Raw genomic sequence first — 55076 nt, forward strand, 5'->3', positions numbered from 1 at the left:
ACCACAAGCCTAGATTTCTCGGTCTCATCGAGGATGACGAGCATTTCGCAAGTGAATCGCAGCTGCGATGTGATCGGGCAGAAGAAGCGATCACTAAGGCGGGCACAAAATTGACAATGTTCTTAGTGTAGCCGCCTAACATTTCAAGCCGAGCCCGCTTCGCGGGTCGGCTTTATTCTGGCGTTAGACCCCTATGTGCCACTTCATAACCGCCACGCTTCCTAAAGCTGCAGACCGCGAGGCGCTGAACACCATCGCGCGCGGGTTCGGGCGTCAGTTCCAGCCTTTGGCAAGTCCAGCTGTCACCACCCAGCTTCCTCCGGGCGCGGCATACTTCCTCACCACGCTCGCCCACTGCGATTGCGGCACGGTCATGGGGTCAGCCCGCAGGACCGCGGCCCTTGCATCGGATTGGCCCGCTGAGGAAGCAAAGCTCCTGAAGAAGGGTTGGAGTCGGGCAAAGGCGGCGCGCGCCTTGGAGCAGCGAAGGGAGAAGGAAGCACTCAAGCAAGAGGCGAAGGAACAGGCAGATCGCGCTCTGGCCGAAAGCCTGGAGGGCTTTGTGTCCGGCGTACTGCAGTCGGGGCTTACTGCAGAGCTCGGATTGTTGTTGCACAGCTACCACGGGCCGCTGGACGAGGCGTTCCGCATCCTTCGGCACGAGCGGGTCCCGCCAGATGCAGCGCTCGCAGAAGTTCTGCCGGCCGCGGAAGAAGACGTCTTGTACCTCTTCCTGTCAGGGGCCTGACGATTCATTCAAGCCGACGCCGCTTCGCGGCGCAGCTTGATTCATGGTTAGACACCAATAGGGGTTCGCATGCGCTTCAACAAAGTGCTCACAAACATCGCGGCCGTCGCACTTGTTTTGCTTTCCGCAAAGGTTGCGGCCGCAGACCAGGCGCCATCGTCGGCCGCCAATGCAGGCACCGCCTTCTACACCTTGGTCGAGCAGCGGATGAAGGACGCCGGAATCGTGGGCCTTGGGGCAGCCATCATCGTGGACAGGAAGGTCGTCTGGACGCAGGGATACGGGTTTGCCGACAAGGCGCGCGCGGTGCCCTTTACGCCAGACACGGTCATGAACATCGGATCGATCAGCAAGACGTTCACCGGCGCGGCCCTGATGCGCGCGGTGCAGGAAGGGAAGCTCTCCCTGGACGAGGACATCAATCGCTACCTGCCGTTCAAGGTGGTCAATCCGTTTTTCCCGACCGAACGCATCACCTTGCGGCAGCTGGCCACGCATACCTCGGGCATCACGGACCGGCAGCCGGTCTACGAAGCTGCCTACCATTACGGTGGCGACTGGCCGGAGCCGTTGGGGCAGTTCCTGCAGGACTACCTTGCATCCGGCGGCAAGACCTATTCGAAAGACAATTTCCTCAACGCCAAACCCGGTACGCAGCGCGAGTATTCGAACATCGCTGCCGGGCTGGCTGGCTACATCGTCGAACTCGCCGTGGGCGAGAAGTTGAACACGTATACGAAGCGGCACATCTTCGAGCCCCTGCGGATGCAGAACACGGGCTGGTTTCTCTCCGAGATTCCAGAGGCGAAGCACTCGAAGCTGTACGTTGCGCAAGGCCTCACCATCCCCATCCAGCTCTACGGGCTGACGACCTATCCCGATGGTGGGGTGCGCACGTCGGTCGCCGACCTGTCGAAGTTCTTCATTGCCTTGCTCAATGACGGCGAGTTCGAGGGGGCGAGAATCCTGGAGCAGCAGCATGGCGCCGAAATGCTCAGGTTCCAGTACACCGGTCCGAACAAGCCGGAGAACGTGAACGTGAGCGGCGAGGATTCGGTGAACTCCGGCATCTTCTGGGCGACGAAGTTCGACGTCACCAGGATCGGGCATAACGGCAGCGATCCCGGCGTGATGGCCATGATGCTCTCCGACCTTGACAGGGAAGTGGGCGTGATTCTCCTCGCGAACACCTCGCTGTCGGAACAGGACAGCAGGTATTACGGCGAGATCTTCGATGGCCTGTGGAAGCATGCGGTGGCGTTGAGGGATGGGGAACGACCCGCCACGGGTGAGTGATGGCATAGCCACCCAAGGCGTGTGATGCATGGGCGACGGGCCGCCCTGGTAATGTCTGGATTACGCAAACACCGAAGAGGCCTTTACCGTGCGCGCCCTCCCCGGATGCGTGCGGGTTGCAGGATGCGGCATAGGGTTGGATGCGGCGGGCGGCGGGCTTGCCGGGACGGGCTGGCCATCGCGTTTCAGTGCAGCCGGGGCGTTGGAGCGGTGACTTGCCTGGCGAGGGCTGGCGTCCCGTATGTGGCGCTGCGACACCTTCAGGCTGATGCATACTCCGCGCACCGCCTCGCGAAACGGGGCGAATAGGCGTTAGGCCTGGTGAGGACCTCTTATGCCGCTGACACTTCTTCTGCACTGTCGCGATCTTGAAAAGACCCGCGAGTTCTATCAGTCAGCCCTTGGCTTCAACGTGTTTGACTCAGCTGAGGAAACACTCACGGCCGAGAAACAAGGCGGCAGGCTCATCTTCACGCGTAGTGATCTGTGGGAAGGTTCGTCTGGCTTCTCTGGCACCATCTATTTCACTATCACGGATGCGGACAGTTACTTTGCGTCCGTCCAAGGCAAAGTAGCTGTGGCTTGGCCCATCCAGGACATGTCGTACGGCTCCAGAGAGTTTGGCATCAAGGACTGCAATGGCTATCACTTGGCGTTCCAGCAGCAGCAGGCCTAACAGTTCATTCAAGCCGACACCGCTCCGTTCCGGACACGGGCATGGCATAAAGAGCTTGCCATGCCTGCAGCCTCCACCACGCAGCTCGGCTTGATTCAGGCGTTATGGCGCTATGACGGATTTCACGAAGCCAAAGCATGTTGCAGCTATCGCAGCGGACACGATGACGAAGGCCGTCTCTTGGATAGCGTTGTCATGCGTTGCCTGGTCGGCCGTGGTGCATGCATCAGAGCTGCAGCCTCACCCCGAGGTTTCCACGCTTGCCCAATGGTTGGAGCAACGCCAACAGGCCAGCGGCGTGATTGGTGTCTCGGCTGCGCTCGTGGTGGATGGGAAAGTAGTCTGGATGCAAGGGCTGGGTTACGCGGACAAAGGCGCCGGCATCGCAATGACACCCGACACCCAGGTCGGGATCGGTTCGGTGACCAAGACGTTCACGGCGCTGGCAGCGATGCAGCTGCAGGAACAAGGCGTTGTAGATATCGAACGGCCGCTGTCGCGCTATCTGCCCCAGTTCCGCATGCGCACGCATGGCGAGGACCTGAACCAGGTCACGCTCAAGCGATTGATCACCCACAGTGCCGGCGTACCGACCGACGTGTTCCGGGACATGGAAGCCGACAGGGCGTCCTATACCGACGTGGTGAAACTCATCGGCCGAACCGCGCTGGCGCATTCGCCGGGAACCGTGGGCCTGTATTCCAACGCGGGCTACAACCTGCTGGGTCATGCACTGGCAACGGCCAGTGGCACCGACTATCAGCAGCTCCTGAAACAGCGGATCTTCCTGCCGTTGGAGATGACCGGTACCGGTTTCGCCATGGATCGACAGGGACAGCCTCGCAGCAAGGCCTACGGACCGGACCGCGCCGTGGCTACGCCGTTCGAACTGCGGGATATCGCATCCGGCGGGATCTACTCGACGGCCGGGGATCTCGCCGTATATGCGATCGCGCTGATGGATGCCTACCACGGCCAGTCATCCGCGGCGGTGAGTGAGAAGATGGCTCGGGCGATGTTCACCCGGCAGACCGACATACCGATCGACACCAACAAGAAGGGCCTGGGGTGGTTCCTGTTCCGCAATGACAGCGGCTTTGCGGCCTATCATGCCGGCAGCACGTTCTACTCCAATGCCGCGCTCGTGCTGATCCCGGAGCGGAAGGCGGCCGCGATCATCCTGGCCAACACCGTGGGCAGCGACGCCCTTTGCGAACAGTTCGCCTTCCGTTGGCTCGAGAGCCATGGCCTCGCCGCTGCGGACATCGTACCGGAACCGCTGGGTGCACCCGCATTCGAGCCAAGGGCCTCGCGCGGGCGGCATGCCGGTTACTACGCGCAGAAGAACGGCTACGCGAAGGTGTCCATCACCTCTGATGGCTTGTCCATCCGTCGTGGGACGGACACCGTGCAGGCGACGGAGCGTTCTCCCGGCGCGTTCGTCGTCGAGACCGCTGGCGAAGCGAACGGCGATGTTTACTACTTCCGCGACGTCGGGCCGTATCACGTGCTGTTCTGGCGCCGCGGCGTGCGTGAGCAGCAGCAGGGCTATCGCATTGCGGCCAAATCGATTGATGCCGCCTGGGCGAAGCGAATCGGAGAATATCGCCTGTTCGGATATTCGCTGCCTGGCTTCGAGAAGCTGCTCGGGGCTGAAGTCGCGTTGCAGGACGATGGCCTGCCGATACTGCGGATCACCTACAACACCGGAACGTTCGTTTATCCGCTGGTGCCTCTGTCCAGGGACGAAGCCAGGACTGGCGGGCTTGGACCCAGCATGACCGGCGACTCGGTGAGCTTCGCCGCCGATGCAAAGGGTGAAGTGATGACATATCTGGGGTTATCGTTCAGAAGAGTCGACAGGGTCGCCATTACGCCGCGGCTCCAAGCGTTTGGGTATGAGAATGCATGGAACCTATTTGACGGCTCGCCCTAACAATTCATTCAAGCCGAACCCGCTTCGCGGGTCGGCCTAGTTCAGGCATTAGGCCTCAGGAAGAGCCCATGAAGATCCAGTGGATCGTTGTCGCACTTGTCTGGATAGCTACCTTTTATTCAATATTTGCTTGTCCGTACGACTTGCACGGCTCTTCCATGTGCTCGCCTTTTGCCCGTTCCGCGAGCTACTTTGGCTTCGTATTTGCATTCCCCGGTCTTCTACTCGCCGCCACGGTTTCTAGTGTCTTTGATCCCCATGGCAACCCATCAACCATGATGATTGTGCTTGGCGTCGGCGCTTGGTTACTCGTTGTTTCCAGCATCATCCTCTACGCGGCGCGGCGCATCGCTCAACCGAGCAATCGCTGAGGCCCAACAATTCATCCAGCCGGCGCCGCTCGCGGCGCGGCTCAAGTCAGGTGTTAGGCCGCTAATGAAACTTCATCCCTCTGAAGCAGCTTTCCTGACGGATCTCGCGGAGTCGCGGGCCTCATGGGCTCGCACCGCTTCTGACAGCCTGGCTAACGCTGATCTTGCCTGGAGCGATCATCCGGAGGCTTGGGCAAAGCTATCCAGCCTCCTCAATACCCAAGAGGCCCAGGTGGCGTTCACCACTGCGGTGTCTGAGTTGCTTTCCGGACTCATCCACTCAGCGCTCGTTACCCTTGACGGCGGTTCCGCGCTGGCGGAAACCACGTTGCTTACAATCAGCGACCAGGATGGCCATGAGTTCAAGGATTTCCTTCATGAGTTCTGGCCGGAGGTCGACGGTGACGCGGCCTGACAATTCCTTCAAGCCGAAGCGCTTCGCGGCTCGGCTTAACTCAGGCGTTAAGCGGCTATCAGACAATGTCGTTACTTGAAACCTTTGCTCTTGCTGTCGTTGTGCTTGCTGGCCTGTACCTGCTTGCCTTAGGAGGCGCATCGCTGCTCGCGCCAACGCGAGCCAGTCGGTTCTTGCTCGGATTCGCCAGTTCTGCACCTGTGCACTTCACGGAGTTGTTTCTGCGCTTTGTCGCTGGTGCAGCGCTTGTACTCCATGCCCCACGCATGGCGCTATCTGGCGCCTTCAATCTCTTCGGTTGGGTGCTGCTTGTCACTACCGCATGCCTGCTGCTGATTCCCTGGCGGTGGCATCATCGTTTCGCTCAGCGGGCCGTACCCCTTTTCACGCGCTACATTGCGTTGCTTGGCTTGGTTTCCTTGGCTATGGGTGGTCTCATTCTTGCGGCGGTGGCACTTGGCCGCGCCGCCTGACAACTCATTCAAGCCGATCCACTTCTGGGCCCAGCTAAATCCCGGCCCCAGGCCGCTCACCACAGATCGAGCTACCCATGGACAAATGCATTAGATGCGACGGCCAGCTCGAGAAGGGCTTCCTGATCGACAAGGGCGACAGCGACATCACCAGGCAGGCCAAGTGGGCTAGCGGCGAGCCCAACACATCGTTGTGGAAGCTGTCCGCGGTTCAATCCGGCAGCAAGACGCTGCCTGTGATCACGTACCGTTGCAGGAGTTGCGGCCGCCTGGAGTCGTTTGCGAACCCAGCGGCCTAGCGATTCATTCAAGGCGAAGCCGCTTCGGTCGATGGGGCGGGCGGCGGCAGCCAGCCATTGGCTAATGCATACTCCTTCCAACGCCCCGTTTGTGGGTTGAATAGGCGCTACGCGCCATTTCGAAACTGGAGGTTGCTATGGACTCTGACCTCGACGATAAAAGCCGCGAGGAGCTGCTCGCTGAGCTGGTCAAATTGCGCAATGCCGTGCGAGCGCACCGCGATAGCTCAGGCCACAATCTGTGCTGGCACCATCCCGACTTGTGGAATCTCCTGCCGGAGAAATCCAGTGTCAATCCCATTGTTCCGGAGTGGCCAGTATTTCTCCGCGGCTGTCTCAAATATCGTCAATCGCTGGATGAGCAACTACCGGATGCTCCGCGCTCCGACAAGGAGTTTTCCGGGCGTGATGGCGCCTGACAGATCATTCAATCCGCACCCGCTTCGCGGGTCGGCTCAGTTCAGGCAATAGAGCACGCGGGAGTCACCATGCACACTGAGGCCCAGGCAATCTTGTGGTTCATTGGCCGCTTGCTACTGGGCGGCCTGTTCGTTGTTGGCGGTACCCACCACTTCTTCACCCTGCCTGCCATCACTCAAGCACTCGCGGCCCGTGGCGTGCCTGCGGCAAAACTCGTTCTGGTATCGGGCTCGGTGTTCCAGATCCTGGCTGGCTTGGCGCTGATCTCCGGCTTCTATCCAGTGTGGGCCGCCCTGGGCCTGGTTGTCTTTACCATTGCGGCCTCTGTGTTGCTGGTGAACTTTTGGGACATGGAAGGCCCAGCACGTGCTGGTGCGATCACCACGTGGCAGTCCAACCTCGCCATCATCGGTGGGTTGCTGGTCGCGGCAGCCCACTCGCTGTAGTCATGCGGGCGCGCTCCAACCACTCATTCGGGCCGCGGCCGGTGCGCGGAGCGGGTTGGCTCAGGCGTTAGGCCCCAGAGGAAGAAGACCGCACCTTGAACAACCCGCGCTTTTACGTGATCACCGGCGCTTCCGGGGCCGGCAAGTCCACCCTGTTGAAGGCGCTTGGCAATCTGGGCTACTCCGTCGTCCCCGAGGTGGCCCTCACTCTCGTGCAGGAGCAAGAGCAGTGTGGAGGGGACCTCTTCCCATGGACCAATCTTCAGGCGTTCATGGACGAAGTCGTTGCGAGAAATGTCCAGGCATACGATGCGGCTCAGGCGTTACCGCCGCCCGTGTTCTTCGATCGCGCAATCCCCGAATGCCTGGGGCACATGCGGCTGCTTGGTCTGGAACTGAAGGCCGCGCATGAAGCGGCATCGGGGCAGCGCCGTTATGCCAACACGGTGTTTGTGGCAGAACCCTGGCCGGAGATCTATGTCTGCGATCGCTGGCGCCGTGCGCCATTCGACCGCGCAGCACGCTCGTTCGAGCCGACCGTGGCTGCTTACGCTGAAGCAGGCTATGACACCTGTGTTGTACCCAGGTTGCCCGTCGAGGAGCGGGTAGCATTCGTTCTCCGGCAACTTGAAGCTGGCGCCTGACGTTTCATCCAAGCCGAGGTCGCTTCGCGGGTCGGCTTGGTTCAGGCGTCAGGTGTCACGCATTCCCCGCCACGCATGACCGGGCCAGAGGCTATGAGCAACGTCGATCCTGTTTTTTGCGCCATCTACCGCTGGCGCCTGCATCCGGGGGCCGAGCAGACTTTCATGCGGGCCTGGTCGCGGATTACCCAGTTGCTGGTGACCGAGCGGGGCTCATTGGGTTCGCGCCTGCATCGTGGCCCGGACGACATCTGGTACAGCTACACCCAGTGGCCATCGGCCGAGGCGAAGGCGGAAGGTCTGGCGCGACCATCGGTGGATGCCGAGGCCTGGCAGCAGTTGCGCGATGCGATTGCGGAAACCTTGCCGGAGCTGGTGCTTGAGCCGGTGTATGACTTTCTGGTGCCGCTGCCGCGGCGTGATGGCTGACATGCTGGCTATCCATAAATATCGCCATAGCGACTTGCCGGCCAAGTGGAGTGACGAGCTGAGGCTGCTCGCGAACAATGAATTCGATCAGTTTCCGATCGTTCGCCAGACCGTTTGGACCACTCCGGACTGGTCGTTTCTCGGCATGGACGAGCACAACCTTGCATGCTTCTACAACCTTGTGGAGCGCGTCGTCCGTTTTGACGACCAGCCGGTTGAGATCGTCGGGCTCAACAATCTTGTCACGGCTCCGGGTTACAAGAGCCGCGGCTTGGCGTCTGAGTTACTCAGGAACACCGAAGCAGAGTGGTTCACTACGTTGAAAGCAAGGTATGGCTTGCTACTCTGCGCCGATCATCTGATTCCATTTTATGCGCGGCTGGGTTGGCAGCGCGTTTCATCGGAGGTTCGCTACTCTCAGCCCGAAAGAAAGCATGTATGGACGGCCAACTGCATGGTGCTCAGCCCAGCACGAGAGCGCGTCGAGCCACATGTGATCGACCTTTGCGGTTTGCCGTGGTAGCGACGCGGCCTGACAGTGCATTCAAGCCAACGCCTGCGGCGTGGCCACCCCACTTCTGAAGGGTCAGGTTCATTTACCTAGAGCAGAAGTGTTTCTGACACCGCCACTTATGACTTTCTGGTTGCGCTGCGGCGCCGTGACGCCTGACGAGGCATAACGGGCGCTGGCCCTTCGACTTCGCGCCTTCGGCGCTACGCTCAGGGCGAACGGGGCTGGGGTGTGTGGCGCTGCAGTGGCGCTGGTGGGCGTGTGCATGCGCACCGGGTGCGTGCGGCTTGCGGGATCGGGCATGGCGTAAGGGCATTCGCGGCCGAGGCCGCTCCCACGGGGGCGATGTGTGGATAGGGGCGAAGATCGCCCCCACCCCAACCCTCCCCCGCAAGCGAGAGAGGGTGACAGGCATTGCTGCGGTCAGCGCGAGGCGGCGTGCTCCGGCTCGCCGCATTCGATAGCCGCCGCCGCATCGCTGCGCGTGCGCAGCAGACGCCATTTCAGGTTGACGCCGAGCGTGCCGAGCACGATCAGGGCCAGGCCCGCGCCCTGCAGCAGGCCCAGCGCCTGGCCATAGAGCAGGTAGTCGAGCAGCAGGGCCACGCCCGGATACACGAATGCGATGACTGCCAGCGTGCCCACGGGCAGACGCGGATAGGCCGAGTACATCAGCACGTAGCACACGCCGCTGTGGATCAGCCCCAGCCCGGCCAGCCACCACCAGTGCGCGCCGGGGACCGCGACTGCGGCGATGTCGGCGAACGGCGCCAGCAGCACGATGCCGACCATGCACTGCACCAGCACCACCGCCAGCGGGCGTTGCCGGCTGATGCGGCGCGACATCATCAGCGAGGCGCCCGCCAGCAGGGCGGCGCCGAAGGTCAGGGCGATGCCGAACAGATAGCCGGCATCGGCCTCGCGCCACAAGCGCTGCGGATCGGCCGAGAGCAGCACGCCGACGAAGGCCAGCGCCGACCATGCGATGTCCACGGCGCGCGTGCGCTCACCGTAGAACAGCGCGGCGAACGCCAGCATGGCGAACGGGAAGAAGTGGTAGACCATCGTGGCCACGCCGATGGACGAGCGCTCCATGCCGGCGAACAGCAGCACCCAGTTCAGCACCAGCAGCACGCCGCTGATCGCCGCCGCACGCAGCAGCGCGACATCGCGCCACAGGTCCTGCAGCAGGCCGCGCGACCAGCCCCAGGCCAGCAGGAACAGGCTGCCGAACACGCAGCGGAAGAACACCGCCGTCACCGGATCCTGGCCGCTCTCGTGCACGAACACGCCGACCGAGCCGATCAGGACTTCGGCCAGCAGCAGCTGGATCAGGGCGGTGCGGGTTTCGCCAGGCATGGGATGGTGCGCCGGGGAGTCAGGGAGCGCGTAGCGTGGGCCCGCGGAGCCGACCAGTACAGTTTCAGATACCATCGAATTCGACCAGTACAGATGTGGAGGCCGGCATGTCGACGCAAACGCTGTACGAACGCGTCGCCACGCACCTGGGCGAGCAGATCCGCCGCGGCGTGATGCGCGCGGGCGAGCGCATGCCCTCGCTGCGCCAGCTGGGCCGCGACCAGGGCGTGAGCGTTTCCACTGCGGTTGAGGTCTACGCGCAGCTGGAACGCCAGGGTCTGCTGGAAGCGCGGCCGCGCTCGGGCTATTACATCCGCGCGATGCCGGCACCCGGTGCGGTGGGCACTCGCGCGCCCGCGCGCCTGGCGCGGACGCCGCAGCCGGTGCGCCAGCCGGAACTGCTGTGCGTGCCCGAGGAACTCACGCGCAAGGCGCGCATGGCCTTGCATTCGGCCACGCCGGCGCCGGCGCTGCTGCCGGGTGCGGCGCTGCACAGCGCGCTGCAGCGGGTCATGCGCCGCGATCCGGACGCGGCGGTGCGTTACGCCGCGGCCGAAGGCGTGGCCGACCTGCGCCTGCGCATCGCCGAGCGTTACGCGCGCGTGGGCGTGGACGTGGACCCGGAGGAAGTGGTGATCACCGCCGGCGCGATGGAAGCCATCAGCCTGGCGCTGCGCGTGGTGACCTCCCCCGGCGACGTGGTGCTGCTGGAAACGCCGACCTACCACGGGCTGCTGCAGGCGGTGGCGGCGCTGGGCCTGCGGGTGCTGGAAGTGCCGACCGATGCCGAGTCGGGCATCGACGTGGCCTGCCTGGAAAAGCAGCTGGCGCGCCAGCCGGTGCGCGCCGCGATCCTGGTGCCCAACTTCAACAACCCGGCCGGCAGCCTGACCGGCGACGCCGGCAAGCGCGCGATCGTCGCGGCCTGCACCGCGCACGGTGTCACCGTGATCGAGGACGACCTGTATGCCGAGCTCGCGTTTTCCGGCGAGCGGCCGGCGCCGCTGCGGCGCTTCGACACGCGCGGCCAGGTGATCACCTGCGGCTCGTATTCGAAAATGCTCGCGCCGGGCCTGCGCGTGGGCTGGGCGCTGGGCCGGCGCTGGACGCAGCAGCTGCTGCACGCGAAAGGCTTCTCCACCGTCGCCACCGCCACGCTGCCGCAGCTGGCCATCGCCGACTACCTGGCGCGGCACGGGCTGGATCCTCACCTGCGCCGCCTGCGCCGCGCGCTGGCCGACAACGCGCAGCGCAGTCGCGATGCGATCCTGCGCCACTGGCCGGCCGGCACCTGCGTAGGCGATCCTGGCGGCGGCCTGTCGCTATGGGTGCAACTGCCGCAGGAACTGGACGCACGGAGCCTGTACGAAGCGGGGCTGGCGCGCGGCATCGGCAGCCTGCCGGGGGATCTGTTCTCGCTACGCGGCGACCACCGCCACCACCTGCGCCTGAGCTTTGGCGTGCCATGGAGCGACGCGGTGGACGACGCACTGCGGACGCTGGGAAAGCTGGCTTCGGCGGCGGCGCGGTGAGATGTCGCAGCGCAAGGCCGTGGTGGTGGCCTGGAAGAGAAGGCCCTTCGACTTCGCGCCTGCGGCGCTACGCTCAGGGCGAACGGGTGTGGGGTGGCTGAGGTGGCTGTGGCGGACTTGGGCCCTTCGACTTCGCGCCTGCGGCGCTACGCTCAGGACGAACGGGGTCTGAGGTATCCGTGGGGGCCAGGCGCAGCGCCGGAAATGGAGCGGGGATTTGTCGTGCGGTGGCTGGCGGCTCGCATGCGACACCGCCGGCGTATCGCTGTTGCATACTCGCCCGACACCGCGCCCAATGGCGCCAGGTCGTACAACCTGGTTCGGAGGGACCATGACGAACACTGCTGCCGCCACATCTCGCCGGCCACTGACGGTCTTTCTGCTCGCCATCGCAGGGTCGGTCACCGGACTTCTTGCGGGGCCTCGTATCGTGGCGGCATTTCAGGGTTCGCCCGCGTGGATGCTCCCTGCCATTCTCTGCGCTTCGGTGCTGCTCGCACTGGTCGCCACGTACATGGCGTTCAATTTCGCCACCAGAAGCAAGCGGCATCCGCCGTCTGGACAGGATGGCGTGGTCTGACAACGCGTCGGGAGTTAGGCCAGGAGGATTGCGATGCTGACCAACGTCATTCTCGGCACCAACGATCTGGACAGGGCGGAGGTCTTCTACGACGCCCTGCTGGCGCTCATTGGCGCCAGGCAGGTCATGAAGAACGACCGGTCCATTCTCTGGAAGCCGGGCGATGGCGGCAGCGGCATTGCGGTGTGCACGCCGCATGACGGGCAACCGGCAACCCATGGCAATGGCACGATGGTTGGCCTCAGAGCCGGGTCCCTGGGGGAGCTGACCCGCATTTACGAGACCGCCCTTCGCCTGGGTGGCTCTTGCGACGGCGCGCCGGGCGAGCGAAAGCCCGGAGTGCACGCTGCGTACTTCCGCGATCCGGACAAGAACAAGTTCGGGGTCTTTTTCGTCCAGCCGACTCCTGGCAATTAGTTCGAGCCGAGGCCGCTTCGCGACCCGGTTCGATTCACGCGTCAGACCGCACTTCCAAGTCGTATCGCATTCGAATACTTCGAGGAGACACAGAAATGACGATCACCAGTCCGGAAGCGGATCAGATCAGGGCGGCCAGGCTCGCTGGCGCCATGTACCTCATCACTATGGGCACCGGGATCTTTGGCCAATCGTTCGTCCGGGGCTCCCTGCTGGTGCGTGGCGACGCCACGCAGACCGCGCTGAACATCATCGAGTCCGAGCGCTTGTTCCGCGTCGGCATCGCTACCGATCTGATCACGTTCACCGGTGTCGTGGTGCTGATCTGGGCCCTCTACGTCCTGCTCAGACCCGCCGGCAAGAACCTCGCCTTGCTGGCTGTGCTATTCCGGCTGGTCGAGGTAGCGGTCCACTATGTTGCGGTCCTTTTCAGCCTGAGCGCCCTCGTGCTTCTCAGCGGAGCCGACTATTTGGCGCCACTCGGCGAGGATCAACTGCACGCCCTGGCACGGGTTTCCCTCAACACTCAAGGCGCCGGATTGAACCTTGGATTCGTACTTCTTGGCCTGGGGTCGGCTGCCTTCGCCTACCTGTTCCTCAGATCGCGCTATGTGCCGAAAATCCTGGCGGGCTGGGGCGTGTTTGCGTCGTTGCTGCTGAGCGCATCGGCGATCGCCGTGATTCTTTTCCCCGCCGTCGGGCGATTTGTACTGGCCGCCATGGTTCCCATGTTCATCTATGAGGTGACACTCGGCTTCTGGCTGCTGCTGAAGGGAGCAAAGATCAGGCCCGACTCTACGAGCGCGGCCTGACAATTCATTTGAGCCGAAGCCGCTTCGCGAGCCGGCCTAACTCAGGGGTCATGCACTGCATCCACCACTTCGCAGGAGCCGAAACATGAAGTCATTCCAATGTTTGATTATCGCGGCTGCTTTGTTACTGGTTGCACGCACTGGATACGCTCAGGAATCGCCCGTTGTCGCTCCTGATCCGGAGCTTGCAGGGACCTTCGCCGAGTACGCCAAGGCAGCTGAGCTGTTCTATGACGGCAAGCCCGATGCGGTGAAAAAGCTCTGGTCACACGGAGACGACGTGACGCTCTCCGGGGCGGCAGGCGGTCAGACAGCGAAAGGCTGGAAGAACGTCAGCGAACGGCTTGACTGGGCCAGCTCCCAGTTCTCCAGGGGATCAAAAGCAGTCGAGTTGATTCAGCAGACGGTGAGCGGCGACTTTGCCTATGTCGTCCAGTACGAGCACATTCTCTTCTATCCTCCCGGGCAGTCGAAGCAGTCCAAAAGAGACTATCGGGTGACCACGATCTTCAGACGTGAGCCGGAGGGTTGGCGCGTCACGCACCGTCATGCGGATACCCTCTTGAAACGAGAGGCCATCAAATAGCCGGCGCAGGTGGCACCTGACCATTCATTCAAGCCGAAGCCGCTTCGCGGCTCGGCTTGATGCAGGCGTCAGGGCTCAGGGAACGCTTCGCACCACTGCGCTTTTGCTGACGGCTCTGGCGCTACCCGTCGTAGCAGGAGGTGCGGCCTTCTTTGAGGGTGGAACGGTCGCCCTTCGACTTCGCGCCTTGGGCGCTACGCTCAGGACCAACGGGTTCTGAAGTGTCTGTTGGGGCTACGGCTGCAGCTGCGGTGCTACTGGTCCGTCCGTGCATGCGCGCCCCCAAAAATGCGTGCGGCTGCCGGATACGGCATACGGCGCCGGAAGCGGCGGGTGTATGGCCGGAGCGGGTTGGCCACCGCGTTTCAGGGTAGTCCATGAGTTGGAGTGTGGATCTGACGGCGCCGCCGCCAATCCATGGCTGATGCATACCCCGAGCGCACGCTGCCCAATGGATCGAATAGACGTTAGGCACGAAAAGCCAGCTCTCTTTCAGCCACCAACTCAAAGCAAGGAGTTTGAACATGACGCGACACCAGATTACCGCAGCCGCGGTTGCAGCATTCTTATTTGCACCGCCCTGCTTCGCTCAGAGTGTCACGCCAGAAGGCATTGCCGAACAGTTCGCTCAGGCATGGAATGCTCACGACAAGGCGGCGTTCGATAAGATCTTTACTGATGACGTGCACTTCATCCCGACATACGACTTGGTGAGTGAGGGCCGAGAAAACGTAGTCACTGGCATCTATGGGGCACACGAAAGTTGGGCTAAGGACACGACCCTCACCACCAGCAAAATATCGGTCCAGCAGCTACCCGGAGACGCCGCTGTGGTGCACTTCAACGTGTTGGTGAATCCACCCGCTGGCGTCGATGCGCCTGCCCTTGAAAGAACGCTGCTATTGGTTGTCGCCAAGCAGCAGGACGGCTGGAAAATAGCTGCGGGCCAGCTTACAAAACCCAATTGTCCGGGCGAGTAACGGATAAGCTCCGCAGCGAGGCTTGACTCTGGCGTCAGGTCAGGCCGCACGCAATTCCGATCGCGCGGCAGCAGGGCGCGATCAACTCACTGAAACTCCGCCCAATCAGTGCTTCGCAACGAAGGCTCTGGCCTGATCGATTTCACTGCGTGCTGCATCCGGACTGGCCTGTGCCAGCAGCCGTGCGTAATACGCCCTGGCCTTGGGAAGATCGCCGGCACGCTCCGCGGCGCGTGCAGCGCCGTAGGTATTGCGGAAGCGATTGGGGTCGTTCTGCAGCGACTGCTCGAAGGCCGCTAGCGCCATGGTGGGCTGGTCCAGTTCCAGCAGCAGTTCGCCGAGCATTTCGCGCACGGGGATGACCCTGCCAGGCATCATGATGTGCTCTTCGGTCTTGTCCTCGAGCTCGGCGGTTTCGCGCATGCGCTCGAGCGCGTCGTTGTTGCGTCCCTCCGCCTTCGCGATCCACGCCGAGATCGCGCCTGCCTGGATCTCTGCCTGGCTGGCCCAGTAGTCCTTCTTCTGCGCGACCATGGCGTCGCGCAGTGCGGCCAGGCGCGTGAGTTCTGTCTTGGCTGTGGTTGTATCGCCACTTCGGGCCGCGCCCAGGCCCCGCGCATAGGCGTTCACGGCCTCGCCTTCCGGAAAGAGGCTCCAGTTGAACTGCTCGCGCACCGGGTGCAACGCAAGCTGCGACGCCGCGACCCAGTCGCCACGCTCCAGCGCGTAGCGTGCCGGGATCGCCGCGCCTGCGTACGCGATCTGGCGGGCTTCCTGGTCCGGCTTGCGGCCGGAGTTGACGACATCCACCCACTTGCGTGCTTCGGCATCGCGGGCGAGCTGCAGGTAGGCGTACACCATGTAGTCCATGGCGTGGTAGATATCGCGATCGGAATCCGATGCCGCATGCGAGCGCAGGTTGGTGCCGATCGAGTCCCGCCACTGGCCGATCCGGGAGAAGATGTGCGAGGGCATGTGCAGCGCGTGCGGCGAGTCCGGCGCAATCGCGGCGTAACGCCGTGCGGCATCCAGCCCACGATCGGCGATGGCAGGGAAGTCGTAGGCGTGGATGATGAAGTGCGCGATGCCGGGATGGTTCGGCTGCGCGGCTAGCAGTGCTTCCAGGATCTTCGCGCTCCTGAGCTGTTGCGCATAGGTCTGGTCGTTGCGGTCCGCGGTGACCTGCAGCCATTGGGCGTAGAGGATGGCGGCCTCGGAATCCTCCTTGTAGCGCCGGTGAAGCTGCTCGAGCGCCTTCTCGTACGCAACCGCCCTGGTCGCGAACGGAACGGTGCCGTGGTCCTTGAACACCACCTCCACGGCGGCGATGTAGTCGCGCTCGCGCTGGGTCTTGCCGCCGAGCTGCTTGGCCCGCTCCACGGCCGCCCACCCCTGCTGCTCCTGTTTGGGCGTGGGCGGCGATCCAAGCGCGTTGTCCAGGCTCGCCACAGCTTTGACCCAATGGGCCATGGCGCAGCTCGGATCCGCGGCCAGGACCTCCGCGACGGCGGCGTCGATCTTCTCCCAGTAGAAGGAATACAGCAGCGAGGCCGCGGTGTTGAACTTCGCCTGCGCGGCGGGTGTGCAGGAGACCGGAAAGCGGACGTCTCCCAGGACCGCCGGCGCTGGATGGTGATCGTGGTCCTGCGCTCCGGCGCCCGACGCGCAGCAGATCCCGATGGCGACGAGGTAAGCGACAACGGCTGGAGCCAGGCCCCGGATGTCCATCTCGAAGTCTCTTCGCGGAAGGTGTCAAACGGCCCAACGCCGAACCCGGGAACTGTCGGACAACGCCACCGAGGATCGGCGCCCGCTCCTGCCGACCGCTTGGGTCGAGAGCAGGCATGCGCGCGTGCCCGAATGCGGGCGGGTTGTGGGTACGGCATGAGGCCGAGTAACTGCGATTGTCCCACCGGCGGATGGCGCCCCGTGCGCGGCACTGCCGGCCCATGGCTGATGCATACTCAGCGCAACACCGCGCCCAATGGGGCGAGTGGCGTCAGGCGTCACCGATTGCAACGAAGAGGCCGCATGAAAACCATAGGCATGATCGGAGGGATGAGCTGGGAGTCGACCGCGCTCTACTATCAGATCATCAACAGAACGGTTCAGGAACATCTGGGCGGCCTGCATTCCGCGAAGATCGTGTTGTACAGCTTCGACTTCCATGAGATCGAGCAGCTGCAGCACAAGGGCGACTGGGACACATGCGGCAGGGAGCTCGCCCGTGTCGCGACATCGCTCGAAGCTGCCGGCGCGGACCTACTGGTCCTTTGCACGAACACCATGCACCTGGTTGCGCCTGCCATCGAATCGGCTGCAAACATTCCCCTGTTGCACATCGCCGATCCAACCGCACTGCGGATCAAACACTCGGGACTCTCGAGGGTGGGCCTGCTCGGCACCCGCTTCACGATGGAGCAGGCGTTCTACAGGGACCGGATGACCGAAAAACACGGGATTGAGGTGATCACGCCTGACAAGCAGGCACGAGACACGGTTCATCGCATCATTTACGACGAACTGTGCAAGGGCAGGATCCTGCCAGAGTCGCGCGCGGCCTACCGAAGCATCATGGCGGACCTGGCGGACCAGGGCGCCCAAGGAATCATTCTGGGATGCACGGAGATCACCATGCTCGTCGATGCAAGTGATGCGCGAGTCCCGCTATTCGACACGACGGCAATCCACGCCCAGGAAGCAGCGCTTGAGTCATGCCGGGGCGACACCTAGCAAATCACTCAAGCCGTTGCTGCTTTGCGGCCGGCTCAACCCAGGTATCAGCGCTCATGACCAAGCAGTTCAAGCTCTCCGCAGACCAGATCAAACCGATCGCCGAGGGCTATGGCGGGTGCATCGCCACCGACAAGATCACGGTCGAGGGCTACCCCGTTCGATTCATGTATCGGGAAGCACCGGACAACGAGCTCGATAGCGGCTGGCGCTTCATGTCCGGGTTTGAGGACGACGCATACATGGATGACCCGGACAACCTGGCCATCTACGACGTCAACACGATTGCCAACTACGACCCGAGCATTGTCCCGTTGCTTGAGGCCCCGGAGGGCAGCGCCTTCGAGAAGACGCCCGAGTCGGAGAGATTCCTGCCGGTCGCGGACTGGGCACCGGATGAGTCCTGACAGTTCATCCAGGCGAAGCCGCTTCGGGGCCCGGTTCAGTTCAGGCGTTGGCGCCGGAATGAGATGAGGTCGATCCTGTTGCTGCTGTTGGTGCTCATGCCTGGGGCTGCGATGGCCCAGCAGTCGCTGCCGCCGTCGGCCAGTCGCGAGATAGAACAGCTCTTTCTTGCGCTCGAACAATCCCATTGTCAGTTCTATCGGAACGGATCCTGGCATGCCGCCGAAGAGGCGAGTGTCCACCTGCGTCGCAAGTACAACTACCTTGTCAAGAAGGGCCTCGCCTCATCGGCCGAGGTTTTCATCGATCGTGCCGCGTCGAAGAGCAGCATGTCCGGCAAACCCTATTTGGTTAAGTGCGGCAGCGCCACGCCGGTTGAGAGCAAGCAGTGGTTTACCGGCAAGTTGCGCGAGGTGCGGGCTCGCCGTACCGGTGCCGACAATTCATTCAAGTGGATGCCGTTTCGCGGGTCGGCCTAATCCAGGCGTCAGGACCCGCGCGAGGCCTATCGGAGGAAACATGGTCGAAATGCTTTTTCCTCGGATCGCCGACAATCGGTACCCCGGTCGGCGCCTTGGCCTGTGGCTGTTCGGACTCATGCCGCTGAAGATCGCCATGGGCTTGAACGTCATGGTCAATGCACCGGAAGTCGCGCAAACGGCCGATGGCGTACCGGTGAGCTCTTTCGGTGCAGCTGCCGCAGCAGCCTTTTCATTTGTCTTTGCAGCGTGGGGCCTTGGTCAGCTCGTGCTCGGCTTGGCTAGTCTCGTGGTACTGCTGCGATACCGCAGCCTGGTCCCACTTGCGTTCCTGTTGCTGCTCATCGAGCAGTCCGGGCGCATGTCGCTTCGGCTTCTCTGGCCGGTCCAGCGCATTGACGCGCCGGGCTCCACGATCAATCTCGTGCTTGTCGCACTCCTGGCGCTGGGCTTCATTCTGTCGATCTGGCGGCCTCGTCAAGCATCGGGCGGGGTCTGACCATTCATTCAAGCCGACGCCGCTTCGCGGGTCGGACTAATTAGGACGTCAAGGCTCATGGAAAATTTCGCAACCATTATGCTTTTGCTGACGGCTCTGGCGCTGCCCGTCGTCTTGTTTTTGCTGTTCCGCCCGCGGTCCCGCCTGAGCGCCCTGGGTGCAGCAGCCGTTGCTGTCGCGGCAGGCTGGTCATTCAACGTGGCCTGTATTTTCGCCACTGAGGCAATCGCCGCGAAAGAGCCTTCGCAGGTTGATGGCTCCAGCCTTTCCATTGCGGTTGCCTACGGGTGGGCATGTCCCCTGGCCCTGGTGTTGGTCACCTGGCTTGTCTGGCATTTCGTGACGCGGCGTAAGCGCGATGACCATTCGTCCAAGCAGCCACCGCTTCGCGGCGCGGCGTGATTCAGGCACAGCGATCGTGACGCGTCCCGCCTGCCTGTTGGCCGCAGCGATCGTTTTTGGCGGCTGCGCATCTGCATCGCCGCCGGAGGCCTGCCCCATTTCAGGCGAGTTCGAGCATTGGCGGGCCGACTATTGTCTCTTCATGACCGAAACCGACGACATCATCGCCGCTGATCCCTGCCTGGAGCGCGAATCGAGGATTCGGTTCCGGAATTCCTGCAAGGGCAAGCTCCACTACAAGCGCGCCTTGTGCGAGCTTGTCATTGATGCTGGCCAGCGGTCCGGCTCCATCGAAAGTTGTGTCGAAGACCCATTGTTCGTGGGCCCGACAGTCCGCAACGGCGGCGTTTGAGGGCTGTCCGTGCAATGAAGCGGACCCGCCTGGCGCTCGGATTGATGCAGGCGTAGGGCTCAGATGGAGGGCCTCGTGATGATGGATGTCACGTGCTCGACCGACCACCGGGCTGCCGGGTTGTCAGATGCCACGGTTGAGCCATGGCCATTCATTCGAGCCGCCCACCGCGCGCAGTGCGCTACGCGACAGGTTGCCAGCCGGCGAGATTCGTCGTTGCCCTCACCGCGGCGAGGTTCGACCGAGGCGGTCTATCGCATCCAGGCAAGCCTCCTTGACCATCTTGCGGATTGCCTTATCGGGTCTGCTAGCCGCAAGCATTCGGTAGGCTGGATAGCTCGTCAGCATGAACATCAACGCTATCGCATCGCGCTTATCGGTAGCCGACGCGCGCTCCAGGGGCATACGGCCGACAAGGCGCGTCAGTACATCTCGGCGCAATTCGTTGCGAGCGAGCAGAACTGCCCCGAACTCCGGGTCTAGCCCGATCGCGTCAAACAGTCGGCCCAGTGCCGAATCGCTGGCCCAAAAATCGCAGAAGACATCGACCAGACCCTTGAGCGCCTCGATTGGATCCTCAGCTGCGAGGACCTTGGGCAGCCGGGTCAGCCCACCGGTGCGGGCGATTTCATCGAAAACCGCCTCCAGCAGCCCGCGGCGCGATCCGAATTGGTTGTAGACCGTCAGGCGTGTAACGCCTGCCGCCTTGGCCACGGCATCTAGCGAGAATCGTGCGATGTCCTGCTCACGCAGGAACTTGGATGCGCAACGCACGACCTCGCCCCGCTTTTCCGCTGCGGCAGCCGTGCGTGCGGGACTGGTATAGGGGCGCGGTGTCATCTCTGGTCGCTGGGCACCGGGGTGAGGGCGAATTCCGGATAGCCGCGCGAGCATAGCGGCACTCCGCACCGAACGGTGGTGCTCGACCTTGTTAGGCAGGCTGCGGCGCTGTTGCATCCGCTGTTGATTGAATATACAGTAAGTATATTCAATACGAGATGCGGACATGTATGGCAGCGTGACGATAGTGATGGCCTTCCACGTGCTGGGCGCAGTTTTCTGGGCAGGCAGCAGTTTCGTCGTTGCGCGCTTCGGTGGACTGGACACTCGACGGGTATTTGGCGCCCAGGCCGGGGCCGCCGCCGTGACCATCCTGACCGGTGGATACTTGTGGAACGCCTTCCATCGCGGTGCTTTCGGGAAAGCGGAGCAGGTCTTGGCGATCGGCATCGTGGCCGCAGGCATCGCCCTTGCGCTGCAACTCGCCGCGTTCTTTTATCTGGGCAGAACCAGGGCAACCGGACGCGTGGCGGCATTGCACTACCCGGCAGCGGGTCTACTGGCAATCGCCGTAATCGGAATGGCGATCGCGCGGTTCGTCTAGCAGGTAGGCCGGCCCGCTGTGCCAGCGTCCATGAGCACCACTCCAGGGAACCCCTCCATGCTGCGCGGACCAGACTGGCTCGATCGCGCCGAATTCCCGTTCGTGTCTCGCTTCTGGCCCGGTCGCCACGGCAACCTGCACTACGTCGACGAAGGCCAAGGTGAAACGCTGCTGTTCGTACATGGCAACCCAACCTGGTCTTTCATGTTCCGCAAGCAGATCGCCGCTTTGCGCGACAGATATCGATGCGTTGCAATCGACCACCTTGGATTCGGACTTTCCGACAAGCCAAAAGCCGCGCCCTATGGCCCGCGCCTGCACAGCGAGAATCTGTCGCAGTTCATTTCGGTTCTCGACCTGAGGAATCTGACGCTGGTGCTGCACGATTGGGGCGGCCCGATCGGCATGGCCTATGCGTTGGATCACCCGGACAATGTCGCGCGCCTGGTCATAGCAAACACGCACTTCTGGTCGCTTAAGGGCATCCGCGGGGCGGAGATCTTCAGCCGCGTGGTCGGCGGGCCCATTGGGCGCGTGCTCTGCCGCCGTTTCAATGCCTTCCCGAGGTATGTGATGAAGGCGGTCTACGGGCGCTCGGGCACTCTGCCGCCCGAAATCCATCGTCACTACATGGCTCCGTTTCTGACTCCCGACTCGCGCCACGGTCCGTATTGTTTTGCGAAGGCCATCATTGGGGAGAGCGAATGGCTCGCGGGGCTCTGGAGCCGGCGCCACATTCTTCAGACCAAGCCCCTTCAGATCATTTGGGGTATGGAAGACCCCGTTGGTACGCCCGACAAGCTTCGTCGCTGGGAAGCGGCCTTTCCAGATCACCGGACTGCGGTGCTCGATGACTTCGGCCATTTCGTGCCGGAGCAGCTTGGTTCGGACATGGCTCGCATCGTTGCCGCTTTCGTCGAGGAAGTCGGCAGTGAAGTCTGTCCGGATCCACGTCGCCAACGGCGTCGATAGCGGTATTCGGATACCGCGACCCGGGTTGAAGGCATCCGCACCACGCTACCGCCCCGGCGTTGACAGCCCAGATCATTGGGCAGAGTGTGCTGGTTGCGGCGCGGCGATCCTGTCCCGCGCCTGCCGACCGCGGAGGCCACTCCCATGCAAGACAACGGAACCGGCAAGTACGACAACATCCTGGGGACGGTCGGGAATACGCCGATCGTGCGGCTGACCAAGCTCGCGCCGCCGCATGTGAACTTGTTCGCCAAGATCGAGGCGTTCAATCCCATGGGCTCGGTCAAGGACCGGCTGGCATTGGGCATCATCGAGGACGCCGAGCGTCGCGGCACCTTGTCGCCAGGGCAGACGGTGATCGAGGCGACCAGCGGCAACACCGGCATCGGCCTGGCGATGGTGTGCGCGGTGAAGGGATATCCGCTGGTCGTGACCATGGCGGAAAACTTCAGCGTTGAGCGGCGCAGGATGATGCGCTTCCTGGGTGCGAAGGTGGTGCTGACCCCAGCCTCGCTGAAAGGCAGCGGCATGCTGGCCAAGGCGGTGGAGCTGGCGAACGCGCATGGTTGGTTCCTGTGCCGCCAGTTCGACAATGAGGCCAATGCCGACATGCACTCGCGCACGACGGCGCCGGAAATCCTGACCGCCTTCGAAGGCGAACGGCTCGACTACTTCGTCACCGGTTACGGCACCGGCGGCACGTTGAAGGGGGTCGCGCGCGTACTGAAGGCGCAGCGCCCGGACACGAACATCGTGGTCTGCGAGCCGGACAACTCGCCGATCCTGGGCAGCGGCATTGCACAGGCGCGCGATGCGGACGGCACGCCGAGCGAGAGTCATCCCAGTTTCCGTCCGCACCTGATGCAGGGCTGGTCCCCCGATTTCATTCCCAAGCTGACCGAGGATGCGGTGGCGATGAAGCTGGTTGATCGCATCCTGCCGATCAACGGCGCAGACGCGGTCCGGCTGGCGCGCGAACTCGCGCAGCGCGAAGGCATCTTCGTCGGCATCAGCGCCGGCGCCACGCTCGCGGGTGCATTGCAGGTCTGCGCATCGGCGCCCGACGGTGCAACGGTGTTGTGCATGCTGCCGGACACCGGCGAGCGCTATCTCAGCACGCCGTTGTTCGAAGGCGTCGCCGCGGAAATGTCCGCCGAGGAAATGGAGATCTCGCGCTCGACGCCGGGGGCCCGGTTCGACGCGCCGCCACCGGCGCCGCCGGCGACAAAATCGGCGAGCCCTGTCCCTGCGCCTGCGGTCTCGGCCGAGGTGGAAGCGTTCGTCGCCCAGGTGCTCGCCGATCGCGAACAGCCGTTGGTGATGTTTGCGCTGGAATGGTGCGAGTTCTGCTGGTCGCTGCGCAAGCTGTTCGCGCAGTGCGGCATTCCGTATCGATCCGTCGACCTTGACTCGACCGCGTACCAGCGCGACGACCGCGGCGGGCAGATCCGTGCCGTGCTCACCGCGCGCACGGGCAGCAAGACCATCCCGCAGGTCTTCGTTGGTGGCGAGTACATCGGCGGCTGCACGGAGACGCTCGACGCATTCAGGGAAGGCCGACTGCAGGACTTGTTCCGTGACCACGGCGTTGGCTTCGACGAGAACGTGCGGATAGACCCCTACACCTTGTTGCCGGGCTGGTTGCATCCGCGCTGAGCGGTCGTTCCGGCGCGATCTCGGGGACCCTTGTTGCCTGGCGCGGGTCATCGCGTGCGTTTGAAAACGTGACGCGCATTGCAGGTTTCGAATCTCACGGCCTTTCGGCTGTCCGGCAGTGAAATGCGCTGGCGTTGTCCCCGGTGTCGGCGCTACCCCCGTTGTCGCTGCGCTGCGCCGGCTTCCCCCGATGCCGAGGACCTGAGTCATGACTACCCATTCAACGTTCCGGCGCGGTGCCCGCTGGTGGGCCGCGATCGGCTTGGTTGCGTTGCTGGCATTGGCGGCGCACGCATTCGCGACCTGGATGGCGGGACCTGCGCCCGCGAGCAGGCTGGACGCCGGCGCGGTCGATGCATCGCAGGGCGGCTCGGGCGCGGCGGGAGCGGCTCCCCGCCTGGTGCTGGTGGCGCTGCAGGAGAACGGCGGCGCTTCGCCCGACGGGATGTGGCAGACCCTGCCGGCGGTGCAGCTGCCCGATCGGTTCCCCGCGCCGACGGCCTTCGTGCCGCTGACGCTCAACGAGCAGATGCTGGAAACGCGTCTGCGCGGCACGCCGCGCGAGACCTTCGGGCCGATTCCGCCGCAGACGCAGATCTATCTGCCGCGCGCGAGCGGCGGCTTCGTGCAGATTTCGCTCGCGCAGAGCCAGCTGTTGGAGCCAGGCCTGGCCAGCCAGTACCCGCAGATCAGGACCTATGTGTTCGAGGACGAGCGCGAAGGGTTCACCGGGCATATCACGGTGGGCACGCGCGGCGTGTTCATTTCGGGCCAGACCGACGACGGCATCCTGCGGGTGGAACCGGTGGAAACCGCGGACGGCCGCGTGTACCTGAGCTATCGCGACCAGGACCGCACCGACGGCGCCAACGACTTCCACCAGGATCACGACGATCACGAACCGGTACCGGTGCCGCGCTTCTCGGCCCAGCTGGTGGCGCAGATCCAGGCCAACGCCATGGTGGAAGCCGGCACCCAGCTGCGCATCTACAGGCTGGCGGCTTCGACCACGGGCGAGTTCTTCCAGGCGCGCGACGCGGGCGGCGGGCAGGCGGATGTGCTGTCGTCGATCGTGGCCGACGTGGCCGGCGCCAATGCGGTGTTCGAGCCCGAGGTGAGCGTGCGGCTGGTGGTGGCCGATGCCAGCGAGGACGTGATGTACAGCGACCCGGACACCGACCCCTTCGACAACACCCAGAGCCCGTGCACGCTGCGCGACGCCAACCGCGACAACAACAAGGTGGCGCTGAACGATGCGGACTACGACATCGGCTTCCTGTTCGCCACGCGTGCGGGCGGCGGCGCCAGCGGCTGCGCATGGTTCGTGGTCTGCCTGACCACCGACGACACCCTGCACAAGGGACGCGGCGCGGGGCAGATGGGCAACAACGGCATGAATAGCGCCAGCGGGCTGCTCGCGCATGAGGTCGGGCACCAGCTCGGCGCGCGGCATACCTTCACCGGTTCGGCCGGCAGCTGCACGCTGGTCGAGTTCAATGCCGGCGACAGCGAAAGCGGCTACGAGCCGGGCAGCGGCACCACCCGCATGTCCTACAACGGCAACTGCGGCACCGACGACGTCGATACCTCGGTGGTCGGCGCGGGCTCGTACTTCCATTCGCGCAGCTTCGACGAGATCGTGACCAATGTGTTCTCCGGCGACGGCGCGACCTGCGGCACGCTGGTGAACACCACCAACTCGCCGCCCAGCGTGGATGCGGGCGCGGACTACACGATCCCGCGGCAGACACCGTTCGAACTCGACGGCTCGGCGACGGATGCCGACGTGCTCACCTACAACTGGGAGCAGTACGACCGCGCAGTGACGCAGCGGCCGATCAATACCGATCCGGGCGATGGACCGATCGTCCGCTCGGTGCCGCCGGGCGCGTCCAGCGCGCGCATCATCCCCAATCTGCAGGACCTGCTCGACGGCATCACCCGCGCCGGCGAGATCCTGCCGCAGGTGGATCGCGAGCTGAACTTCCGCCTGATCGCACGCGACAACCGCATGGGCGGTGGCGGCGTGGCCTACGACAGCATGCAGATCCAGGTGGTAGGCGACCCGTTCTTCATCCTCTCGCCCAACAGCGGCTCGCTGGCCGCAGGTTGCAGCGTGCCGCTGACCTGGCAGGTGGGCGGCGGCTCGGTGGCGCCGCAGGTGAGCGCGCTGTTCTCCAGCGACGGCGGGCAGAACTTCACCGCCCCGCTGGTCGGGCCGACGGCGAACGACGGGGCGTCTTCCTTCGTGGTGCCCTGTTCGCTGGGTTCGGACAACCGGATCAAGCTGCAATCGGTGGACAACATCTTCTTCGACATCAACGATGAGGACCTGACCGTCACCAACACGCCGCCGAGCGTGGAGGTGAGCACCGCTGGCGGTGCGGTCGACAACGCCTGCGAGTTCACCGTGCAGTTCACGGCCACGGCCACCGATACCTGCGGCGTGCTGGCCGGCGATGTCGATGTGGACCTGATCAAGGGCGCCAACAACTTCACCCTGGGCACGCCGACGATCAATGTGCAGCAGGTCTCGTCCACGCAGGTGGACGTGAGCGGCAGCGTGGTGGTGTCCGGCCTGCTCAGCTCGCCGGCGCAGCTCACGGTCAGCGTCACCGCGCAGGATGCGTGCGGCGCATCGACCAACGACACGGCCGTGGCGCAGGTAGTCGACGACACGCCGCCCACCATCGCCGTCAGCCTGGATCCAGACCGGCTGTGGCCGCCCAACCACAAGATGGAGCCGGTCTGGGCCACCGTGGTCGCCACCGACAACTGCCCGGTGGTGAACTACGCGCTGACCAGCATCATCAGCGACGAGCCCGACAATGGCGTGGCCGACGGCAATACCGTCGATGACATCCAGAATGCCGCGATCGGCACGCCCGACCTGCAGTTCGACCTGCGCGCCGAGCGTGCGGGCAACGGCGACGGCCGCGTCTACACCGCCACCTACACGGCCGTGGATGGCTCTGGCAACGATGCGCAGGACTCGGCCACGGTCGAGGTGCCGAAGAACAACAACTAGCGCGGTTCGGGGATGGAAAACGCCGCCGCCCCTTGGGGCGGCGTTTTCTTGTGGGGCTGAAGTTGGCGCCCATGGCTGTTGCATACTTCGTAGCAGCCCGGGCCCGTCTCTGTTGGGTGTCGGCATTCTGAGTCGGTATCCCCGCCCCGGCTCTGCAGATGGCGAATCGCAACATCTCGACCAGCAAGAGAAGGAGCGCAGTTCATGGCGACACTTCTGGTTCTGTACAAGAACCCGGCTGACCCCGCAGCCTTCGACCGGCACTATTTCTCTACCCACGTTCCGCTTGCCCGGAAAATTCCTGGCCTGCGCCGCTATGAAGTCAGCGCCGGGCCGATCACCACGCCGCAAGGCGATGCGCCGTATCACCTGGTGGCAACGCTGAGCTTTGACTCTCTCGACGCGATACGGCAAGCGCTTGGTTCGCCAGAGGGACAGGCCACCGCTGGCGACCTGGGCAACTTCGCGCAGGCGGGTGTCGAGCTGCTGATGTTCGATTCCAAAGAGGCATGACCCCCTGCATGGACTCGCGGACACTTGGCTCGCGCGCAGGCACGCCTGACAATTCTTCCGGCCAAGCCGCTTCGCGATGGCCCGGTTCGGGCATCAGACCTTAGAGGAACCCTCTCCCGTGCGTACCCTGATTGCTTCCGGCTCCCCGCTCGAGCCGCAGATCGGCTTCTCCCGTGCAGTCCGCGTGGGCAACATGCTGGCGGTCGCAGGCACTGCGCCCATCGCCCCCGATGGATCGGTGGCAGCGCCAGGGGATGTGTACGGCCAGACCAGGCGCTGCCTCGAAATCATTGCCACCGCCATCAGCGATGCCGGCCTGGGTCTGGGCGATGTCATCAGGACCCGGATCATGCTCACCGACATCGGGACCTGGCGCGAGGCAGCCAGGGCGCATGGCGAGTCGTTCTCCGAGATCAGGCCCGCCTGCACGTTCGTGGAGGTGGCCCGCTTCATCGACCCAGGCTGGCTTGTGGAGGTAGAGGCCGACTGCGTCGTGCAGGAGCGCGCTGCGCAAGGATCCGAAGTCTGATCGTTCATTCGGGCCGAAGCCGCTTCGGAGCTCGGTGCAATCCAGGCGTTAAGCCCATAGAAGATATGCGCACACTGAAAGCCGGCGCGCTGTATTTCGTCCTGGTCTTTGGGGCTGGGTTCGTGCTGGGCTCCATCCGCGTTCCCTTCCTGGTCCCGCGGCTCGGCGCGCGATTTGCCGAGCTCCTCGAGATGCCGGTCATGCTGGCGGTGGTTTTCATGGCGGCGCGTTACGTCATACGCCGCTACGCCCTGGCAGATCGCCGCACCCGATTGCTGATGGGGACGATCGCCCTTGTGCTTCTGGCATCGGCGGAGTTGTTGCTCGCCTTCCTGATGACTGGGGCCTCGCCGTCTGCGTACGTCGCGTCCCGCGACCCGGTCTCCGGTAGCGCCTTCTTGGCCATGCTCGTCCTGTTCGCCGTTCTGCCAGCCTTGCTGCCATCCGGCGCAGTGTCTGACAATCCGTTCAAGCCGAAGTCGGTTGGCGGCTCGGATTCGTTCAAACATTAGGTAGCTATGCGACATTACGGCAATCTGCTTTTAGTCCTGGCGCTTGTCCTGAGCCCCTTGACGCCTTTTACCGCCCGGGCTCAGACGATGGAACTGTCCGACGCAATTCACGGCAGAGTGGTGCAACTCTCCAAGGAGGGAGATCAGCGCGCCGAAGGGGGTCACTATCGGGCGGCCGTCGAGAAGTACAACGAGGCATTTGAACTTCTGCCAGAGCCGAAGACCGACTGGGAAGCTTGTACTTGGCTGCTGACCGCGATCGGTGACGCGAATTTCAAATCCAGGAACTATGAGCACGCGCAGGCGGCTCTGACCGACGCCATGGGCTGCCCGGGTGCAATCGGCAACCCCTTCATCCATCTGCGGCTTGGCCAGTCGCAGTTCGAGCTCGGCGATCTGCAACGGGCCAATGAGGAGTTGACCCGCGCCTACATGGGCGCCGGCAAGGATATCTTCGCGGAGGAAGATCCCAAGTATTTCTCACACCTCAAAACGGTGCTTCGGCCGCCTGCCAGTGGCGAGTGGTAGCCATCTGGCGATTCCTTCAAGCCGAAGCCACCTCGCGGCTCAGCGCAACTCAGACGTTAGGCTTCAACAGGTGACCATGTGATCCAGTGGAGCAGTTCAACAGATGCAATCGACTGGTCGGAGCTGTCCGAGATGTATCGGCTCGCTCCGCTCGGCAACAAATCCCCCGATTGGCTGGCAACCGCGTTCTCGAACAGCATGTTCAGGTTTTTCGCGCGGGACAACGGCGCGCTGGTCGCCGCCGGACGCGCCGTTGCCGACGGGGTCGATTGCTCCTACATCTGCGACATCGCCGTTCACCCCTCGCATCAGGGCCAGGGGCTGGGGCGTGATGTCATCCAGCGCCTCATCGCCGCATCCCAGGGGCACAGGAAGATCATCCTCTACGCCGTCCCGGGCAAAGAGGATTTCTATCGCAGATTCGGGTTCCGCCGCATGAGAACGGCCATGGCCATATTCGAGAATGCCGGTCAGGCGGCTGCCAATGGCTATACCGATGAAGCCTGAGCATTCCCCCATGAAGCCAGGCCCCATCTTCTTGATCGGTCTAGTCGCGCAGACGCTGGTGGTCGGACCGGTGGCGGCTGGCTGCGCTGAGGCGCCACCGCCGGCTGGTTCGCGCGAGAGCGCGTTCGTTCGACAAGTCGTCGAGCGCATGCCGTCCTACCTGCACGATTTCAGCGTTCCCGGCGGAGCAGTTGCCGTCATCGAGAATGGCGACGTGATACTCGCACGAGGCTTTGGCATGGCCGATGCCGCCACCAAGACGCCTGTCAGCGAGCGAACACTGTTCAACATCGGCTCCACGTCCAAGTCCGTGTCGGCCTGGGGCGCCATGCGGCTTGTGAGCGAGCGCAAGCTCGCGCTCGACGAGCCAGTCGATGCGCGGCTCAAGCGATGGCACCTGCCGCCGTCCAGCCACGACATCACCGGCGTGACGTTGCGGCGGCTGCTCAGCCACACCGCCGGCCTGTCGGTTTCGGGCTATCGCGGTTGGGGCCCGGACGACCTGATCCCGACGCTCGAACAGTCGCTTTCGGGCAACGCAAATGGCGCGGGAGCGCTCGCATTGACGGCCGCGCCGGGCACCGCCTGGTCCTACTCGGGTGGCGGTTACACACTGATGCAACTGCTCGTTGAGGAGACTGCGCAACGGCCCTTTGCCGACTACATGCGGGACGCGGTGCTCGGTCCGCTGGGCATGACCGAGAGCAGCTTCAGCCTCACGCCACTGGTGCTCGGACGGGCCGCCCGCGCCTACGACGAACTCGGCGAGGAGACGCCCACTCCGAGGTTCGTCGAAGTCGCAGCGGCGGGCATGTATGCGCCCATCGGCGACATGGCGTGCTATGCGCTGGCGACGATCGGCGGTGTCCGGGCCGCCCCCGTGCTGCCGGCAGCCATGCTTGATCAGATGACCTCGGCAGCGCCCGCCACCGATGGCCGCTTTGGCCTGGGCTACGCGATCCAGCCGCGCGGCGAGGGATTCCCGGACGGCGTCGAGCGGGTGGGCCATGACGGCGGCAATCGTGGATGGCAGAGCTTCTTCTGGGTGAGCCGCGCCAAACGCGACGGTTTGGTCGTTCTCACCAACGGCTCGAACGGCTGGAACGTCTCGAACCAGCTTGTGGCCGACTGGATGGAATGGAAGACAGGCACGCGGCTGCCGATCCCATCCTCGATCGCCGCGACCATCCTGAGGCCGCTCCATGAGGCTGGAGTCGCCGCGGCGATCGCCCGCTACCAGGCACTGAAGGCCGCCGCCCGCAACGACCATATCTTCAATGCGAACGAGCTCAATCGGCTCGGCTATTCCCTGCTGCACAAAGGGCGGGTGCATGACGCGATCGCCATCTGGGAACTGAACGCCCGTGAGTATCCCGACGACTGGAATGTGCACGACAGCCTGGGCGATGGTTATGCGGCGGCAGGCCCCGGTTATGCAGGCAAGGCGATCGCAAGCTTCCGTCGATCCCTGGCCCTGAATCCCGCCAATGCTCACGCGCAGGAGATGATTGCCAGAATCCAGCGGGGCGAATCAATCGGGCTCTAGGGGAAGCAAGCGACGCGCGTGGCCAGCGCGACCCGGACATCCAGCGAGGATCAGGGGGATCGATCGCCACCTGCCGCCTTGTACCCGGCAAGTGTCTTCTCCATGTCGGCCATCATCTCTGCCGAAACGTCCTTCCTGCCGCGGGCGATGGACATGGCTCGCTGCTGTGCTTCGATCGCTTGCTTCCCCCGGCCGAGCTGTTGCTGCACCCGGGCCAGCGCCAGCAGATCGAACATCGCGTTGAAGTCGTCGCCCTGTCCGGCGACGGCGGCTTCCAGGTAGGTGGCGGCCGTTTCGTACGCGCCACGCGACAGACCCGGTCGATAGGCGATCACGCTGCCCACGGTGCTCGCCATGCCCAGGGACATCTCACGGCTTTCGGCGGCTGCATGCGCCTTGCGTGCAAACGCCAGCGCTTCGGCCTCGTCGAGGTGGAGCATCGCGGTGAATCGATCTCCGAATACCCGGCCCTCCCGTTCTGGATCCTGCGCGACGAGCCTGTCTGCCTCCACGAGCACGGCCCGATAATCCTTGCGTTCCATCGCCTCATCCAGCGGTTTCATCAGCTCCTTGTCCGCCAGGTATAGCTTCATCTGCTCGCCGAGTTCGCGCTGCAGTTGGCGTGCCGCCGCGAGGTCGCTGGCTCCTGCGACGGCCTGTTCCACGGCGCGCTCGAATCCCAACGAAGCCTCCGGATCGATCGGTATGCCGACATAGGCCAGCCTGCCATCGCGACCGATGATGAACGCCGTGGGGATGGCATACATGCCGGCAGTGCGCATCCAGGACGTGAACATCGGCTTGCGCACCGGATCGTCCATCGCGACGGTGTAGTCCATATCCCGTCCCCGGCCCTGGACGAACTGTGTCACCGCGGCAACGCTCGCCTCGCCGCGCTCGGATTGGCGCACGTTGATCCCGATGACCGTCAGCTTGCCCTGGTAACGACGCGCCACATCGCTCAGCAGCGGCATCGACTGCCGGGACGCGCCACACCAAGTGGCAAAGAATGCGACCACGTACACGTGGTCCCGCTCGAAGGCCTCGACCGGGTCGCCCTTGATCCAGGCCATGGGCACCAGCGGCGGCGGGGTATCGCCGATGGCGAATGTCGGTGCATCGGCGGCGTCGACATCGGCCGCAGCGGAGGGTCCCGGCACGAGCCAAACCAGGCAGGCGGTGAGGGAAAGGATGGCCAAGGCTTTCATGATGCGCATGTCGTTCACCACCGCTTGGCGATCTGCATGGAAACCGTGCGGCCCAGCGGGCTCGCGTTGGCCGCGTCGTAGTGCGAACCCAGGCCGCTGAATCCCACGTAGGGCGGCGGCTCGTCGAACAGATTGGTCACGATCAGCGACAACGACAGCCCGTCGATGAGCGTGTTCCCCTTCGGCGCGAACGCATAGCTCACGACCCCGTCCACGGTGGTGTACGAGTCGACTGGTCGATCGACGGCGCCAGAGGTATCGATGTAGGAGTGCGTGTAGTTGACGTTGAGGTTGGCCGATAGCTCCCGACGCACCCAGGCCAGGCTGCCGCGCATGCGCCATTCGGGCGGATTGGCGAAAGTCCCCGCGAGGTCGTACGGTGGTGCGCCCGGCGACACGCGATTGAGCATCTCGCGGATGTGGTTCGCGTTGAGCCCGAGTTCGAAGCGGTTGTCGCCACGTTTGAACCGGTAGTCGATGTTCACGTCGTAGCCGCTGACATCGACGCGCTCGGCGTTGGTGAACAGGTACCGGTACACCGCAAACACCTCGCCCAATGGGTCGGGACCGAACATCCCGTCCGTGTAATCGTCGAACACCGCGCCGTCGGCGACATACGCCTCGACCAGCGCCCGCACTTCTTCGGGCGAGTCGTAGTAATCGATGAACTGCTGCAGTTCCGGATTGCCCAGCGCGCCCATGTCCAGAGGCGGCAGCACGATGCGGTCGGAATAGGAAATATCGTAGTAGGTCAGACCCATATTCAGGCCGGGCGCGAACTCCGGCTTCCAGTCCAGGCCCACCGTCCAGTTCTCCGACTCCTCCGGCTTCAGGTCGTCCGAGCCGGCCAGAGTCACCACTGGCACGAAGTCGGTGCCGTCCGCGTTGAAATAGGGCGCGACATCGAGCGCGAAGACGCCCAGGTCGCTGAAGCGCATCTCCTCGCCCACGGACGGTGCGCGGAACGAGGTGCTGTAGCTCGATCGCAGGGTGAGCGACGTCGTGGGCGACCAGGACAGCCCCACGCGCGGGTTGGTCGAACTGCCGAAGTCGGAATAGTCGTCCCGCCGCACGGCAAAGGTCATGTCGAGCGCATGGATGCCGGGCACGGCATTGGCGTCGCCCACGATCGGCACATACAGCTCCGCGAACAGCGAGTTGCTCCGCCTGCTGATGTTCTGTTCGAGGTTGTTCCGATCGATCGTGCGCCGGTATTTCTCGTCCTTGTACGAGGCGCCCATCGCCAGCTTCGCCGCCCCACCCGGCAGCTTGAACACGGGACCGCTGGCGCGCACTTCGCCGCCGCGCTGCTGCTGGGTCCGGTGCTGGTTGAAGACGCTGTCCAGATCGCCTTCGAGGGTGTAGGACACCTGCCGGTTCTTGGAGTCCTCGTCGCTGACGAACCCGTCCACGGTGAACAGCCAGTCGTGCGGCACCCGGTACTCCAGGCTGACCAGCGCGTTGCGCCGGATCGGCTTGGCGAAGTTCTCGGTGTAGTCCCAGTCGGTGGAAACCAGCTTCCGCTCCGCATGCGAGTACTGCACGTCCGTACTGAGCGTCAGCGCGTCGCCAAGGTCCTGACTGGCGGACAGCACCATGCTCTTCAGGGTGTTGGACGGAAAGATCGACGTCGGGTCGTCGACGTCCTCCGTGGCCTCGCGCTGGTCGGCCATCAGCTCGCCCTGGCGCAGGTACTCGGCGCTCAGCATCAGGCGGCCGCTGTCCCAGCGCTTGCCGAAGCTGTGCGAGAGCCGTAACTCCTCACGCCCGCCATCGGTGGTACCGCCATAGGTCAGCCGGGTCTCGGCCGTGTCGTAGTCCTGCTTGAGGATGATATTGACCACGCCCGCGACGGCATCGGCGCCATAGATGGCCGACGCGCCGTCGGTCAGGATCTCGATGCGCTCGATCGCATCGATCGGAATCAGCGAGACGTCGGTGAAGGTGCCCGCCGACGTGGCCGCGATGCGCCGCCCGTTGATCAGCACCAGGGTTGCCGTCGTCCCCAGGCCACGCAGGTTCACGCCGGACCCCGCCGTTGCATTGAACCCGCGCTGGCCTCCGATGCTCATGTTGACATCGGCCACCGCGCCTGCCTGGCCACCGCGGAAGTTCTGCGGCAGCGCCTGCAGCACCTGTTCGGTTCCGGAATAGCCGCTGCGCCGGATGTCCTCGGCATCGATGACTATCAAAGGTGTCCCCGGCGGCACCACGTCGCGGATGTTCGTTCCGGTGACGATCATGGTTTCCAGGTCCGTCACTTCGGGGGGCGCCTCCGATGCGTGCGTGGCACGCCTGGTCCGCGTGGGCGGAGCCGACGGTTTCTTCTCCGCCTTGATCAGGGTGATGATGCTCGGGCTGAGGAACCGGTAGCTCAGGCCCGTCCCCTCCAGCAGCCGGCGCAGCCGCGCCTCGGGTGCCAAGCCGGCCGGCGCACCCGGGCTCTGCACGCCATCCACCAGTTGCGAGGCGTAGACGAACTTGAGGCCCGTCTGTGCCGTGTACTGCGCCAACGCATCTTTCAGGGGCATTCGACCGATGGCGACGGCCGGCGCGGTGGCGGGGGTTTGTGCGCGCACAGAAGCAGGCACCGGGCCGCTCAGCGCGACAAGGGCCACTGCGCAATGCAAACTCAGAGTTCGAACACGCATGTAAGGGTTCCGTCCGGTGCTGATGGCGCGGGCATCGCGACGGCCGTTCCCCGGCGAGCCGTGCCCACTGAAGAAGTAAAGAGTCTGCGGCGAGCAGATCGGGTACCGCGCCGCAGCAGGCGTTTCGCGCCCGGGTATTCGATGACCGGGTTCAACGAGCCCATGGCTTCTTCGTGCACGCTGCGGCGCGTTGAATCGGTCGGCGCGGTGAGACCTGCCGCGGCGCGGTATCAACGACGCTCGGTCGTGCGGCGCCGCACGATCACACCGTCTGCGGTGGTGTCGGCGCGCAGCCCGGGCAGGCTGTCGAGGAAGGCCCGGAAGGTGACCTCGTCGTGGATGCCGAACGTACCGGACACCTTGAGCTCACCGATGGCGTCCTCGCCGATGCGCACCTGCACTTTGCTATAGCGGTTGAACTCGGCCACGACTGCGGCCAGCGGCTCGTCCTCGAACACGATTTCCTCGCGCGTCCACGCCACCGCCTTGCTCGTGTCGACCCCGCTCTGCGCGGCGACAGTACCGGACGCGGAGAGATGCGCCCGCTGGCCGGAGCGCAGGTCGGCGAGCGGCCTCTGCGCACGGGCGGGTTGGGACGCTTCCGGCAGGTCCCAGACATGCACCCGCCCTTCCACTACGGTCACCGTTGTTTCGCCCGCCTGTCGATAGACATCGAAGACGGTCCCGACATCCTCGATCAGATACGGGCCGGTGCGCACTTCGAACGGGCGCGCCGGTTGTTGCGCAATGTCGAACAGGGCTTGGCCATGCGCGACCTCCACCCGCCGTTTCGAGCGGTCGAAACGGATCGTTACCGCGGACTCGGAGTTCAGCCGCAGCCGGGTCCCGTCCGGCAGCCGCCAATCGCCCTGTTGGCCGTGCGCCGTTGCGTAACTGCGCACCTCCGTACGCCACATCGACCAGGTCAGCACCCTGCCGACGATGGCAAGCGCCAGCATGGCGGCGATGCCCGCGCCCCAGGCGAACGCGCGGCGGCGCGGTCGTCGGTGAGCGGTGCGCCTCGTGGCCGCAACCCCCGCCCGACCGGCAGAGGCCGGAGACCCGCCGGCGGCTTCGAACTCCACCACGTTGTCCTCGGGCCGCAGCTGCGCGAGCAGATCTTCCAGCGCAACCGGATCCTGCTTCGCGGCACCGGCTGCGTAACCGGCGATCGCCGCCACTTCCAGGTATTCGGCGACGTGCTGCGGGGAGGCCTGCAACCACTGCATGAAGGCATGCGCCTGGGCCGGCGCGAGGGCCCCCTCGCGGTTGGCTACGAACCACTGCGCCGCCTCAAGCGCAATCTGGGTGTTCATGCCCTGCAGCGGGATGCCGGACTCGTTCATCGGTGCTCCGCCAGATCGCGGCGACACAGGGCAAGTGCCTTGACCACATACTTCTTGACCATGTGGGTGGACACGCCCAGGCGCTTGGCAATATCGGCATAGCTCAGGCGGTCGCGATACTGCATCAGCATGACGGCCCGGTGTCGCGGAGGCAGGCGCCGCAGCGCTTCCGCCAGTCGCCGTTCCCGGTGTTCGCGCTCCAGAAGGTCCTCGGCCCTGTCTTCGCGCGTTTCGAGTTCGGGAAAGACCTCGGTCACGTCTACATGCCGGGCACGACTGCGGTGCAGGACCGCCTCCTCTTTCACCAGGTTGGCGGCAACCGTGAAAAGGTAGGCTTCGGGATCGGCGATCGTGGTCGCTTCGCCACGGTCGGTGTGCAGGATCCGCAGATAGACCTCCTGGACCAGGTCCCGGGCATCCGCGGGTTGGGCCAGGCGCTTGCGGAAATAGCCCAGCAGCCATCCCTCGCGACGCGCGAATACCTGCGTCCACAGGTGCTGGCGAGACCCTGGCTCCGGCGTCGACGGCCCCGGTGTCGTGGTCTCAAGGCCAGGATCTGCGGATGGCTTGGCGCGGTCCATATCCAGACTATAGAGCCGGCTCGGGGACGATCGGGTACCCGAAAGCGGCCTTTGCCGCACCCATGAACCCAATACCCGCGACAACGACGCAGCATTGGTTGTGCGAGATCAAAGGGGTGAGGAACGTCAATTCCTCCATGCACGGTGGCCACCCCTGGTTTGGCCGCCATCCACGACGACCAGGGACATACGCTGTATTTCGGCGAGCCGCTGCAGCGGCTCACGTTCGTCCGGTGCCAGGCAGCCGGCTCTGCGCTGCGGATGTCGGCAGTCGACGTGCCAGCGGCAGGGTGAGGGCAAGCAGCCCACCGATACCGGCCAGCACGAACGACGTGCCCACCAGCCATGCCGCCCCCGCCGCCGCGACCGGAGCCGCAGCGCGGGCGAAGCCCTGCACACGCGCTACCTCTCCGTTCCAGCGTCCGGAATCGGCGACGCCATACAGCGTTTGCACCAGCCAGGGCCGTGCCAGTGTTTGCAGGCCCGCGCCCAACCCAAACACTGCAACGCCTGCCGCCACCCATTCCGGCGAGCGTGCAAAGACGACACCTAGCAACCCGATTGCCTGCAACGCGATGGGAGGCATCTTCATGGCGCCCGGTGAAACCCGCCCGCGGCCGCGCAGCAACCACATCCGTCCGGGCACTTGCGCCAGGCCCAGGGCTGCCAGCACGAACGCCGCGACCGGTGCCGACGCGCCACGTTCGATCAGTAGCGGAATCAGCAGCGTGGTCAACGCCATGCTGGCCAGTGTCCCGGACGCGAAGATGGCCACCAGCGTTGCCAGGTACGGCGGCCACGGGAGACGGGCCGATTCTTCCTTCCGTTCGGCAACGTGAGCAGCCGGTAGCGCGGGCACGACGTATCGCTCCATCGTCCAGGCGATCAGCATCATCACACCGACGCAAGCCAGCACCGCGATGCGCCAGCTCCATCGCTCGACGATTGCAGCCAGCAATGGCAGGAAGACCGTGCTCGCCAGGCCGCCCAGTACGGTGACCGCGGCAAGTGCCTTCAACCGGTGGCCTTCGTCGGTCACTGCCCGGATCACCAGCGCGAAGGCCGGTTCGTACAACAGCATCGCCATGGCGATGCCGATGCTGAGCCAGCCCAGATAGAGCATGGCTGCGCCCTGCGCAAGCGCGACGAGCAACAAGCCCAGGATGGCGAGCCCGACACCGAGCCGCGTCAGGTTTGCCGCGTGTCCGGCATCGAGCCATCGCCCGATGGCCGGCGCTGCAGCGGCCATCGCACCCAATCCGACCGAGAACGCGCCTGCCACGGCCATGCGCGAGAGGCCGAGACTGGTTTCCATAGGCATCAACAGCACCGAGAAGCTGTAGTACAGCACGCCCCATAGCACGCACTGACACAGGCCGAGCAGCCAGATGGCGCGACGCAACGCCACCGGCATTGAGTTCATCGACAGCACGCCACCGGGCGAGGTGCCTCAATCACGGCAGGCTTCGAACCACAGCCGCAGCCCGATTTGCCTTCGGCCTTGGCATCCGCGTCGCGAACGCAGCAGGCGTCGACGTTTGCTGGTGCGGGGCCGCCGCAGCATTCACCGGTCTTACCCGTCGCCTCTGCCGCTACATTCTCTTCGTTGGCAGGCACCGGGCCGCAACATGCGGCTCCGGCTTGCGCGCCATCTTCCTCCGCGAACTGGGTGATGCACACGCCCGTTTCGGGCAGCACCAGCTCCACGCGTCGGGCGGCTTCCCAGTCCCCGGCGACCGCAGCCACCACCGAACGCACCTGCTCGTAGCCGGTCAGCAGCAGAAAGGTCGGTGCACGTCCGTAGCTCTTCATGCCGACGATATAGACACCCGCGTCCGGATGCTTGAGCTCCTCCGCACCATGCGGCCGCACGCTGCCGCAGCTATGCTGGTTGGGGTCAATCAACGGCGCCAGCGCCATGGGCGCTTGGGTGCCATGATCCAACGCTATCCGAAGCTCCGAGAGCAGGTCCAGGTTCGGACGGAAGCCGGTCGCGGCAACGATCTCGTCGACCGGTCGAAGCGCCGTCCCTTCGGCATGAGCCACAATGCCCTCGGCCGTTTGCTCAAGACGCTCCAGATGGAAATTGGTCGCCACCGCCAGCACGCCATCGTCTACCAGTTTTCCAATGGCGAGCCCGAGTCGGCCCCGCTCTTTTAGCTGATCGTGTTCACCACCACCCAACACTCGACCCAAGGAAGAACGGCGAATCGCCCACTGAATCCGCATGCCAGGTTCCTGACCCGATAGACGCGCGAGGTCGAGAAGCGCGTTGAAGGCGGAGTGGCCACCGCCAATAACCAGAACGCGCTTGCCCGCATAACGCTCACGATGCTGGCCCAGCACATCGGGAATGCCATAGAAGATGTGCTTCTGTACGGCACGCTCCCCCAGTGCTGGAACGCCGGAAGCACCTGCCGGATTGGGCGTATCGATCGTGCCTGATGCATCGATCACGGCCTGTGCGATCACTTCATGCTCGCCGACAGCGTCCACGTAGCGGACGACGAAGGGCACATCATTTCGCAGACTGTCTTTCATGCGATCGCGGCGTTGCTTGGCAACATCGGTCACCCGCACGCCGGTACGCACGTGGGGCTGAATCTCTGGCAGAGCGGCCAGCGGCCTTAGATAGCGCTCGACTACTTCGCTTCCGGTCGGGAACTGCGTCAGATCAGGCGATGTCCAGCCGTGGCGCCGCAACAGCGCTCCGGCCGCCCGGTCGATGTTGAATTCCCAGGGAGAAAACATGCGCACGTGCGCCCAGCGCAGCATGCCCGCGCCAACGGTAGCGCCGGCCTCCAACACCAGCGGCGTCAGTCCGCGCTCGAGGAGGTGGGCGGCAGCGGCCAGGCCGACCGGGCCGGCGCCGATCACGACGACAGGAAGCACTGTTTTCATGCAAGGTTCTCTCAAATAACGGCCGCGGCTTCGACCGCAGGCTGGGTTTCAGGAATGTTCTCGGCGATCAGGCGCTCGACGATGACGACATCGAGCCATCGCCCTTCGAGTTGGCCATGCTTTTCGTAGACGCCGACTTCGCGGAAGCCGACGGAGCGACACAGCGCGCGGCTGGCGGTGTTGAACGGGAAAATGCGCGAGAGCAGCTTCCAGTAGCCCCGATCGCGGGCGACATCGATGAGCGCCAGCATCAGCCGACGGCCAACGCCGCGTCCACGAGCGGCTGCATCCAGATACACGGAGAACTCGCCGATGCCGGCGTAACAGTCGCGGGGACGATATCCGCTGAGGCCCGCCCAGCCGATCACGGCGTCGGTGTCGTCCGTGGCCACCAGGAGCGGAAACCGCGCCAGGTCGGCCAGGCGTTGTTCGATGTCGCCTGTGGTTCGAGGTGCGGTTTCGAAGGTTGAGGAGCGTTCGGCAATGCCCTGGTTGTAGATGCCTGCGATCGCAGAGGCATCGGCGGTACGGGCGGGTCGAATCTGCGACATCGGCATCTCCTTGTTGTTAGTAGCAACTAATTGGACAAAAAAACTCAGCCGCACTTGCCGCTCTCATCGGTACCGCACGCCGGCGCACAGCTGCCGACGCTGACGCCTGAGACGAAACGGGATTGCGCGGCACGCGCCAGGCGCTGGATGAGTTCGGTCGCCCCTGCTCGAACCCGCGGGTCCAGGTCGCGCAGCAGATCGAGCTGTTGTTCGATCAGTTCGCCGTTGATTTTTTCGTACAGCTTCCGTCCTTCCCGGGTGATGCGCAGGGACACGGCGCGCGCGTCCTCCGGATCCGGCAGTCGCTCTACATAGCCCTTGCGCACCAGGGCATCGACGACACGGGTCGTGGTGCTTTTGTCCAGCCGCAAGGCCTCGGCCAGCGCCTGGCTGCGGCTCGGCCCGCGCTCTGCCAGCACTTCCAGCGCATAGCACTGGGTCACGGACACGTCGTAGCAGCAGATCTTGTCCCGGTCGCGGAACTGGTAAATCCGCACCAGGTTCGAGACCGCCGCGTGCAGCGTTTCGGCGTCCTGCCGGAGGGCGCTGTTGGAGATCGGCTTTGAGCCCGGATTGGCCATCGTCCAGCCTGGCGATAACGTTGTTAGTGACAACTATATGCGCTGGCGCGGGCGTGTCAACTCCTCAGGCGCTGGGCGCTGAGGACGGAGTTGGCGCGCGGCCGCCCCAGCCTTACTCCCTCCCCGCCTGGCTGGTCAGATACACCGCAAACGTCCCCAGCCAGTGACCGCCTTCGTAGTGTTCTCCGGTCACTGCCGGCAGCGCGGTCGCGCGGTGGCTTGCCGCGGCGGCAAGCAGTGCTGGCACGCGTTTGTCGGCCGGCTTCAGCCCATGGGCGATTCCTTCGAGCATCCACGCACGACTCAGGTTGAGCCCGTCGATGTGCGCCAGCTTGGGGTCGGTGCGGTCGGTCACCACGCCAGGCGGCAACCATTCGTTACCGCCTGTCGACGGAATTCCGGGCAGGAAGGCCTGGAGCCATTTCGCAAAATCGTCGGCTGCGAGCACGCGCCGCATGAAGTCCGCCTCGGCCAGGCATGGCGACAGGAAGTCCTGGCCCGAGGGCTCGTAACCGAGGGGACAGTCACGATCGCCGCGATAGAAGCGCGCCGTGGCATCCGTGAGCAGCGCGGTCATCCCGGCATCGCCGGCGACGCGCGCCCAATCCCAGATCAGGCCGAAGGAGAACGCGGTCTGGTCGTGCTCGCCGATGCGAATGGGATAGTGCAGCTTGGGCAGCCAGTCCTTCAGCTTGGACGCGGCGAGCGATTCCAGCGGTGTCAGCGCGGCCGCCCACTGTTTCGCCTGCGGATCGTTCCATCCGCGCAATTCTGCCGACAGCTGCAGCAGCCACGCGAGCCCGTACGGACGCTCGAAAGATGCGCGCTTCTCGTGCCCGAGGTATTCGACTTCACCGGCGATGTTCTGCGGCGTCAGGCTCAGCGCGAGCGCGGCACGCGCTTCTTTCGCGAACGGCGCCTCCGGGAAGCGGCGCAACAGCCGCACGAGCAGCCAATGCCCGTGCACGGCGGAATGCCAGTCGTAGCAGCCGTAGAACGCCGGCGTGAGCGCGCGCGGCGGCCGCACATCGGCATCGCCCTGCATGACGTGGGAAATCTTGTTGGGATATTCCTGGTGCAGGCAGGCGAGCGCGAGCTGCGCGAAGCGGCCCGCGGCGGCCTCATCGAGCGCGTCTGGCGAACCCGGGCCGGCGGGACGCGCCGCCTGGGCAGTCGAGCCCAGGAACAGGCTCGCACTGAGCATGCTGATCCAGAACGATCGGCGCACGATGACTACTCCCGCTCCGGCCAGCATTCCCGTGGCAATGACGGGAGCTTATGCAAGCCGCCCCGGTCCAACAAGCCGCCGTGCGGCCGCACGCATGGGATCGACGCGGACGAACGATCGCCTCGCGTCGATGCACGCTGCACGCTTGAGGCATGCGGTGCGGTCGCACACCGCGACCGCACCGCCGGCGCTTGCTGGCTACAGCGGCCGCAGCTGGGTGTTGTAAACGTACCGCCCGACGTTCTGGCCCAGGTGCAACGAGGCCAGGCAGCCGCTGCGGAAATGCATGCCGCCGTAGACGCGGGCCATGGCCGATTCGGCCGCGGCCTGCGACAGGGTGTCGTAATGGCGGGCCGGAGTGCCGAAGGTGAAGGGCACGTTGTCGGTGCCGAAGAACGAGCGCAGCACCTGGGTCGAACTGGCGATGGTGCTGGGCAGGCCGCAGGGATAATCCGGGTACGGCGGGGTGGTGACGTAGGCGTTCCAGTCGGGGTCGGCCGTGGTCGCGGGATTGCCGTCGCTCGCCGCTGCGCGGATCGCGGTGTACGGGCGCCAGAAGTTGTAGCGGAACTTCGCCTTGAACACCACGATCAGGCCGTCGTTCACGGCAATGTTCACGAGCGCGAACAGGCGCGCGTTCTGCCACAGGCTGAGATTGCGCCCGGCGACGATGGTGCGAGTGTAGCCGTTGACGTTGGCGCCGCCGAGCACGCCCCAGTGCATGGCGATGAGGCTTTCCTCGGAGTCCGGTGCGGCGGCGCGCACGAGCGCCGAGCCGAGCGCCTTCACTTCGTTGAAGTCGCGCGTATAGGTCGGGCTGGTCAGGGTCTGCAACGCGCTGCGTCCGGGCGTGAACTGCCACGAACTGCTCAACGCGAATGGGGCGAGGTTGCCCCAGTTTCCGAACTGCGGATACGGCGCGGGCGCAGGCGGCAGGGGCAGCGTCGGCTGGTAGACGCCCGGCGCGGGCGCCAGCGTGTACGGAAGATGCGGCATCTCCGACCCGTCGCCGACGCGCCGGTCAATGATCGCCTGGCCCGCCGTGGTGCCGACGGCGATGCCGGCATCGATGCAGGCCGGATATGCGGCGGGGCAGGACAAACCAGCGAGATAGCTGGCGTAGAGGCCTTCGACGATGGCGTCCTGCGCGGGCGGCAGGGTCTCGACCAGCACGGTGCGCGCGGCGGCGGCGATCGCGGCCTCCTTCGAGGCATTGGGGTTGGCGGCGCCGATCGGGTTGTAGCTGCGGTAGCGCGGCTGGATCGCGTTGAGGGCATCGTGAATGGCGACATGGGTCATGGCGAACACGCGGTACTGCTGCGGTGGCGCGCCCGCGCCGGCGATGACGCCATTGGCGATGGCATTCCAGTCGGTGACGGCGTCGGCGGACGCAGTGACCGGCAGCAGGGAGGCGATGGCGCCTGCCAGCAGCCAGCGCAACGGGAACGGACGCGGGGGCGTCCTGGTCCGGGACAGGGGATGCGGTTTCATGGAAGTGTTTCCTAGAGCGCGGTGGTAGGTGCATCGCGGCAATGACGGGCGCGACGGCCGGCCCCGCGTCGCTGCGGACGCCAGGCCACCACGATCGGCGCGAACGCTCGCCCGGGATGCAGTTCCATTGCGGAAGCTGCTCAATCAGCGGAGCCGGGCAGCAGGAGGACGGCCGTTGACGTGGCACCAGTGACAACGCACTCACCGACGCCGGCGGCCATGGGAGATGGAAGGTCCGGAGGTGTTCCGACGAACGGCGCATCGGCGCCCCGCCAGCCTGCCGCCGGCGCGCCGGGCGCGATGCCGCGATACGCGCGCGTCCGCGAACGGGCGTAGGCACAACCGCCGCGTTCAGTCCCCCGCGATCACTACGTCGCCGTTCTGCAGTGGTCGCGGCCCGTCGGAGTTCGCGATCTCGATCCGGTCGAAGGCAGGGATCAGCGCCGCGCAGAGCAGGATGTTAGGGCGGTCGCAGACCTGGAAGTGGAGGTGCGGCTCGGTGGAGTTGCCGGAAGAGCCCAGCTGGCCGATCACCTGGCCTGCGGTCACCTTGTCGCCGGGCTTCACCCGGACGCTGCCGGGTTTGAGGTGCGCGTAGACCGAATATTCGCTGCCGCCGTGGTCCAGCACCACCGATTCACCGGCCATGCCGACGTCGCCTTCTGCCATGTTCGTGGCCTGTTGCGCGCCGACGCGGCCGAAATAGGCCTGCATGCTTTCACCGGGCTCGCGCAGCAGCGGCGCAAGCTCCTTCGCGCCGGTGATGACCGAGCTCACCACGCCATCGGCCGCGGCCACCACGTCGGCACCGTAGGCATGGAACTGGGTGTTCTGCCTGCCGCCGTCGCGATAGGTGCGGCCGTCGGCACCGGCCTTGACGATGTCCAGTGCGAATTCCTCCGGCACGCCCCAGCGGTGGGTGCCGTGGAAGCTGGCGCCTGCGATGGTCCACGGACCGCCGGCGAGCGGCCAGCGGAAGACGGTGCGCGAGGTGGCCGGATCGATGCGCAGCGACGCGGCCGCCTCGGGCGCGTTGGAAAGCGCACGCACGCGCAGTGCGTCGCGCGTGCCCTTCCAGGCGAACACCTGCTGCATGACCAGCAAGGCTTCGCCCGCCGCCAGCGTGGCGCTTGCCGCGAGCTTGCGTTGCTGCAGCAGGCGGCCGTCGCAGAACTGGAAGGCAAGCATTTCGACCATGCCCTGGTCCTGCAGGCCCTTGCCAGACTGCGCGGCGGCGGACAGCGTGGCGGCATCCAGGCTGCGGCGATCGACGACCGCGCCGTCGCGTAGCAGCTCGATCTCCAGCGCACGCAGGGTCACCGGCGTATCGCCCACATTGACGATCGCGGCGTTCTGCAGCAGCAGGCTCTGCACGCCGCGCAGGCTGTCCAGCGGATAGGTCCGCACCGTCTGTTCCGGACAGAAGCGGATCTCAAGCCCGGCCGCCCGGGCAGCGGCCAGCGGCGCGAGGCCGAGCAGCAGGGCGATGATCAGCAACGCATATCGGCTGTACATATGGCACCTCGTTGGGAACCCGGTCGCCCTCCGCGCACGTGGCGCGTCCGCGCATCGCCTGGCTGAGTCGGATGGTTCGACACCGGACCGTAGTCGAACAATCGCGGGCGCACATGTGCTGCCGGCCAGGGGCGATGGAACGCCGGGATGCCCGGCCGGGGATTGCCGGCCGGATCAGGCCTTGTGGGGCACCGGCACCAGTCCGTTGTCGAGACGCCGCTGCCGCGCGCGCGTCGAGGCATGGTTGGCATCCGCGGCCTCCGCTTCGACGCGTGCAAGCAGGAACGCGGTCATCTCCTCGCTCACCAGTGGCTTCGATAGCAGATGGCCCTGTACCACGTCACAACCGGCGCGGCGCAGGAAGTCGAGCTGATATTCGTTCTCGACGCCTTCCGCGACAACGCTCAAGCCCAGGCTGTGCGCCATGGCGAGGATCGCGGTGGTGATCGCCTCGCCGTCGCCGGGGATCGCGCGCACGAAGCTCATGTCGATCTTGAGTTTCCCGATCGGCAGCCGCTGCAGGTAGGCGAGCGACGAATACCCCGTGCCGAAGTCGTCGATCGCCAGCCGGATGCCCTTGTCGCGGATCCTGCGCATGAAGCGGATGTTGCGATCGGTGTCGTCGAACAGCAGGCTTTCGGTGATCTCCAGCTCAAGCTGCTCGGGCGAGCCTCCGGTGCGCTCCAGCGTCGTGGCGATGAAGTCGACGAAATCCTCGTCGCGCGCCTGGCGCGCGGACACGTTCACCGCCATGCGCAGGCCCCCGATCCCCTGCTCCCGCCACAGCTGCGCCTGCCGCGCGGCCCGACGGATCACCCAGCGGCCGAGCGGGACGATGAGCCCGCTCTCCTCGGCGATCGAAACGATTTCCGACGCGGGAACCCAGCCGAGTTCTGGATGCGGCCACCGCACCAGGGCCTCGACCCCGACCACGTGCAGGGAATGCGGTTCGGCCTGCGGCTGGTAGTGCAGACGCAGTTCGTTCTGCTCGATCGCCTTGCGCAGGTCGATCTGGATCCGGTGGCGACGCTGCATCTCGTCGTTCATTTCGCCGCGGAACAGTTCGAAGCTGTTCTTGCCGTTGCGCTTGGCGCGGTACATCGCCGCGTCGGCATTGCTGGTCAGCACTTTCAGATCGCGGGCATCGTCGGGATACATGCCGATGCCGCAGCTGACGCTGGCGTGGATCTCCTGGCTGCCGAGCTGGAACGGCTGGCGGAACGCGGCCAGGATGCGCTCGGCGACCGCCAGCACCTCCATCGACGACGACACCGGAAACAGCGTGATCGCGAATTCGTCGCCGCCGATGCGGAAGATCGCGTCGCTGCGGCGCAGCATGTCGAACAGGCGCTGCGCGACCTGCTTGAGCAGGTCGTCGCCGAAATGATGGCCGAGGGTGTCGTTGACGGCTTTGAAATTGTCCAGATCGAGCATCAGCAGCGCCATCCGCGCCTCCGGCTCGTCGTGCAGCCGTTTCGCCATCAGCCGCAGGTGTTCGTTGAACGCATTGCGGTTCAACTGCCCGGTGACCGGATCGAAATGCGCGAGTTCGTCCAGGCGCGCCTCCGCGGTGCGGACCTCGCGGCGCATCCGCTGCACCAGCGGATAGCTGATCGCCAGTGCGCCGGCGCCCGCCAGCACGAACAGGCCCGCGAACGCGAGCAGGCCGCGATAAAGACGATCGTAGCTGGACCGCATGACCACGTGACCGACGGTGCGCCCTTCCAGAACCACCGGATCGGCGATGACGAAGCCGTTGAAGCCGCCTTGATAGCCGGTGCGCGGCAACGCGCGCAGCGCGCGCTGGTCGCCGCGACGGTATTCCGCCAGGCGCTGTCCATCGTTGGTGAAGAGCGCCGCGGCCTCGAGGTCTGGCAGCGGCCGGAGTGCGTTCAGCGTTTCGGTGCCGGCGTCGGCGTCTTCGAACATCAGCACCGCCGCGCTGTTGAGTCCGAGGACATGGGCCTGCGCGCGCATGTCCTCGATCAGCTCCCGCCGGATGGAGAAGAATTGCAGCGTCAGCAGCAGCGCCCCTGCGACCGCCAGCGCCGCGATGACGGTGGCGAAATTGGCGATCACCGCGGTGCGCCCGATCCGCGTGTTGCCCTTCCGGAGGTTCATTGCACGCGCCTCGCAACCCGCAGCAGCTTGGAACTCAACGACAGTCGCCGCGCCTTTGCGCGGGTGACGTCGACATCGAAACGGATGCGGTCGCCTTCGCGCAACAGCTTGATCACGGCGTCGGCGCAGGCGCTGGGCGGCCCGTCGCACACGGTCAGCGCGCCCGCGGCGGCGGCCTCCTCTGGTAGGACGCGCGAATACAGGACGACATGGCAGCGGTCGGCTTGTCCGGCCGAACCGGTCACTGCGATCTGGTGGCCGGCGACGGTCTTGTTCTGCAGCCGCCGCAATGCCTCCAGCTGCCGTTCGTCCGGGGGCGCGCAGATCAGCAGCTTCTGCCCTTCGACGAGCGTGTCCGACGGCCATTCTGTGAACAACGCGAAGTTGTAGACGAAGGCTGCTTTGAGCTCCGCTTCCGACACCTGTGCGTGGCTGGTCAGGGCGGCGGCCAACGCTGCCGCCGTAGTCAAGACGATGAGCACTCGACGCAGCACCGGTCAGAAGCCGTAGGTCGCGCGCAACAGGAAGGTGCGGCCATCCTGCTCGATCGCATTCTGCACGAACGACGGTCCCGCGGGATCCGCGTAGCGCTCGTCGAACAGGTTGTAGACGCTGCCCTGCAACTCCAGGCCCGGCACCGGCAGGCGCCAGGTCAGGGTGAGGTTGGCCAGGGTGTAGGCATCGACCGGCCCGTACTCGGCATCGCGCGACCCGAGGTAACGCGCTTCCAGCCCTGCCAGCAGCCGGTCGTCCGCGAGCGGAACGATCAGGTTCAGCGCGGCCGCGTGCCGCGGCGAATTGATCGGCGTTTCGCTGCCGCCATCCTTGACGCGCGCATAGCCGTAGCTGGCGCGAAGCGACGCGCCGCCGCGCCAACGATGGTCGCCGCTCAGCTCGATGCCGGTGGCGTTCGCGCGGTCGAAGTTCTCGAAGATCAGTGGACCGCTGTCCTGCTGATTCGCGACGACCTGGGTGATCAGGCCGGAAATGCGATAGCGGTAGACCGACGCCTGCCATTGCGTCCGCGCGCCGAGCTGCTGCGACCACACGATCTCGCTCGAACGGATGCGCTCGGGCCCCAGCGCCGGATTGGCCAGCTGCGAGCCGTCTTCTTCGACGTCTCCGCTGTGGTAGTAGAGCTCGTAGGCATTTGGCGAGCGGTACGCGCTACCGTGGATCAGCTTGAGCGTGGCGTCCGGCGACCAGCGCTGGATCAGCGCGACGCGCGGGCTGAAGTTGCCGCCGCTGACCGAGTCGTGATCGAAGCGGACTCCGGCGTTGAGCAGCAGATCCTCGCGCAACGCGACCTGGTCCTGGATCAGCACGCCGGCCCGCAGCGCGTGGCGCTCGTCGGCAAGATAGCTCTCGTAGGGCGACTCGTCGTAGCTGTACTGGTCGCGCTTCATGTCGAACTGCGCGTCGACCCCGAACACCAGCTTGTGGCCGGCGAGCGCGGTGGTCACCGCATGCGCGCCGACGCCGATCCAGCGCGCCCGGCCGATGTCCCGGCTCAGGCCGTCGGTGGGTGCGCCGTAGGCGAACGCACCGCGGTAATCGTAGGCACCGAACAGCACGTGCGCCGCGGTTTCGGTGGTCGCGCTCGGCCGCGCGCGATAGTGCGCGCCGAGCAGGCTCCATTCGTCGCTCTCGCGCGAACGGGGATCGTTGAACGACTGCAGATAGGCCGCGGTCGGCGTGCCCTTCTCGCGGCTGGAGTGGACCAGCGACAGGCCGAATGCGCCGCGTTCGGCCTTGAGGAACAACCGGCGCACGCGCTCGTGGTCGAGGCCCACGGCGACGCCGTTGTTGGTTTCGGGCGTGTCGAATTCCGGGAAGTAGAGGTCGTCGCCGTCGACGTCGATCGCGCTGGCCGCGATCAGCAGGTCGCCGCCAGCACCGCTGAGACCATAGCGCGCCGAAAACCCGCGACGGCCGTTGCTACCGGCTTCCACCGCCGCCTGCGCGCCGCGATGGTCGTCGCCGCGCCTGGTGATCACGTTGATCACCCCGAAAAAGGCGTTGGATCCGAACACCGACGAGCCCGGGCCCGGGACGTACTCGATCCGCTCGATCAGCTCGATGCCCACCGGAAACTCGAGCCCCGCCGTGGCCTGCTCGTAGATCGGTTCGTTGAGCCGGTGGCCATCGACCAGGAGCAGGAAGCGGCTGCCGTAGTCGCTCGGGCGCAGGAATCCGCGCGCGCCAAGATAGGTGTAGCCGCGGTCGTAGCTGCTGAACAGACCCGGCAGGCTGCCAAGCGCATCGGCCAGGGTGCGCCAGCCGAAGGCGCGGATCTCTTCGGCGGTGATCACCCGCACCGCCGAGGGCGCATCGCTCGCGCTCTGCTCGAAACGCGACGCCGTGGACACGCGCACGTCCAGCAGCTGCTCGAGCGACAGATCGGCCAGGTCTGCGCCGACCGGCGATACGTCAGTCGCCGCGCTTCCCGCCTGCGCCTGCTCCGGGGCGCCGGCGGTCGCCGCGCCCGCCACGGCCAGCAGCACCGCCAGAGCCGCGCGCCGCGGCCAGCGGCCGCGGACGCAGATTCCCGCGATCGATTGATGTGCCCCTGAATGCATGGATCCGACGCCCTTCGACACGATGGCTGCCTGGTCCGTCGGAAGTGCCGCTGTCCGTCGGCCTGTCGGGCGCCTTCGCCGTGCCCGCAGGAGTCGCAACCCGTCACGGACGTGCGCGCACCATTTTCGATTTGTAACAGGCAAGCAGGATCCATGCCACGGTCGACCAGGCCGCCGCGCAATTTCAGCAGATGGCTGGGTGGGAGCGACGCACCGGTCTTCAGGTTCGCGGCCAGCCAAGCGCGGCGCGCCGACGTCGTCGCGCCTTCGCGTATGGGATCGCAGGCCCCGATCCGGGACCGAGGTCGAGGACAGCTGCGGCCGATCGAGCGCCGTACCGGGAATGGCAGTGCACGGCGCCACGAAGTGGCGCTCCATCCGCGTGATTTTGCCCGCCAGCAGCGAAGCGTCCCCGCAACGCCTCTGCTAGGCTCGCGGCGCACATGGGAGGGGCGATGACGCAGGCCACGCACGGGCATTCGCAATTCGAGCTGCTGGGACAGCGCCGCTTCGCACCCTATTTCGTGGTCCAGCTGCTGGGCGCGTTCAACGACAACGTGTTCCGCCAGGCGATCATCGGCCTGCTGGGCTACATGGCCATCGACCAGGCGCAGCGCGGGCTGTACACCCAGCTGGCGCCGGCGATCTTCATCCTGCCCTACTTCCTGTTTTCCGCGCATGCCGGGCAGATCGCGGAGAAGCTGGAGAAATCGCGGCTGATCCGGATCACCACCGCGATGGAGATCGCGATCATGTCGCTGGCGGCGGTGGGCTTCCTGCTGCAGAACATGACCGTGCTGCTGGTGGCGCTGTTCGCCACCGGCGTGCAGAGCACGCTGTTCGGACCGGTGAAGTATTCGATCCTGCCGGCGGTGCTGCGGCCCGAGGAGCTGACCGGCGGCAATGGGCTGGTGGAGATGGGCACGTCGATCTCGATCCTGGTCGGCATGCTGTTCGGCGGGCTGATCTTCGCCGTGGCTGGCACGCATGGGCCGGTGGTGGCGGGCGTGTCGGTGGTGGCGCTGGCGGTCACTGGCAACCTGGTGAGCCGGATGATCCCGGCGGTGGCGGCGGGCGCGCCGGAGCTGCGCATCCGCTGGAACCCGGTGCCCGAATCGCTGGCGGTGTGGCGGCTGACCCGCCGGCAGCTTGCGGTGCGCAATGCGGTGCTGGGCGTGAGCTGGTTCTGGTTCACCGGCACGGTGCTGACCGGCAACCTGCCGGTCTATGCCGAGCAATACCTGGGCGGCACGCCGACGCTGTACGTGTTCGCGCTGGCGGTGTTCTCGGTGGGCGTGGGCGTCGGTTCGCTGCTGTGCGAGAAGCTATCCGGGCGGGTGGTGGAAATCGGCCTGGTACCGCTGGGCGCGTTCGGCATGAGCGCCTTCATCCTGGACCTGTACTTCGCGCAGCCGGTGGCCTCGACGATGCGAGGGCTGGACGTGTCGGGCTTCCTCGGGCAGCCGGGCAGCTGGCGGATCGTGATGGACCTGGCGGGGATTGGCCTGTTCTCCGGCTTCTTCGTGGTGCCGCTGTTCGCGCTGATCCAGAGCCGCACGCCGGGCAGCGAGCTCTCGCGGGTGATCGCGGGCATGAACATCCAGAACGCGGTGTTCATCGTGCTGGCCGCGGTGGGCGGGATCGCGCTGCAGCGCGTGCTGGGCTGGAGCATCCCGCAGCTGTTCCTGGCACTCGCGGTGGCGAGCGTGCTGGTGGCGGTGTGGATCTTCACGATCGTGCCCGAATTCCTGATGCGCTTCCTGAGCTGGCTGCTGGTGCGCACCCTGTACCGGCTGCGCGTGCGTGGGGTCGAAGCGAACGTGCCGGACGAAGGCCCCGCCCTGATCGTGTGCAACCACGTCAGCTACATGGACGCGCTGATCCTGGCGGCGAGCATCCCGCGGCCGGTGCGGTTCGTCATGTATTACCGGATCTTCAACATTCCGGTGATGTCGTGGATCTTCCGCACGGCCAGGGCGATCCCGATCGCATCGCCGAAGGAAGACCCGGAGCTGATGCAGCGCGCGTTCGATGAAGTCGACGCGGCGTTGGCCGAGGGCGAGATCGTGTGCATCTTCCCCGAGGGCAGACTGACCCGGGACGGGGACATCGCGCCGTTCAAGTCGGGTGTGGAGCGCATCCTGCAGCGACGCCCGGTGCCGGTAGTGCCGATGGCACTGCGTGGCATGTGGGCCAGCATGTGGAGCCGACGCCACGCGTTCGATGAAACCAGCCGCCTGGGTCGCATGCGCGTGCCGCGCCGGTTCCGCGCGCATATCGACGCGGTGGCGGCGCCGGCGGTCGACGGAAGCCTCGCGACCGCGGGTTTGCTCGAGGCCAAGGTGCGGGTGTTGCGGGGGGATGCGGCGTAGGTCGAGGTTGCGCCTCAAACCGTGCGGTGTGGGCGTCGGCCGTGTAGGGCCGACCTACGGCCGCGGCGCGTTGCGCGCGTAGGTCGGGGCTACGTCCCCGAGCGATTAGCCGGCGTACCAGGTTTCGATCAGCCAGCGGGAGATGGAGATCGACGGCGAGAGCTTCAGGCCGTCCTCGCCGGTTTCGCCGCGCATCGCCTGGCCGATCTGCTCGCGGGTGAACCAGCGGGCGTCCTCGAGTTCGTCGCCGATGCGGGGCACGTCGGGTTCTGCATCGGCCACGAAACCGAGCATCAGCGAACCGGGGAATGGCCACGGCTGCGAGGCCAGGTAGCGCGCGCTGCGCACGCGCACGCCCGATTCCTCCAGCACCTCACGCGCGACCGCCTGTTCCAGCGATTCGCCCGGTTCGACGAAGCCGGCCAGGGTGGAGTAGCGCTGCGGTGGCCATGGCGCCTGGCGCCCGAGCAGCAGGCGTTCGCCGTCGGTGACCGCGACGATGATCGCCGGGTCGGTGCGCGGGTAATGCTCGCTGCCACAGCGCGTGCAGCGGCCCTGCCAGCCGCCGCGCTGGAATGCGAGTTCGCCGCCACAGGCGCCGCAGTAGCGGTTGCGCGCGCGCCAGTGCAGCATCGCCCGCGCCTGCGCGAACAAGGTGGCCTGCCAGGCCGGCCAGTGCGCGGCGGCGCTGCGCAGATCGACGATGGCGGGGGCGGTGTCGTCGACCGCTTCGGCCGGCAGCGCGAACCACGCCTCGTCGCCGCGCAGGCCGAGGAAGATCGCAACGCCTGGTCCGCCGCCGACCTCGGCGCCACGCGGTGCGTGCAGGGCGTGGTCGGAGCCGGCCAGACTGCGACCGTCGGTATCGATCAGGATCACGCGCGCGTCCGGCCACAAGGCGGACAGGGCCGCAGCATCGTCGCGCAGCGCATCGCTGCGCTCGAGCGGTTCGGCGACGAAGGCAAAGGGAGCGACGGTCATGCCGCGATTATCGGGCATGCCCGGAAATGGGCGCCGCGACCGGTCAGACCGTGAACGAGGAGCCGCAGCCGCAGGTCGACTTGGCGTTGGGATTGCGGATCACGAACTGCGCGCCGTGCAGGCTTTCGGTGTAGTCGACGGCCGCGCCCATCAGGTACTGCAGGCTCAGCGGGTCGACCAGCAGGGTGACCTCATCGGTGACGATGGCCAGGTCGTCCTCGCCCTGCTGCTCGTCGAACTCGAAGCCGTACTGGAAGCCCGAGCACCCGCCGCCCTGGATGTATACCCGCAGCTTGAGCGCTGCATTGCCTTCCTCGGCGATCAGCTCGCGCACCTTGGCCGCCGCCGCGGGGGTGAAATCCAGCGGGCGTTGCAGCGAAAGATAGTCCGGCGCCGATGCGGGGGGTGCGGCCTGGTCAAGCGTACTCATGCGCCAAGGATGGGGGGTGCCGCGATCGAATCCAAGTGCCGCGCCGCAGCGCGCTGGGAGAGCCGCCGACGACTCAACGCGCTCAACCCCGCCTACTGCTGCCCCGGCGCCTGCGCCCCGGTCGCGTCCGCCCAGGTGAACGAGCGCTCCACCGCCGTCCCGCCCTTCGGCTGGAGCCGAACGATCACCCGTACCGGCTTGAATCCGGGCGGCAGCAGGACATCGCCTTCCACCCGCTGAAAATACTTGAACGAGTAGTCCACGCCCGGCGCGTCGGGCTGCTGGCGCAGCGAACTCCAGTCGAGCTGCTGCATGCGGCCATCGCGCGTGCCTTCCACGGACAGCGTCGCCCGACCCTGGTTGATCGCGCCGCGGTTGAGGTTCTGGGTCAGGGTGGCGACGAAGTGCCAGGCCTGCGCATCCTGCGGTTTGAGGCTGAGTGCGTGCACCGTCAACCCGCGCCGCTGACCGGTGGCACCGACGAAGCGTTCGTAGAAGGCGACATCGGCACGCAGGCCGGCGATTTCCTCGTCACGCTCGGCCAGCGTGCCTTGCAGCGCGGTGTTCGCGTTGCGACTGATCTGGTCGGAGCGGGTGAGGTTGGCGACGTTCTGCTCCAGCGCGGCAATGCGCTCGCGCTGCTCCTCGAGTTGCGCGGATGCATCTCCGGGCGCGGGCGCGAACACCTTCCACAGGCCCCAGGCGCCGAAGACCAGCGCCAGCAGGAAGACCGCGATGACGGTGTAGGCCAGGCCATGGCCCTGGTGGCGCTCCGGTGCCGGCTTGCCCACGGCTTCCGGTGGCGGCGAAGGCTCGTTCATCTTCGAACGTATAGCGAGCCGGTCGCGCATGCGTCAAGCCGGCCATCCGGTTAGAGTCCCCGCGTGCGGCCGGTCCGGCCGGGTTGTGGAGAGGGCGCCGCCATGTCCGAGGCCCATCTGTTCGCGATTGGCGTACTGCTTGCGTGGCTGGCGGGAATCCGGGTCTATCTGACGGTGTTCGGCGTGGGCCTGGCCGGCGCGCTCGGCTGGCTGGAGCTGCCCCAGGCACTGGAAGTGGCGCAATCGCCGTGGGTGCTGGGCGTCTCCGGCGCGCTGGCGGTCGCCGAATTCTTCGCCGACAAGATCCCGGGCGTGGATTCGGGCTGGGACCTGCTGCATACGCTGCTGCGCGTTCCTGCGGGCGCATTCCTGGCCGCGGCGACGCTCTCTCCGGACACCGGCGGTGACCTCAGCGCAGGCATGCTGGCGACCGGGGCCGGCGTCGCGCTGACCAGCCACCTGCTCAAGGCCGGTTCGCGCGCGCTGCTCAACACCTCGCCCGAGCCGGTGAGCAACTGGACCGCCTCGATTACCGAAGACGTCGCGGTGGTGGGCGGACTGGCCCTGGCCTTCACCTATCCGTGGATCGCGCTGGCGATCGTGGTCGGGCTGAGCGTGGGCTTCGCGCTGTTCGTGTGGTGGCTCTGGCGCAAGTTGTTCCGACGCGCGCCGCGGGCGCAGGCCGGCTGATCTTCACCTGGCCTGCATGCCGTGACGACCGGCCGCCCGTATCATCCTTTCCCG

At 65.4% G+C, this 55076-nt stretch carries 58 protein-coding genes and 1 pseudogene (1 of these 59 only partly in view); 39 read left to right on the top strand and 20 right to left on the bottom strand.

Features of this window, described 5'->3' with window-relative positions; genetic code table 11:
• From MC380_RS11840 to MC380_RS11905, 14 genes are all read left to right on the top strand, one after another.
• On the top strand, positions 1–131 hold the final stretch of the coding sequence (locus MC380_RS11840; protein WP_242164977.1) for a hypothetical protein. 364 nt of this gene lie to the left of the window's left edge; the window shows 131 of its 495 coding nt (coding positions 365–495); the start codon falls outside the window, past its left edge; its stop codon occupies positions 129–131.
• A gap of 62 nt (positions 132–193) precedes the next feature.
• Positions 194–748, top strand: coding sequence for a hypothetical protein (locus MC380_RS11845; protein ID WP_242164979.1), 555 nt, complete (start codon positions 194–196; stop codon positions 746–748).
• Positions 749–817: 69 nt separating this feature from the next.
• A complete protein-coding gene (locus MC380_RS11850) occupies positions 818–2044 on the top strand; it encodes a serine hydrolase domain-containing protein (RefSeq protein ID WP_242164981.1) in 1227 nt (408 codons plus the stop codon).
• Positions 2045–2378: 334 nt separating this feature from the next.
• Positions 2379–2720, top strand: coding sequence for a VOC family protein (locus MC380_RS11855; RefSeq protein WP_242164982.1), 342 nt, complete (start codon positions 2379–2381; stop codon positions 2718–2720).
• 163 nt (positions 2721–2883) lie between these two features.
• Entirely contained in the window at positions 2884–4656 is a 1773-nt protein-coding gene (locus MC380_RS11860; RefSeq protein WP_242164984.1) for a serine hydrolase domain-containing protein, read from the top strand.
• 68 nt (positions 4657–4724) lie between these two features.
• Positions 4725–5027, top strand: a complete 303-nt coding sequence (locus tag MC380_RS11865; RefSeq protein WP_242164986.1) for a hypothetical protein — start codon at positions 4725–4727, stop codon at positions 5025–5027.
• A gap of 64 nt (positions 5028–5091) precedes the next feature.
• A complete protein-coding gene (locus MC380_RS11870; protein ID WP_242164988.1) occupies positions 5092–5442 on the top strand; it encodes a hypothetical protein in 351 nt (116 codons plus the stop codon).
• A 65-nt stretch (positions 5443–5507) separates the two neighbouring features.
• Positions 5508–5915: a hypothetical protein gene (locus MC380_RS11875; RefSeq protein WP_242164990.1), complete on the top strand. Its 408-nt coding sequence runs from the start codon at positions 5508–5510 to the stop codon at positions 5913–5915.
• Between the two features lie 77 nt (positions 5916–5992).
• Positions 5993–6214, top strand: a complete 222-nt coding sequence (locus MC380_RS11880) for a hypothetical protein (RefSeq protein WP_242164991.1) — start codon at positions 5993–5995, stop codon at positions 6212–6214.
• Between the two features lie 137 nt (positions 6215–6351).
• Complete coding sequence (locus MC380_RS11885; protein ID WP_242101580.1) at positions 6352–6633, top strand: hypothetical protein; 282 nt, start codon at positions 6352–6354, stop codon at positions 6631–6633.
• Positions 6634–6702: 69 nt separating this feature from the next.
• Positions 6703–7080 carry a DoxX family protein gene (locus MC380_RS11890; protein WP_242164993.1) on the top strand — a complete coding sequence of 126 codons (378 nt, stop codon included), beginning with the start codon at positions 6703–6705 and terminating at the stop codon, positions 7078–7080.
• Between the two features lie 95 nt (positions 7081–7175).
• Positions 7176–7724 carry an AAA family ATPase gene (locus MC380_RS11895; protein ID WP_242164995.1) on the top strand — a complete coding sequence of 183 codons (549 nt, stop codon included), beginning with the start codon at positions 7176–7178 and terminating at the stop codon, positions 7722–7724.
• A gap of 93 nt (positions 7725–7817) precedes the next feature.
• Positions 7818–8153 (top strand): antibiotic biosynthesis monooxygenase family protein, encoded by a 336-nt coding sequence (locus tag MC380_RS11900; RefSeq protein ID WP_242164997.1) that lies wholly within the window; start codon positions 7818–7820, stop codon positions 8151–8153.
• Positions 8146–8676, top strand: a complete 531-nt coding sequence (locus tag MC380_RS11905; RefSeq protein WP_242164999.1) for a GNAT family N-acetyltransferase — start codon at positions 8146–8148, stop codon at positions 8674–8676. Before MC380_RS11900 ends, MC380_RS11905 begins: the two co-directional genes overlap by 8 nt.
• A gap of 411 nt (positions 8677–9087) precedes the next feature.
• Here the strand turns inward: MC380_RS11905 and MC380_RS11910 are convergent, their stop codons facing one another.
• A complete protein-coding gene (locus MC380_RS11910; protein WP_242165001.1) occupies positions 9088–10023 on the bottom strand; it encodes a DMT family transporter in 936 nt (311 codons plus the stop codon).
• A 107-nt stretch (positions 10024–10130) separates the two neighbouring features.
• Here MC380_RS11910 and MC380_RS11915 point away from each other — a divergent pair, with 107 nt between their 5' ends.
• From MC380_RS11915 to MC380_RS11940, 6 genes are all read left to right on the top strand, one after another.
• Positions 10131–11555, top strand: coding sequence for a PLP-dependent aminotransferase family protein (locus tag MC380_RS11915; protein WP_242165003.1), 1425 nt, complete (start codon positions 10131–10133; stop codon positions 11553–11555).
• A gap of 331 nt (positions 11556–11886) precedes the next feature.
• Positions 11887–12135: a hypothetical protein gene (locus MC380_RS11920; RefSeq protein ID WP_242165005.1), complete on the top strand. Its 249-nt coding sequence runs from the start codon at positions 11887–11889 to the stop codon at positions 12133–12135.
• A 33-nt stretch (positions 12136–12168) separates the two neighbouring features.
• A complete protein-coding gene (locus MC380_RS11925; protein ID WP_242165007.1) occupies positions 12169–12552 on the top strand; it encodes a VOC family protein in 384 nt (127 codons plus the stop codon).
• A 95-nt stretch (positions 12553–12647) separates the two neighbouring features.
• Positions 12648–13364 carry a DUF4386 domain-containing protein gene (locus MC380_RS11930; protein WP_242165010.1) on the top strand — a complete coding sequence of 239 codons (717 nt, stop codon included), beginning with the start codon at positions 12648–12650 and terminating at the stop codon, positions 13362–13364.
• A gap of 85 nt (positions 13365–13449) precedes the next feature.
• Positions 13450–13950 (top strand): nuclear transport factor 2 family protein, encoded by a 501-nt coding sequence (locus MC380_RS11935; RefSeq protein ID WP_242101590.1) that lies wholly within the window; start codon positions 13450–13452, stop codon positions 13948–13950.
• A gap of 524 nt (positions 13951–14474) precedes the next feature.
• The gene (locus MC380_RS11940) at positions 14475–14930 is read left to right on the top strand and encodes an SgcJ/EcaC family oxidoreductase (protein ID WP_242101591.1); all 456 of its coding nucleotides are present in this window, start codon (positions 14475–14477) and stop codon (positions 14928–14930) included.
• 105 nt (positions 14931–15035) lie between these two features.
• Here the strand turns inward: MC380_RS11940 and MC380_RS11945 are convergent, their stop codons facing one another.
• Positions 15036–16658: a hypothetical protein gene (locus MC380_RS11945; RefSeq protein ID WP_242165012.1), complete on the bottom strand. Its 1623-nt coding sequence runs from the start codon at positions 16656–16658 to the stop codon at positions 15036–15038.
• Between the two features lie 303 nt (positions 16659–16961).
• Here MC380_RS11945 and MC380_RS11950 point away from each other — a divergent pair, with 303 nt between their 5' ends.
• From MC380_RS11950 to MC380_RS11975, 6 genes are all read left to right on the top strand, one after another.
• A complete protein-coding gene (locus tag MC380_RS11950) occupies positions 16962–17663 on the top strand; it encodes an aspartate/glutamate racemase family protein (RefSeq protein WP_242165014.1) in 702 nt (233 codons plus the stop codon).
• Positions 17664–17719: 56 nt separating this feature from the next.
• Entirely contained in the window at positions 17720–18070 is a 351-nt protein-coding gene (locus MC380_RS11955; RefSeq protein WP_242101594.1) for a DUF2185 domain-containing protein, read from the top strand.
• 63 nt (positions 18071–18133) lie between these two features.
• Positions 18134–18547, top strand: a complete 414-nt coding sequence (locus MC380_RS11960; RefSeq protein WP_242165016.1) for a DUF5329 domain-containing protein — start codon at positions 18134–18136, stop codon at positions 18545–18547.
• A 40-nt stretch (positions 18548–18587) separates the two neighbouring features.
• Complete coding sequence (locus MC380_RS11965; RefSeq protein WP_242101596.1) at positions 18588–19046, top strand: hypothetical protein; 459 nt, start codon at positions 18588–18590, stop codon at positions 19044–19046.
• A 57-nt stretch (positions 19047–19103) separates the two neighbouring features.
• Entirely contained in the window at positions 19104–19448 is a 345-nt protein-coding gene (locus MC380_RS11970; RefSeq protein WP_242165018.1) for a hypothetical protein, read from the top strand.
• Positions 19405–19800, top strand: coding sequence for a hypothetical protein (locus MC380_RS11975; RefSeq protein WP_242101597.1), 396 nt, complete (start codon positions 19405–19407; stop codon positions 19798–19800). The genes MC380_RS11970 and MC380_RS11975 overlap by 44 nt, the downstream gene beginning before the upstream one ends.
• Positions 19801–20022: 222 nt before the next feature.
• Here MC380_RS11975 and MC380_RS11980 read toward each other — a convergent pair whose 3' ends face one another.
• A complete protein-coding gene (locus MC380_RS11980; protein WP_242165019.1) occupies positions 20023–20808 on the bottom strand; it encodes a TetR/AcrR family transcriptional regulator in 786 nt (261 codons plus the stop codon).
• Here MC380_RS11980 and MC380_RS11985 point away from each other — a divergent pair.
• The 11 genes and pseudogenes from MC380_RS11985 to MC380_RS12035 all read left to right on the top strand — a co-directional run bounded on the left by MC380_RS11985 (position 20807) and on the right by MC380_RS12035 (position 30975).
• The gene (locus tag MC380_RS11985; protein ID WP_242101599.1) at positions 20807–21184 is read left to right on the top strand and encodes a hypothetical protein; all 378 of its coding nucleotides are present in this window, start codon (positions 20807–20809) and stop codon (positions 21182–21184) included. The two genes, MC380_RS11980 and MC380_RS11985, sit on opposite strands and share 2 nt — an antisense overlap.
• 57 nt (positions 21185–21241) lie before the next feature.
• Complete coding sequence (locus tag MC380_RS11990) at positions 21242–22156, top strand: alpha/beta fold hydrolase (RefSeq protein WP_242165021.1); 915 nt, start codon at positions 21242–21244, stop codon at positions 22154–22156.
• A gap of 144 nt (positions 22157–22300) precedes the next feature.
• A pseudogene (gene cysK, locus MC380_RS11995) lies at positions 22301–23284 on the top strand (cysteine synthase A); the annotation flags it as partial.
• A gap of 192 nt (positions 23285–23476) precedes the next feature.
• Complete coding sequence (locus MC380_RS12000) at positions 23477–23812, top strand: glutaredoxin domain-containing protein (RefSeq protein WP_242102928.1); 336 nt, start codon at positions 23477–23479, stop codon at positions 23810–23812.
• Between the two features lie 208 nt (positions 23813–24020).
• Positions 24021–26840 carry a reprolysin-like metallopeptidase gene (locus tag MC380_RS12005; RefSeq protein ID WP_242165023.1) on the top strand — a complete coding sequence of 940 codons (2820 nt, stop codon included), beginning with the start codon at positions 24021–24023 and terminating at the stop codon, positions 26838–26840.
• Between the two features lie 204 nt (positions 26841–27044).
• Positions 27045–27353 carry an EthD family reductase gene (locus MC380_RS12010; protein ID WP_242165025.1) on the top strand — a complete coding sequence of 103 codons (309 nt, stop codon included), beginning with the start codon at positions 27045–27047 and terminating at the stop codon, positions 27351–27353.
• A 118-nt stretch (positions 27354–27471) separates the two neighbouring features.
• The gene (locus tag MC380_RS12015) at positions 27472–27882 is read left to right on the top strand and encodes a RidA family protein (protein ID WP_242165027.1); all 411 of its coding nucleotides are present in this window, start codon (positions 27472–27474) and stop codon (positions 27880–27882) included.
• A 65-nt stretch (positions 27883–27947) separates the two neighbouring features.
• Positions 27948–28394 carry a hypothetical protein gene (locus MC380_RS12020; protein WP_242165029.1) on the top strand — a complete coding sequence of 149 codons (447 nt, stop codon included), beginning with the start codon at positions 27948–27950 and terminating at the stop codon, positions 28392–28394.
• An 87-nt stretch (positions 28395–28481) separates the two neighbouring features.
• Entirely contained in the window at positions 28482–28922 is a 441-nt protein-coding gene (locus tag MC380_RS12025; protein ID WP_242165031.1) for a tetratricopeptide repeat protein, read from the top strand.
• A 78-nt stretch (positions 28923–29000) separates the two neighbouring features.
• The gene (locus MC380_RS12030) at positions 29001–29429 is read left to right on the top strand and encodes a GNAT family N-acetyltransferase (RefSeq protein ID WP_242101606.1); all 429 of its coding nucleotides are present in this window, start codon (positions 29001–29003) and stop codon (positions 29427–29429) included.
• A gap of 10 nt (positions 29430–29439) precedes the next feature.
• Positions 29440–30975, top strand: coding sequence for a beta-lactamase family protein (locus MC380_RS12035; RefSeq protein WP_242165032.1), 1536 nt, complete (start codon positions 29440–29442; stop codon positions 30973–30975).
• A 50-nt stretch (positions 30976–31025) separates the two neighbouring features.
• Here the strand turns inward: MC380_RS12035 and MC380_RS12040 are convergent, their stop codons facing one another.
• The 14 genes from MC380_RS12040 to MC380_RS12105 all read right to left on the bottom strand — a co-directional run bounded on the left by MC380_RS12040 (position 31026) and on the right by MC380_RS12105 (position 49728).
• The gene (locus tag MC380_RS12040) at positions 31026–32192 is read right to left on the bottom strand and encodes a redoxin domain-containing protein (protein ID WP_242165349.1); all 1167 of its coding nucleotides are present in this window, start codon (positions 32190–32192) and stop codon (positions 31026–31028) included.
• A 5-nt stretch (positions 32193–32197) separates the two neighbouring features.
• Positions 32198–34714, bottom strand: coding sequence for a TonB-dependent receptor (locus tag MC380_RS12045; protein ID WP_242101609.1), 2517 nt, complete (start codon positions 34712–34714; stop codon positions 32198–32200).
• A gap of 350 nt (positions 34715–35064) precedes the next feature.
• On the bottom strand, positions 35065–36180 hold the full coding sequence (locus MC380_RS12050; RefSeq protein ID WP_242165034.1) for a FecR domain-containing protein: 1116 nt from the start codon (positions 36178–36180) through the stop codon (positions 35065–35067).
• Complete coding sequence (locus MC380_RS12055) at positions 36177–36761, bottom strand: sigma-70 family RNA polymerase sigma factor (RefSeq protein WP_242101611.1); 585 nt, start codon at positions 36759–36761, stop codon at positions 36177–36179. Before MC380_RS12055 ends, MC380_RS12050 begins: the two co-directional genes overlap by 4 nt.
• Before the next feature lie 220 nt (positions 36762–36981).
• Positions 36982–38184 carry an MFS transporter gene (locus MC380_RS12060; RefSeq protein WP_343223575.1) on the bottom strand — a complete coding sequence of 401 codons (1203 nt, stop codon included), beginning with the start codon at positions 38182–38184 and terminating at the stop codon, positions 36982–36984.
• Positions 38181–39662, bottom strand: a complete 1482-nt coding sequence (locus MC380_RS12065; protein WP_242165036.1) for an FAD-dependent oxidoreductase — start codon at positions 39660–39662, stop codon at positions 38181–38183. The genes MC380_RS12060 and MC380_RS12065 overlap by 4 nt, the downstream gene beginning before the upstream one ends.
• An 11-nt stretch (positions 39663–39673) precedes the next feature.
• Complete coding sequence (locus MC380_RS12070) at positions 39674–40267, bottom strand: arsinothricin resistance N-acetyltransferase ArsN1 family A (protein ID WP_242165038.1); 594 nt, start codon at positions 40265–40267, stop codon at positions 39674–39676.
• Positions 40258–40794 (bottom strand): MarR family transcriptional regulator, encoded by a 537-nt coding sequence (locus tag MC380_RS12075; protein ID WP_242101615.1) that lies wholly within the window; start codon positions 40792–40794, stop codon positions 40258–40260. The genes MC380_RS12070 and MC380_RS12075 overlap by 10 nt, the downstream gene beginning before the upstream one ends.
• 112 nt (positions 40795–40906) lie before the next feature.
• Positions 40907–42022, bottom strand: coding sequence for a DUF2891 domain-containing protein (locus MC380_RS12080; protein ID WP_242165040.1), 1116 nt, complete (start codon positions 42020–42022; stop codon positions 40907–40909).
• Between the two features lie 198 nt (positions 42023–42220).
• Positions 42221–43513: a vanadium-dependent haloperoxidase gene (locus tag MC380_RS12085; RefSeq protein WP_242101617.1), complete on the bottom strand. Its 1293-nt coding sequence runs from the start codon at positions 43511–43513 to the stop codon at positions 42221–42223.
• A gap of 351 nt (positions 43514–43864) precedes the next feature.
• Positions 43865–45028, bottom strand: coding sequence for a M23 family metallopeptidase (locus tag MC380_RS17940; RefSeq protein ID WP_277929947.1), 1164 nt, complete (start codon positions 45026–45028; stop codon positions 43865–43867).
• Between the two features lie 174 nt (positions 45029–45202).
• On the bottom strand, positions 45203–47149 hold the full coding sequence (locus MC380_RS12095) for an EAL domain-containing protein (protein WP_242165042.1): 1947 nt from the start codon (positions 47147–47149) through the stop codon (positions 45203–45205).
• Positions 47146–47601, bottom strand: a complete 456-nt coding sequence (locus MC380_RS12100; protein WP_242101619.1) for a YfiR family protein — start codon at positions 47599–47601, stop codon at positions 47146–47148. The genes MC380_RS12095 and MC380_RS12100 overlap by 4 nt, the downstream gene beginning before the upstream one ends.
• Before the next feature lie 45 nt (positions 47602–47646).
• On the bottom strand, positions 47647–49728 hold the full coding sequence (locus tag MC380_RS12105) for a TonB-dependent receptor (RefSeq protein WP_242165044.1): 2082 nt from the start codon (positions 49726–49728) through the stop codon (positions 47647–47649).
• A 455-nt stretch (positions 49729–50183) separates the two neighbouring features.
• Between MC380_RS12105 and MC380_RS12110 the strand changes: the two genes are divergently transcribed.
• Positions 50184–52100, top strand: a complete 1917-nt coding sequence (locus MC380_RS12110) for an MFS transporter (protein ID WP_242165046.1) — start codon at positions 50184–50186, stop codon at positions 52098–52100.
• A gap of 105 nt (positions 52101–52205) precedes the next feature.
• On the opposite strand, the gene nudC is transcribed toward MC380_RS12110, so the two are convergent.
• The 3 genes from nudC to MC380_RS12125 form a co-directional block, all read right to left on the bottom strand.
• Entirely contained in the window at positions 52206–53099 is an 894-nt protein-coding gene (gene nudC, locus MC380_RS12115; protein ID WP_242165048.1) for an NAD(+) diphosphatase, read from the bottom strand.
• 25 nt (positions 53100–53124) lie between these two features.
• On the bottom strand, positions 53125–53511 hold the full coding sequence (gene erpA / locus MC380_RS12120; protein WP_242165050.1) for an iron-sulfur cluster insertion protein ErpA: 387 nt from the start codon (positions 53509–53511) through the stop codon (positions 53125–53127).
• A gap of 92 nt (positions 53512–53603) precedes the next feature.
• Positions 53604–54362 (bottom strand): DUF6776 family protein, encoded by a 759-nt coding sequence (locus MC380_RS12125; RefSeq protein ID WP_242165052.1) that lies wholly within the window; start codon positions 54360–54362, stop codon positions 53604–53606.
• A gap of 72 nt (positions 54363–54434) precedes the next feature.
• On the opposite strand from MC380_RS12125, the gene MC380_RS12130 reads away from it, so the two are divergent.
• On the top strand, positions 54435–55022 hold the full coding sequence (locus MC380_RS12130; RefSeq protein ID WP_242101625.1) for a DUF4126 domain-containing protein: 588 nt from the start codon (positions 54435–54437) through the stop codon (positions 55020–55022).
• The last annotated feature ends 54 nt before the right edge of the window (positions 55023–55076 follow it).

Origin of the sequence: Lysobacter sp. M15, assembly GCF_022662515.1 — a bacterium.
Classification (GTDB): Bacteria; Pseudomonadota; Gammaproteobacteria; order Xanthomonadales; family Xanthomonadaceae; genus JAKPBU01.

What these genes read in the sequence shown, in the direction of transcription:
- MC380_RS11845 (WP_242164979.1), top strand. Translation starts at nt 194, where the DNA reads ATGTGCCACTTCATAACCGCCACGCTTCCTAAAGCTGCAGACCGCGAG.
- MC380_RS11850 (WP_242164981.1), top strand. Translation starts at nt 818, where the DNA reads ATGCGCTTCAACAAAGTGCTCACAAACATCGCGGCCGTCGCACTTGTT.
- MC380_RS11855 (WP_242164982.1), top strand. Translation starts at nt 2,379, where the DNA reads ATGCCGCTGACACTTCTTCTGCACTGTCGCGATCTTGAAAAGACCCGC.
- MC380_RS11860 (WP_242164984.1), top strand. Translation starts at nt 2,884, where the DNA reads ATGACGAAGGCCGTCTCTTGGATAGCGTTGTCATGCGTTGCCTGGTCG.
- MC380_RS11865 (WP_242164986.1), top strand. Translation starts at nt 4,725, where the DNA reads ATGAAGATCCAGTGGATCGTTGTCGCACTTGTCTGGATAGCTACCTTT.
- MC380_RS11870 (WP_242164988.1), top strand. Translation starts at nt 5,092, where the DNA reads ATGAAACTTCATCCCTCTGAAGCAGCTTTCCTGACGGATCTCGCGGAG.
- MC380_RS11875 (WP_242164990.1), top strand. Translation starts at nt 5,508, where the DNA reads ATGTCGTTACTTGAAACCTTTGCTCTTGCTGTCGTTGTGCTTGCTGGC.
- MC380_RS11880 (WP_242164991.1), top strand. Translation starts at nt 5,993, where the DNA reads ATGGACAAATGCATTAGATGCGACGGCCAGCTCGAGAAGGGCTTCCTG.
- MC380_RS11885 (WP_242101580.1), top strand. Translation starts at nt 6,352, where the DNA reads ATGGACTCTGACCTCGACGATAAAAGCCGCGAGGAGCTGCTCGCTGAG.
- MC380_RS11890 (WP_242164993.1), top strand. Translation starts at nt 6,703, where the DNA reads ATGCACACTGAGGCCCAGGCAATCTTGTGGTTCATTGGCCGCTTGCTA.
- MC380_RS11900 (WP_242164997.1), top strand. Translation starts at nt 7,818, where the DNA reads ATGAGCAACGTCGATCCTGTTTTTTGCGCCATCTACCGCTGGCGCCTG.
- MC380_RS11905 (WP_242164999.1), top strand. Translation starts at nt 8,146, where the DNA reads ATGGCTGACATGCTGGCTATCCATAAATATCGCCATAGCGACTTGCCG.
- MC380_RS11910 (WP_242165001.1), bottom strand. Translation starts at nt 10,023, where the DNA reads ATGCCTGGCGAAACCCGCACCGCCCTGATCCAGCTGCTGCTGGCCGAA.
- MC380_RS11915 (WP_242165003.1), top strand. Translation starts at nt 10,131, where the DNA reads ATGTCGACGCAAACGCTGTACGAACGCGTCGCCACGCACCTGGGCGAG.
- MC380_RS11920 (WP_242165005.1), top strand. Translation starts at nt 11,887, where the DNA reads ATGACGAACACTGCTGCCGCCACATCTCGCCGGCCACTGACGGTCTTT.
- MC380_RS11925 (WP_242165007.1), top strand. Translation starts at nt 12,169, where the DNA reads ATGCTGACCAACGTCATTCTCGGCACCAACGATCTGGACAGGGCGGAG.
- MC380_RS11930 (WP_242165010.1), top strand. Translation starts at nt 12,648, where the DNA reads ATGACGATCACCAGTCCGGAAGCGGATCAGATCAGGGCGGCCAGGCTC.
- MC380_RS11935 (WP_242101590.1), top strand. Translation starts at nt 13,450, where the DNA reads ATGAAGTCATTCCAATGTTTGATTATCGCGGCTGCTTTGTTACTGGTT.
- MC380_RS11940 (WP_242101591.1), top strand. Translation starts at nt 14,475, where the DNA reads ATGACGCGACACCAGATTACCGCAGCCGCGGTTGCAGCATTCTTATTT.
- MC380_RS11945 (WP_242165012.1), bottom strand. Translation starts at nt 16,658, where the DNA reads ATGGACATCCGGGGCCTGGCTCCAGCCGTTGTCGCTTACCTCGTCGCC.
- MC380_RS11950 (WP_242165014.1), top strand. Translation starts at nt 16,962, where the DNA reads ATGAAAACCATAGGCATGATCGGAGGGATGAGCTGGGAGTCGACCGCG.
- MC380_RS11955 (WP_242101594.1), top strand. Translation starts at nt 17,720, where the DNA reads ATGACCAAGCAGTTCAAGCTCTCCGCAGACCAGATCAAACCGATCGCC.
- MC380_RS11960 (WP_242165016.1), top strand. Translation starts at nt 18,134, where the DNA reads ATGAGGTCGATCCTGTTGCTGCTGTTGGTGCTCATGCCTGGGGCTGCG.
- MC380_RS11965 (WP_242101596.1), top strand. Translation starts at nt 18,588, where the DNA reads ATGGTCGAAATGCTTTTTCCTCGGATCGCCGACAATCGGTACCCCGGT.
- MC380_RS11970 (WP_242165018.1), top strand. Translation starts at nt 19,104, where the DNA reads ATGGAAAATTTCGCAACCATTATGCTTTTGCTGACGGCTCTGGCGCTG.
- MC380_RS11975 (WP_242101597.1), top strand. Translation starts at nt 19,405, where the DNA reads ATGACCATTCGTCCAAGCAGCCACCGCTTCGCGGCGCGGCGTGATTCA.
- MC380_RS11985 (WP_242101599.1), top strand. Translation starts at nt 20,807, where the DNA reads ATGTATGGCAGCGTGACGATAGTGATGGCCTTCCACGTGCTGGGCGCA.
- MC380_RS11980 (WP_242165019.1), bottom strand. Translation starts at nt 20,808, where the DNA reads ATGTCCGCATCTCGTATTGAATATACTTACTGTATATTCAATCAACAG.
- MC380_RS11990 (WP_242165021.1), top strand. Translation starts at nt 21,242, where the DNA reads ATGCTGCGCGGACCAGACTGGCTCGATCGCGCCGAATTCCCGTTCGTG.
- MC380_RS12000 (WP_242102928.1), top strand. Translation starts at nt 23,477, where the DNA reads ATGTTTGCGCTGGAATGGTGCGAGTTCTGCTGGTCGCTGCGCAAGCTG.
- MC380_RS12005 (WP_242165023.1), top strand. Translation starts at nt 24,021, where the DNA reads ATGACTACCCATTCAACGTTCCGGCGCGGTGCCCGCTGGTGGGCCGCG.
- MC380_RS12010 (WP_242165025.1), top strand. Translation starts at nt 27,045, where the DNA reads ATGGCGACACTTCTGGTTCTGTACAAGAACCCGGCTGACCCCGCAGCC.
- MC380_RS12020 (WP_242165029.1), top strand. Translation starts at nt 27,948, where the DNA reads ATGCGCACACTGAAAGCCGGCGCGCTGTATTTCGTCCTGGTCTTTGGG.
- MC380_RS12025 (WP_242165031.1), top strand. Translation starts at nt 28,482, where the DNA reads ATGGAACTGTCCGACGCAATTCACGGCAGAGTGGTGCAACTCTCCAAG.
- MC380_RS12035 (WP_242165032.1), top strand. Translation starts at nt 29,440, where the DNA reads ATGAAGCCAGGCCCCATCTTCTTGATCGGTCTAGTCGCGCAGACGCTG.
- MC380_RS12040 (WP_242165349.1), bottom strand. Translation starts at nt 32,192, where the DNA reads ATGCGCATCATGAAAGCCTTGGCCATCCTTTCCCTCACCGCCTGCCTG.
- MC380_RS12045 (WP_242101609.1), bottom strand. Translation starts at nt 34,714, where the DNA reads ATGCCCCTGAAAGATGCGTTGGCGCAGTACACGGCACAGACGGGCCTC.
- MC380_RS12050 (WP_242165034.1), bottom strand. Translation starts at nt 36,180, where the DNA reads ATGAACGAGTCCGGCATCCCGCTGCAGGGCATGAACACCCAGATTGCG.
- MC380_RS12055 (WP_242101611.1), bottom strand. Translation starts at nt 36,761, where the DNA reads ATGGACCGCGCCAAGCCATCCGCAGATCCTGGCCTTGAGACCACGACA.
- MC380_RS12060 (WP_343223575.1), bottom strand. Translation starts at nt 38,184, where the DNA reads ATGAACTCAATGCCGGTGGCGTTGCGTCGCGCCATCTGGCTGCTCGGC.
- MC380_RS12065 (WP_242165036.1), bottom strand. Translation starts at nt 39,662, where the DNA reads ATGAAAACAGTGCTTCCTGTCGTCGTGATCGGCGCCGGCCCGGTCGGC.
- MC380_RS12075 (WP_242101615.1), bottom strand. Translation starts at nt 40,794, where the DNA reads ATGGCCAATCCGGGCTCAAAGCCGATCTCCAACAGCGCCCTCCGGCAG.
- MC380_RS12085 (WP_242101617.1), bottom strand. Translation starts at nt 43,513, where the DNA reads ATGAAACCGCATCCCCTGTCCCGGACCAGGACGCCCCCGCGTCCGTTC.
- MC380_RS17940 (WP_277929947.1), bottom strand. Translation starts at nt 45,028, where the DNA reads ATGTACAGCCGATATGCGTTGCTGATCATCGCCCTGCTGCTCGGCCTC.
- MC380_RS12095 (WP_242165042.1), bottom strand. Translation starts at nt 47,149, where the DNA reads ATGAACCTCCGGAAGGGCAACACGCGGATCGGGCGCACCGCGGTGATC.
- MC380_RS12105 (WP_242165044.1), bottom strand. Translation starts at nt 49,728, where the DNA reads ATGCATTCAGGGGCACATCAATCGATCGCGGGAATCTGCGTCCGCGGC.
- MC380_RS12110 (WP_242165046.1), top strand. Translation starts at nt 50,184, where the DNA reads ATGACGCAGGCCACGCACGGGCATTCGCAATTCGAGCTGCTGGGACAG.
- nudC (WP_242165048.1), bottom strand. Translation starts at nt 53,099, where the DNA reads ATGCCCGATAATCGCGGCATGACCGTCGCTCCCTTTGCCTTCGTCGCC.
- erpA (WP_242165050.1), bottom strand. Translation starts at nt 53,511, where the DNA reads ATGAGTACGCTTGACCAGGCCGCACCCCCCGCATCGGCGCCGGACTAT.
- MC380_RS12125 (WP_242165052.1), bottom strand. Translation starts at nt 54,362, where the DNA reads ATGCGCGACCGGCTCGCTATACGTTCGAAGATGAACGAGCCTTCGCCG.
- MC380_RS12130 (WP_242101625.1), top strand. Translation starts at nt 54,435, where the DNA reads ATGTCCGAGGCCCATCTGTTCGCGATTGGCGTACTGCTTGCGTGGCTG.